The sequence below is a fragment of the Pseudomonas sp. B14(2022) genome (genome assembly GCF_012030485.1).
Lineage (GTDB): Bacteria > Pseudomonadota > Gammaproteobacteria > Pseudomonadales > Pseudomonadaceae > Aquipseudomonas.
Window position 1 is genome coordinate 1 of sequence record NZ_JAAUVM010000031.1, and the last position, 57551, is coordinate 57551.

Below are 57551 nucleotides of genomic sequence, written 5' to 3' on the forward strand. Positions count from 1 at the left end.
TCAACCGAGGCGCGCATTCTACAGCAGCCTCATTTGCTGTCAAGTGATTATTTTCAGAAGCTTTCGAAGATTTCTTCAACAACTTCAACCACTTGCGCTTCCGATCTCTCGTTAGCGGGAGGCGAATTCTACAGCGTTACACGCTGCTGTCAACACCTCTTTTTCTCCGCTTTCGACCGAGAAGATCGAATCGTTAATAGCGCCAAACAACAAGACTCTATCAACTCCTTCTGGGCTTCGATGAACTGAAGCAACTCGCCGTCTAATCCTGCATAACTCTTTGTTTAGCAAGGAGTTTTATGTTTCGACTGCGCCGGAAGTGGGCGAATTATAGACTTCCAGGATCTGCCGTCAACCTTCTTTTTCATCTTTCTGTCATATAAGTCAAAAACGCAAAAGCCGGCCCCAAGGGGCCGGCTTTCTGCTTACAGAGGCTTACAAGCTAGGGAAAGCGAATTGCGACGCTTCATGGCTGGCCCGCTGCGGCCAACGCTGGGTGATCGCCTTACGACGGGTGTAGAAACGCACCCCATCCGGCCCATAGGCGTGCAAGTCGCCAAACAACGAACGCTTCCAGCCACCAAAGCTGTGATAAGCCACCGGCACAGGCAATGGGACATTCACACCGACCATACCCACTTCAATTTCGTCACAGAACAGACGCGCCGCTTCACCGTCACGGGTGAAGATGCACGTACCGTTGCCATACTCGTGATCGTTGATCAGTTGCATCGCCGCTTCCAGGCTGCTCACCCGGACCACGCACAATACCGGCCCGAAGATCTCTTCCTTATAGATGCGCATCTCAGGCGTCACACGGTCAAACAGACTGCCTCCCAGGAAGAAGCCGTCTTCATTCCCGGCAATACTCAGTCCACGACCATCAACCACCAACTCCGCACCAGACGCAACACCGTCTTCTATATAGCCGCTGACCTTATCCCGCGCCTGGCCCGTCACCAGTGGCCCCATATCCAGTCCACATGTCGTGCCCGCACCGATCTTCAGCGCCTTGATCTGTGGCACCAGCTTGGCGATCAACGCATCCGCCACCTGATCACCTACGCACACCGCCACCGAGATCGCCATGCAGCGCTCGCCACAGGAACCATAGGCCGCGCCCATCAAAGCACTGACCGCGTTATCCAGGTCTGCATCCGGCATCAGCACCGCATGATTCTTCGCTCCACCCAGTGCCTGTACGCGCTTACCGCGTTTGGTCGCTTCGGAATAGATGTACTCGGCAATCGGCGTCGACCCCACAAAACTCAGCGCCTTGACTTCCGGCGCCTCGATCAACGCATCCACCGCGCCCTTGTCGCCGTGCACAACACTCAACACACCTTTGGGAAGACCGGCCTCCTGCAGCAGTTGCGCGATCAACAACGTCGAACTCGGATCACGCTCCGAAGGCTTGAGGATGAAGCAGTTACCGCAAACAATCGCCAGCGGATACATCCACAGCGGCACCATCGCCGGGAAGTTGAACGGGGTAATACCGGCCACTACGCCCAACGGCTGGAAGTCCGACCAGGCATCAATGTTCGGCCCGACATTGCGGCTGTACTCGCCCTTGAGAATCTCCGGCGCCGAGCACGCATACTCAACGTTCTCGATCCCGCGCTTCAGTTCGCCAGCGGCATCTTCCAGCGTCTTGCCATGCTCCTCGCTGATCAGCTGCGAAATACGTGCTTCGTTCTGCTCCAGCAATTGCTTGAACCGGAACATGACCTGCGCGCGCTTGGCCGCCGGCGTGTTACGCCAAGCCGGAAAGGCCGCCTTGGCCGAGTCGATAGCACGTTGAATGGTTTCGCGGCTGGCCAGTGGCACTTGGTGAATCACCTGGCCCGTGGACGGGTTATACACATCGGCAGTACGGCCGGACTCACTGACCAACTCACCGTTGATCAAATGCTGGATAAGACTCATGCAGGGCTCCTGAAAAGTTGTTCTATATAGAAGGAGAAATCAGTCGATCTTGTTCAGCACTTCGCCGACCGCATCGAACAGGCGATCCAGGTCCTGCGGCTTGCTGTTGAAGGTTGGCCCGAACTGCAGGGTGTCACCGCCAAAGCGCACATAGAAGCCCGCTTTCCACAGAGCCATGCCGGCCTCGAATGGGCGCACGATGGCATCACCGTCACGTGGGGCAATCTGGATCGCACCGGCCAGGCCGTAGTTACGGATGTCGATCACGTTCTTGCTGCCCTTCAAACCGTGCAGCGCATTCTCAAAGTGCGGCGCGACTTCGGCCACGCTCTGCACCAGGTTTTCCTTCTGCAACAGGTCCAATGCCGCCAGGCCCGCCGCGCAGGCAACCGGGTGCGCCGAATAGGTGTAGCCGTGGGGGAACTCCACCGCGTATTCCGGCGTGGCCTGGTTCATAAAGGTCTGATAAATCTCGCTGCTGGCAATCACCGCACCCATTGGGATCGCACCGTTGGTGACTTGCTTGGCGATGCACATCAGGTCCGGGGTCACGCCGAAGCTGTCAGCGCCGAACATCGAGCCGGTACGACCGAAGCCGGTGATCACTTCGTCGAACACCAGCAGAATGTTGTGCTGGTCGCAGATCTCACGCAGGCGCTTGAGGTAACCCTGCGGCGGCACCAGCACGCCAGCGGAGCCGGCCATCGGTTCGACAAACACAGCGGCGATGTTCGACGCGTCGTGCAGTTCGATCAGCTTGAGCAACTCATCAGCCAAGGCGATACCGCCCTGCTCCGGCATGCCGCGAGAGAAAGCATTGCTCGCCAGCAAGGTGTGAGGCAGATGGTCAACGTCCATCATCGCCTGACCAAACATCTTACGGTTGCCGTTGACGCCGCCCAGGCTGGTACCCGCGATGTTCACACCGTGATAACCACGGGCGCGGCCGATCATCTTGGTCTTGGTGGCCTGGCCCTTCAGGCGCCAGTAGGCACGCACCATCTTCACCGCAGTATCGGCGCACTCGGAACCGGAGTCGGTGAAAAACACGTGATTCAGGTTGCCTGGGGTCAAATCGGTGATCTTTTCCGCCAGTTGGAAAGACAATGGATGGCCGTACTGGAAGCCTGGGGAGTAGTCAAGCGTGCCCAGCTGCTTGGCGACCGCCTCCTGAATTTCCTTGCGCGTATGCCCGGCGCCACAGGTCCACAGGCCCGACAACGAGTCGTACACCTTGCGCCCCTTGTCATCGGTCAACCAGCTGCCTTCGGCGGCTACGATCAGACGCGGGTCACGCTGAAAGTTACGGTTGGCGGTGTAAGGCATCCAGTGAGCGTCCAACTTCAATTGGCTGGCCAGGGACGATGGGGCGTTTTCGGGCATGTTCATCAGCAAAACCTCGCAGGGCAACAGGCAGCGTCGGGATTGAAAAAGCGTTGTTGCAGCTAAATTGCCACGGGCATAAAGTCGGTGAAATCCAACTCTTCTAACCTTCAGTCAGGGCTTCACTAAACTATGAGCAGCCGTCGACCCGATCCCCTGGCCCAAGTCAGCGACTTCGATATCCGCCTGCTGCGCATCTTTCGCAGCGTAGTGGAGTGCGGCGGCTTCTCGGCGGCGGAAACTGTGCTCGGTATCGGCCGCTCCGCCATCAGCCAGCAAATGAGCGATCTTGAGCAGCGGCTCGGATTAAGACTTTGCCAACGCGGCCGTGCCGGTTTCTCGCTGACCGAAGAAGGCCGCGAGGTCTACCAATCGGCCCTACAACTACTAAGCGCCCTGGAAAGTTTCCGCACCGAGGTCAACGGTCTGCACCAGCACTTGCGCGGCGAGTTGATCATCGGCCTCACCGACAACCTGGTCACCTTGCCCCACATGCGAATCACCCACGCCCTGGCACAGCTAAAGGAGCGTGGACCGGACGTACAAATCCAGATCCGCATGATCGCCCCCAATGAAGTCGAACAAGGCGTACTCGACGGCCGCCTGCATGTCGGTGTGGTGCCCCAGGCCAGCGCCCTGTCCGGCCTGGAATACCAGGCGCTGTACAGCGAACGCTCACTGCTTTACTGCGCGGTTGGCCACCCCCTGTTTTATGCCGACGACAAGCAACTGGGCGACGAGCGCATCGACGCCCAGGACGCCATCGCCCCCACCTTCCGCCTGCCCGCCGAGATCCAGGCCCATTACCAGGCACTCAACTGCACCGCCAGCGCCTCGGACCGCGAAGGCATGGCATTCCTGATTCTCACCGGTCGCTACATCGGTTACTTGCCCGACCACTACGCGAGCCTATGGGTGCAACAAGGCCGACTGCGCGCGCTGAAACCGGCTACGCGCTTTTACGATTTAAGCCTCGCATCGGTCACGCGCAAAGGCCGTCGCCCTCATTTGGTGCTGGAAAGCTTCCTGGAAAGCCTGGCGGCAACGCGCTAACTCGGGCCTTACGCAAAAAGCTGAGCACCTGGACAGCTTTTTGCAAGGACACTAGGACCTAGAACCGTCCGCCTCGAGTTTGCTTGCCATGCCACCAGAATCCTCCAGCCCCAGTGACCTGATCTACGGTCTCAATGACCGCCCCAAACCCGCCCCTGCCTTGCTGGCCGCACTGCAACATGTGCTGGCCGCCTTTGTCGGCATCATCACGCCACCGCTGATCATCGGCTCCACCCTGGGCCTGACCGCACACTTGCCCTACCTGATCAGCATGGCGTTAATGGTGTCCGGCGTCGGCACATTCATTCAGGCCCGTAGGCCATTTGGGATCGGCGCCGGGATGATCTGCCTGCAAGGCACCAGCTTTGCGTTTCTGGGCGCAGTGCTGTCGGCCGGCTTTCTGGTCAAGCAACGCGGCGGCAGCCCGGAAGACATCATGGCGATGATCTTCGGCGTGTGCTTTTTCGGCGCTGCAGTGCAAGTCATTCTCAGCCGCTTTATTGGTCAACTGCGCCGAGTGATCACCCCGCTGGTGACCGGGATTGTCATTACCCTGATCGGCATCAGCCTGATCAAGGTCGGTATCACTGACCTGGGAGGCGGTTTCAACGCACCGGACTTCGGCGCACCGACCAACCTTGCCCTGGGCCTGTTCGTGGTGCTGACAATCATCTTGCTCAACCGCTCCAACACACCCTGGGTGCGCCTCTCGGCGATCATCATCGGTCTCGCCCTCGGCAGCCTCGCAGCCTGGTTCAGTGGCAAGCTGGTCCCCCAGGCACTGGGCGACTTGCCTTTAGTCAGCCTGCCGATCCCCTTTCGATTCGGCTTCAACTTCGACTGGAGCGCCTTCCTGCCGATCGCGCTGATTTATCTGATCAGTAGCATCGAAACCGTCGGCGACCTCACCGCCAACTGCATGATCGCGCGCCAACCCATCAGCGGGCCTTCCTATATAAGCCGACTCAAAGGCGGCGTCCTCGGCGATGGTGTCAGTTGCATGATCGCCGCCACGTTCAGCGCGTTCCCCAACACCACCTTTGCCCAGAACAACGGCGTGATCCAACTGACCGGCGTGGCCAGCCGCTACGTCGGCCTGTACATCGGCGTGGTGCTGTTCTGCCTGGGTTTGTTCCCGTTGATCGGTGCCGTGCTGCAACAAATCCCCAAGCCCGTGTTGGGCGGCGCAACCCTGGTGATGTTCGGCAGTGTGGCCGCCGCCGGCGTACGCATCCTCGCCCAGGCACCCCTGGACCGTCGCAGCATGCTTATCATCGCCACCTCGTTCGGCGTCGGCCTGGGCATCGCCGCACAACCGAACCTGCTGCACCTGATGCCAACCCTGGTGCAGAACCTGTTCGACTCAGCCATCACCAGCGGCGGCCTGACCGCCATCGTGTTGTGCCTGTTACTGCCGGAATCCAAGGTGCCCGCTCCTGCCGCAAACCACGCGCAGGAAAGCGACACCCTGGAACCGCTTTGACGGTTTTATTGCATCGGGACTTGTCTGAGGCTTGAGGGTGGGTTATCTGTGCACACGTCGTCTCTATCGATCAGCACGGAAACCTCCATGAGCCTCGAAGTTCCTGCCCACAGCAACCACGCCGGTAAGCCCGCCAGCCGCATCCGGCAAAAGAACGAACAAGCGATTCTCCAGGCTGCTGAAGATGAGTTCGCGCGCCATGGCTACAAGGGCACCAGCATGAACACCATTGCTGCCAGCGCCGGGCTGCCCAAAGCCAACTTGCACTACTACTTCACGAACAAGCTGGGCCTGTATATCGCAGTGCTCAGCAATATCCTCGAACTGTGGGACAGCACCTTCAACACGCTGACCGCCGAGGACGACCCGGCCGTGGCCCTCTCCCGCTACATCCGCACCAAGATGGAGTTTTCGCGGCGCCAGCCCCAGGCCTCGCGGATTTTCGCCATGGAAATCATCAGCGGTGGCGAATGCCTGACCGAATACTTCAGCCAGGATTACCGCGCCTGGTTCAGTGGTCGGGCGGCGGTGTTCCAGGCCTGGATCGACGCCGGCAAGATGGACCCCATTGACCCCGTGCACCTGATCTTCCTGTTGTGGGGCAGCACTCAGCACTACGCCGACTTCGCCACCCAGATCTGCCGCGTCACCGGTCGCACCAAGCTGACCAAGCAAGATATGGAAGACGCCGGCACCAACCTGATCCACATCATTCTCAAGGGCTGCGGCATCAAGCCTGCCCTATAGACGAAGCTATTTATGTCTTTCACGCTCACCGGCCTTTGCGAGTTCCGCGAAGAAATTCGCAAAAGCCGCTTCATTACCCTGGCCGCACCGATCACCAGCCCGCAAGAAGCCCAGGCATTTTTCGAGCAGCACAGCGACCTCAACGCCACGCACAACTGCTGGGCCTGGAAGCTGGCCGATCAATACCGCAGCAGTGACGACGGCGAACCCGGCGGCACCGCAGGGCGGCCGATCCTGGCGGCCATCGAGGCCCAAGGTTTTGATCAGGTCGCAGTGCTGGTGATTCGCTGGTATGGCGGCATACAACTCGGTACCGGCGGCCTGGCCCGCGCTTATGGTGGCGGTGCGAACAAGTGCCTGCAAAATGCCGAGCGCATCGAACTGATCAGCCGCGTGCCGCTGAGTTGCGCCTGCGCTTTCTCCGAGTTGAACCTGGTCAAACTGCGCGTCGCCGAGTTGGGCGGGCTGGTGCTGGAAGAAACCTTCACCGCCAATGGCGTGGAGTTACAACTGGCCCTGGGCGAAGCCCACATCGGCACCCTGCAAACCCAGCTCGCCGACCTGAGCCGTGGGCGCATCCTGCTGCAACGCTGAAACTGCTAATGTTGTCCGCTGAACACCCTGAACCGCGACTTTTAAAGGAAGCCTTCATGCCTACGCCAAAAACCGCACTGATCATCGGCGCCTCACGCGGGCTGGGCCTTGGCCTGGTCAAGCAATTGCTCCAGGACGGCTGGGACGTGACCGCCACCGTGCGTGACCCGAACAAGGCCGATGCCCTGAAAGCCGTGGGCCCGGTGCAGATCGAGAAACTCGACATGGACGATCAGCAGGCCGTGATCGCCCTGAACCAACGCCTCAAAGACCGCACCTTCGACTTGTTATTCGTCAACGCAGGCGTCAAGGGCCCCGCCAATCAAGAACCTGGCCATGCCACCCTGGCGGAAGTCGGCCAGCTGTTCTTCACCAACGCCGTGGCGCCGATCAACCTGGCCCAGCGCTTCGTCGGGCAGATCCGCAAGGACAGCGGCGTGCTGGCGTTCATGAGTTCGGTGCTGGGCAGCGTGACCATCCCCGATGGCTCGGACCTGGCCCTGTACAAGGCCAGCAAGGCCGCACTCAACTCCATGACCAACAGCTTCACTACCCAACTGGGCGATCACAAACTCACCGTGCTGTCGCTGCACCCTGGCTGGGTGAAGACCGACATGGGCGGCGAAAACGCGCACATTGATGTCGACACCAGCGTGCGCGGCCTGGTGGACCAAGTGAACGCCTACACCGGCAAGGGCGGCCATCACTTCGTGGACTACAAGGGCGACACCATCGCCTGGTAAGCCGCACAGGGTCGTTATCGAGCGATTGCCGTCGATAACGATCCACGCGTAGACTGCCCACCTCGCCCTCACCGGCGACCCTGGATCAGCAGACAGGGCATCACTGAGCTGGCAAACCTGAACCCATTATTCAGAGGAGCCGGCCAATGCCTGCGACCCGTATCTGGTTAAAAAAACCCCTCGCGATTTTCACCGCCAACGGCCTCGACGCCCGTGGCGGCCTGGTGCTGCAAGACGGTGTGATCAGCGAAGTGCTGGCACAGGGTCAGGAACCCGCACAGCCCTGCGCCCAAGTGTTCGATGCGCGTGAGCATGTGGTCCTGCCCGGGCTGATCAACACCCACCATCACTTCTATCAAACCCTGACCCGCGCCTGGGCGCCGGTAGTCAATCAGCCATTGTTTCCCTGGTTGAAAACCCTGTACCCGGTCTGGGCGCGACTGACTCCGGAAAAACTCGCCCTGGCGTCGAAGGTGGCACTCGCGGAGTTGCTGCTCTCGGGGTGCACCACGGCGGCAGACCACCACTATCTGTTCCCCGACGGCCTGGAAAACGCCATCGATGTGCAAGTCGACAGCGTGCGCGAACTGGGCATGCGCGCCATGCTCACCCGTGGCTCCATGAGCCTGGGCGAAGCCGACGGCGGCCTGCCACCGCAACAGACGGTACAACAGGGCCAGGTCATCCTCGACGACAGCCAGCGCCTGATCCGCGAATACCACCAGCGCGGCGACGGTGCGCACATCCAGATTGCCCTGGCACCCTGCTCACCGTTTTCCGTCACCCCGCAAATCATGCAGGCCAGCGCCGAACTGGCCAACAGCCTGGATGTGCGCCTGCACACCCACCTGGCCGAAACCCTCGACGAAGAAGATTTCTGCCTGCAGCGCTTCGGCCTGCGCACGGTGGATTACTTGGACAGCGTCGGCTGGCTCGGCCCGCGCACCTGGCTGGCCCATGGCATTCACTTCAACCCGGATGAAATTGCGCGCCTTGGCGCCGCCGGTACGGGTATCTGCCATTGCCCAAGTTCCAACATGCGCCTGGCCTCCGGCATCTGCCCGACCCTGGACCTGATCGCTGCCGGCGCGCCCATCGGCCTGGGTGTGGACGGTTCTGCCTCCAACGATGCGTCAAATATGATCCTTGAAACCCGCCAGGCCCTGTACATCCAGCGCCTGCGTTACGGCGCCGAAAAGATCACTCCCGAAGGCGTGCTGGGCTGGGCAACCAAAGGATCGGCGCAGCTACTGGGGCGTACGGATATTGGTGAATTGGCCGTAGGCAAACAGGCCGACCTGGCGCTGTTCAAACTGGATGAACTGCGCTTCTCCGGCAGCCATGATCCGATCTCCACACTGCTGCTGTGCGGTGCGGATCGGGCGGACCGGGTGATGATCGGCGGCAAATGGCGGGTCATCGACGGGCAGGTGGAAGGCCTGGACCTGAAAGGCTTGATCGCCGATCACAGCCAGGCGGCGCGGCAACTGATCGCCGGAACCTAAGTCAAACACCGGTCAAAATGTGGGAGAGGGCTTGCCTCCTCCCACATTGGAGTGCGCGGTGCTTACAAGCCCAACAGCGACAACATGATAAAGGTCGCAAACAACACAAAATGGGTCATCCCTTCGATGGCATTGGTTTCGCCATCGTTGAGGTTGATCGCGCTGACAATCAGCGTGATCAACACCATCACCGTTTGCACCGGCGTCATCGCCATCTGGAACGGCTGGCCGGTGTAGAGCGCCATGGCTTCCATCACCGGCACCGTCAGGATCACCGTCGACAACGACGCGCCCAGGGCAATGTTCACCACCGACTGCATGCGGTTGGCCAGCGCAGCACGCAAGGCCGTCAGAATCTCCGGTGCCGCCGAAATAGCCGCCACCACGATCGCCGTGATCACCGGCGGTGCGCCCGTGCCTTCCAGGCCCAGGTCGAGGGTCTTGGACATCACCTCGGCCAGCGCACCAATCACAATCACGCCGAACACCAGGGTACCGATGGAAAACGCCAGGTTCACCGGCGGCGACTGCTCCTCCTCCGGCATTTTTTTGCGGCGCTTTTCCGGGTAGCTATAGCTGAAGAAATAACTGTGCGGCCCCACCTGCATGCGCAGGAACAAGGTGTAGAGCACCACCATCGCGCCGATGGTGAAGGCCGAGTAAATTTTCCAGTCGGCTTCGGGGATAAACTCCGGCACCACCATCGACACGCCCATGGCGGTCAGGATCATTACGCTGTAGGTACGTGCCGAATCATCATTGTAGGACTGTTCGCCATGCTTGATGCCGCCCATCAACGCTGCCAGACCGAGGATGCCGTTGATATCGAGCATCACCGCCGAATAAATGGTGTCGCGCACCAAGGTGGGTGACGGCTCGTTGCTCATCATGATCGCCAGGATCACGACCTCCACCAGCACGGCGGCGAGGGTCAGGATCATGGTGCCGTAGGGGTCGCCGACCTTTTCTGCGAGTTGCTCGGCGTGGTGGGCCACACGCATTGATGCCACCACGATAAAACCGATCAACACCACGCCGGCCAACAGCGCCACCATTTGCCCGCTGTGCAGCATCCAGTGCTCCAACGGGTAGGCGGCGATGGCGGCAATCAGCGCCAGCAACATGAATTTTTCTTGCTTGAGGGATGTGAGCATTCCGGGCCTTTTAGTGCGGCAAATCAGTCATTGATGGGGTACAGACTGCGCCAAGCCGCTAACGTTTCGTTACACCTTAGTTCACACGGTCCTTGCGTGAACAAATCGAATACTCTCCTGCTGGTCAGGTTTTGCCGATTATTTCAGCCATGGCCTGTAGAATGCCGCCATTGCACCTGATGAGAATTTAGAAAATGTACGATTGGCTCAACGCCCTGCCCAAGGCTGAATTGCACCTGCACCTGGAGGGCTCGCTGGAGCCTGAGCTGCTGTTCGCCCTGGCTGAGCGCAACAAGATAGCGCTGCCGTGGAACGACGTCGAAACCCTGCGCAAGGCTTATGCCTTCAACAACCTGCAAGAGTTTCTCGACCTGTATTACAAGGGCGCCGATGTGCTGCGCACCTCCCAGGACTTCTACGACCTGACCTGGGCCTACCTGCTGCGCTGCAAAGCCCAGAACGTGATCCACACCGAACCCTTCTTCGACCCGCAAACCCACACCGACCGTGGCGTGCCGTTCGAAGTGGTGCTCAACGGCATCGCCGCCGCGCTTAAAGATGGCGAGCAGCAGTTGGGCATCACCAGCGGTTTGATCCTCAGCTTCCTGCGTCACCTGAGCGAAGCCGAAGCCGAGAAAACCCTCGACCAGGCACTGCCGTTCCGTGACGCGTTCGTGGCCGTGGGCCTGGACAGTTCGGAAATGGGTCATCCGCCGAGCAAGTTCCAGCGTGTGTTCGACCGTGCCCGACACGAAGGCTTCCTCACCGTCGCCCACGCCGGTGAAGAAGGTCCGCCCGAGTACATCTGGGAAGCCATCGACCTGCTGAAAATCCAGCGTATCGACCATGGCGTACGCGCCATCGAAGACGAGCGCCTGATGCAGCGCATCATCGACGAGCAGATCCCGTTGACCGTTTGCCCGCTGTCCAACACCAAGCTCTGCGTGTTCGACGACATGGCCCAGCACAACATCCTCGACATGCTCGAACGTGGCGTGAAGGTAACGGTGAACTCGGATGACCCGGCGTACTTCGGCGGCTATGTCACCGAAAACTTCCACGCGCTGTACACCTCGCTGGGCATGACCCAGGACCAGGCCAAACGCCTGGCGCAGAACAGCCTGGATGCGCGCCTGGTAAAACCCTGACTGCACGCAATGTCATCATCGCCAGGTCCATGGAATCTAAAAAATCCAGGGCGATGATGATAAGGAGTACGCGGCGGTAACCGTCGGCGCTAGGGTTGTTCGGACATGGCCAATCGGGCGATTTCTGCCAGCCCGTTATCGTTGAGCTGCACCGCCCGGGACTCGTTGACCAGGCTGATCCAGTTCGATTGCAGGAACAGCTGCAACAGCCCCGCACCCAGCGCGCCGCCCAGGTGCGGTTGCCGCTGGCTCCAATCGAAGCAGTCGCACACCAGTGGCGACGCCAGCGCCTGGGTGTAAATACCCAGGCCCGCCAAGTGCCGTGCGCCCTTGACCGTGACTTCAATGCGTTGTTCATGACGCTCGATCCACCCCGCCGCCAACATCCGCTCATACAACTGCGCCGCCACTTCGCCGCCGAGGTGGCCCTGGCACAGCCGCGCATGTCGCAACAGTGGCGGCGCCACCAACACCGGCGGTGAAGCATGCGGTGCGCTACGTGCTGCGCTGGCCAGGGTCGTACTGGCCAAGGCATCGATGGCGACGCTGACATCGGCAGCCGCCACGCGGAACAGTCGCTTGCCACGCCCGCCCTCGGTACGCAGCAAGCCACTCCCCGTCAGTCGTGCCAGATGAGCATTGGCCGAGGCGGGTGACAGCCCGGCAAGCGTTGCCAATTCCTCCGAGGACTTGGCCGAGCCGTCCATCAGGGACCAGAGCATGGCGGTGCGTTTGGGCTCGGCGAGCAAGCTGGCGATCTGACTGATGCATGGTGCTTCTTCCATCGATTCACTCCCTATCGAATTATTTTTCTGATGCGGTGGGCGCCAAAGTATAGGTGCGTAAACCAGCGGTTCCGCGGTGTCTGACAGCGTGAGTAGGGACAGGAGCTGAGTGAAATTTCCTTGTCTGATGGAGGCTATTACGTCGTACACAATCGATCCGGCAATTGAGCGGTCAATATCGCACAGCGCGACACGAGCATTTCCCGCAGCAGGTTGATAGGTTTGCTCAACTGGGCCCGGTGGGCGCACAGCAAATTGAGCGGTGTGCGCTCGCCACGCAACTCAGGCAAGACCAGGCGCAAGCGCCCGGCCAGTACATCGGTGCTCACATCCAGCCAGGATTTGTAGGCAATGCCCACGCCCGCCACCGCCCAGCGGCGCACCACATCGGCATCATCGCTGAAGCGGTCGCCACTGACTGTGAGGCTGATTTCACGTTTGCCATCGTGAAAGGTCCAGTGGTCATGGACTCGGCTGCCAAGCATGTAAAGCAAGCAATTGTGCTGGGCCAATTGCTCCAGGTGTCGCGGCTCGCCATAACGCGCGAGGTAGCTGGGGGCTGCGCATAACACACGAACGTTGTGCGGCGCGACGGGCAGGGCGATCAGACTCGAGTCTTCGGGTTCGCCATAGCGCAGGGCAATGTCCACCGGCTGGCGGAACAGGTCGGCAATCCGATCACCCAACAGCAGGCGTACGGTGAGTTGCGGGTACTCGTGCTGAAATTCGTCCAGCCAAGGCAGTAATTGGTTGCGGCCGAAATCCGAAGGAGCCGAGAGTTGCAACACCCCGCTGACATGGTCCTGACCACTGGCCAATAAGCGCCGTCCTTCGTCCAGTGAACTCAGCGCAGCGCGGGCATATTGCAGGAAGCCTTCACCTTCGGCGGTCAGGCGCAGGCTGCGGGTGGAGCGCGCCAGCAGACGCGCGCCCAATTGCTGTTCGATGCGCTTGAGCGCCGCGCTGGCCACGGCGGGCGACAGGTCCATCACCCGCGCCGCCGCCGACAAACTGCCCAGGTCCGCCGCGCGTACAAACAACTGCAAATCGTCAAAACGCAGCATTCACCCACCCATTATCAAAATATTATTGAAACAGCGTGCTGTTTTAGCCGCTTTTATCTTGCAGGGAAATGGCCAATCATCTACCCATCCCGTTATCACGTGTCTGGAGTTGAATATGTCCACAGCCTTTAACGTCATCGCCACGCTGATCGCCAAACCTGGCCAACAGGCCACCTTGGAGCCGCTGCTGCGCGACTTGCTGGAACCCACGCGTCTTGAAGCCGGCTGCGAGCAATACGACCTGCACCAGGACCTGCAGCACCCTGAGACCTTCTACATGCTCGAACGCTGGAGCGATGACGCAGCACTGGCCGACCACGACCAGAGCGCGCATATCCAAAGTTTTCGCGCTAAAGCCGCTGATGTCATCGAACACTTCGAACTCAAGCGCCTGAAGTTTCTCGCCTGATCACCGCCTTTTTCCGGAGCCCCCATGAAAGCCATTGCCTACTACGCATCACTGCCGATCAACGATGAAAAATCCCTGCAAGACATCCAGCTGCCGGAGCCCGTTGCCGGTCCCCGCGACTTGCTGGTGGAAGTCAAAGCCATCTCGGTCAACCCGGTGGACACCAAGGTGCGCCAGAACGTCGCCCCCGAAAACGGCGCGGCCAAAGTGCTGGGCTGGGACGTGGCCGGTGTGGTCAAGGCCGTCGGCAGCGAAGTGAGCCTGTTCAAAGTCGGCGACAAGGTGTTCTACGCGGGTTCCCTGATACGCCCAGGCGCTAACAGCGAACTGCACACCGTCGATGAGCGCATTGTCGGCCACATGCCCAAGAGCCTGGGCTATGCCGAAGCCGCCGCGCTGCCGCTGACCGCCATCACCGCCTGGGAGCTGCTATTCGAACGCCTGCAAGTGCGTGAAGGTAAAGAGGCTGAAGGCCAGAGCCTGCTCATTGTCGGCGCCGCCGGTGGTGTGGGTTCGATCCTGACCCAACTGGCCAGCCAGCTCACCGCACTGACGGTGATCGGCACCGCCTCGCGCCCGGAAACCCAGGAATGGACCAAGGCACTCGGCGCCGACCTGGTGATCGACCACAGCCAACCGCTGAGCGAAGCGTTGAAACAATCCGGCCACCCGCAGGTAACCCACGTCGCCAGCCTGACCCAAACCGAGCATCACCTGGACCAACTGGTCGAAGCGCTGCAACCCCAAGGCAAGCTGGCGCTGATCGACGACCCCAAGGCGCTGGACGTGAGCAAACTCAAGCGCAAGAGCCTGTCACTGCATTGGGAGTTCATGTACACGCGCTCGATGTTCGAGACGCCGGACATGATCGAGCAGCACAACCTGCTCAATCGCGTGGCCGAACTGATCGACGCCGGCACCTTGAAAACCACGCTGGGCGAGCACTTCGGTGTGATCAATGCGGCGAACCTGCGCCGTGCCCATGCGCTGCTGGAAAGCGGCAAGGCCAAGGGCAAGATCGTGCTGGAAGGGTTCTGAAGATAACGTCTGTCAGTGTCGTCCGTTATTCGTGTGAGTGATGGACGACACCACTAGTCAGAGAGTTGATCTTTGTCATATTTGTGAGCGTATTCGGGTTTATATTGGCCGCCTTTGCCACGATTCTTTTACGTGAGGAAGTCAGCAATGAAAATCCTGATAAAAGCGTTAGCAAAATCCCCAGGAAACAAATGGCAGGTTCGTCTCGACGGCGATGCGTTCACCTTCCGCAGCGAGGCCGAGGCCCGCGCCTTTGCCGATACCCTGCAAGCCCGTATCCGGGCCCCCCACCGTTTCCCACTCAGCCAGCAACGCTCCGCCGCTGGCTGACCTGCATTTCAGCCCTGCGCCTGCGTGGCCCTTGCCCGTTGCAGGCGCTGGGTCAACATCGCAATCGTCACCGCCAACACCCCGCACAAGCTGATGACCATCGCCATCGGCATCGCCGTGCCGTCGTGCAGCACGCCCACCAACGAAGCCGCCCCTGCCGCCACACCAAACTGAATGCAACCGAGCAAGGCCGACGCACTGCCGGCCCGGGCGCCCTGCCCGCTCATGGCGCAGGCCGAGGTGTTGGGCAGAATGCAGCCCAGGCTGGCGATACAGATGAACAGCGGTACCAGCAACGGCCATAGCGCATCGGTGCGCAAGGCCGCGATACCCAGCAGTGACAGCGCTGCCAGCAGATAAACCCACACCGTACGCGACAGCAGAAACGCCGGGCCACGTTTGGCCAGCAGCCGCGCGTTAACCTGTGCAACCAGGATGAAGCCGGCGGCGTTGGAGCCGAACAGCCAGCCGTAATGCTCAGCGGGCACGCCATAGAGTTTGATAAATACGAACGGGGAGCCGGCGATGTAGGCAAACATCCCGGCAATCGAAATGCCCCCGGTCAGGGCGTAACCGAGGTAGACCCGGTCTGACAACAGCGCACCATAGCGACGCAGCGACCCGGACAAGGGCTGACGCGGCTGATGGGCCGGAAAGGTCTCCGGCAAACCGACCGCCACGGCGATCGCCGCCATCACGCTGAAGATCGACAGCGCGAGGAAAATCGACTGCCAGCCCCACAACCCGACCATCACACCACCCGCCAATGGCGCCAGGATCGGCGCCAGGCCGGTCACCAGCATCAGTTGCGAGTACACCTTGGCCGAGCCCACCGCATCACATTTGTCACTGACCACTGCACGGGAAATCACCATGCCTGCGCAACCGCCCAGGGCCTGCACGAAGCGTGCGCCAATCAGCCACTCCAGGGAGGGCGCGTACGCGCAGGCAAAGGACGCCAGGGTAAACAGGGTCACGCCGCTGAGCAGCGGGCCGCGCCGACCGAAGCGGTCCGCCAGCGGGCCGTAGATCAACTGGCCGATGGCCAAGCCAGCGAAATACACCGCCAGGGTCAACTGGATATGTTTTTCGTCGGTCCCGAAGGCCGTCGCCATGGCAGGAAAGCCCGGCAGATAGAAGTCGATCGCCAACGGCGCGAAGGCGCTCAAGGCACCCAGAATCAGGATTATGCGAAGGTTCATCAGGCACCCAAGTGTGTCGGCAGCCCGACAGTTTAGCCGCGCTTGGGTGCATTGAATACGATAGCTCGCTAACTATTTGAATGGGTCAGGCCAGCTTGGCGGTGTAGCCCTCTTCGGTGATCAGGCTGATCACTTCATCGGCAGACAGACGGCTTTCGACGCCCACCTCTTTCGCCGCCAGGTCGACCTTCACGCTGGCCGCGGGGTCCTGGCTCTGCACCGCCTGGGTGACCGCCCGAACGCAATGGCCGCAGGTCATTCCTTCAACGCTGAATATTTGCATGACATGACTCCTTTGATGAGGTTGAACCCAGTCTCGACCTTGCCACGATGGCAAGGTCAAGTTCTGAAACTTTCGGCCGGGCTGGTATTACACCGCTCCGTCGGCCAAGCTTCACCCATCTTTGATTCAAACCACGGAGCATTCGCCATGCGCTGGTCGTTTTTTGGCCTTGTCGGCCTGATGAGCTTATCTGCCGCTGCGCCTCAGGCCCTCGCCGCAGAAGACTATGCGGTGCTGATCATTTCCCGCGAACGCCTGGAAGTACCGACTAATTGCGAAATCGGTCTGTACATCCAGGACCAGTTGGCCGGGCGCCTGTTCCAGGAACAGTCCACCTCGTTCAACCTGCCCGCCGGCAATGTGTCGCTGCGCCTGAAACTGCTGCCGGGCCAGTCACCGGGCTGCTTGCCTGGCCTGCTCGCACCGCCGGCGCAGAACATCACGCTCAAGGCCGGTGACGTACGCAAGCTGCGCATTGCCCAGGGGCCGGAAGGCATGTACCTCAAACCCGCCGCACTGGAATACTGAAGGCGCTTGACCTTCCCCACAGGTCAAGGTTGATCCTAGGGGCAACTTCTCTGGAGGACTGCCCCATGAATGGACCCACCACCTTTGACCTGCCCATCGGCGGCATGACCTGCGCCAGCTGTGCCGGGCGTGTCGAGCGCGCACTGGGCAAAGTGCCGGGGGTGCAAAGCGTCAGCGTCAACCTGGCCAACGAGCGCGCGCACGTCGAAGTGCTGGGCCAGATCGATCCGGCCGTGCTGATCGCCGCCGTCGACAAAGCCGGCTACACCGCCAGCCTGCCGCAAAGCGAAACCAAGACCGAAGCCGATCAGGCCCAACGCCTGCACCGCGAGCGCTGGTCGCTGGTGCTGGCGATAGTGCTGGCATTGCCTCTGGTTTTGCCGATGCTGGTACAACCCTTCGGCCTGCACTGGATGCTGCCGGCCTGGGTGCAATTCGCCCTGGCGACCCCTGTGCAATTCATCTTCGGCGCGCGTTTCTATATCGCGGCGTGGAAAGCCGTGCGTGCCGGCGCTGGCAATATGGACCTGCTGGTGGCCATCGGCACCAGCGCCGGTTACGGCTTGAGTCTCTATGAATGGCTGACCGCGCCCGTGGGCACCATGCCCCATCTGTACTTCGAAGCGTCGGCCGTGGTGATCGCCCTGGTGTTGCTCGGTAAATACCTGGAGAGCCGCGCCAAACGCCAGACCGCCAGCGCTATCCGCGCCCTGGAAGCCCTGCGCCCTGAACGCGCCATTCGTGTACAGGATGGCCGCGAGGACGATGTCGCCATCAGCGCGCTCAAGCTCGATGACCGGGTGCTGGTCAAACCCGGCGAGCGGTTCCCGGTGGACGGCGAAGTGGTAGAAGGCCAAAGCCATGCCGATGAAGCGCTGATCAGCGGCGAAAGCCTGCCGGTGCCGAAACAACCTGGCGACGCCGTGACCGGCGGCGCCATCAATGGCGAAGGCCGCCTGCTGGTGCGCACCACCGCACTCGGTGCCGAAAGCGTACTGGCACGCATCATCCGCCTGGTGGAAGACGCCCAGGCCGCCAAGGCACCGATCCAGAAGCTGGTGGATAAAGTCAGCCAGGTATTCGTGCCGACCGTGCTGGTGCTGGCGTTGATTACGCTGGTGGGGTGGTGGTTATACGGTGCGCCGCTGGAGACCGCGATCATCAACGCCGTGGCGGTGCTGGTGATCGCCTGCCCCTGCGCCCTCGGGCTGGCCACACCGACCGCCATCATGGCCGGCACCGGCGTCGCCGCACGCTACGGCATCCTGATCAAGGACGCCGAAGCGCTGGAGCGCGCCCATGAAGTGAGCACCGTGGTGTTCGACAAGACCGGCACCCTCACCTCCGGCACGCCAAAAATCGCCCACTTGGTCGCGGTGGATGGCAATGAAGCCTTGCTGCTGCAACAGGCCGGCGCGCTGCAACGCGGCAGCGAGCACCCGCTGGCCAAGGCCGTGCTGGATGCGTGCAGCGAGCAAGGGCTGACGGTGGCGGATGTAAGTGCCAGCCAATCCCTGACCGGGCGCGGCATTGCCGGTAGCCTCGACGGGCGCCAACTGGCGTTGGGAAATCGGCGCCTGCTGGAAGAAAGCGGCCTGGACGCGGGTGGGCTGGCCGACTCCGCCACGGCCTGGGAAGCCGAGGGCCGCACCTTGTCCTGGCTGATCGAGCAAGGCGCGCAACCGCGTGTGCTCGGGCTGTTTGCCTTTGGTGACACGCTCAAGCCTGGCGCGCTGGAAGCGGTGGCACAACTCAAGGCCCGACACATCAGCAGTCACTTGCTCACCGGCGACAATCGCGGCAGCGCCCGCGTCGTCGCCGAAGCGTTGGGCATCGACGACGTACACGCCGAAGTCCTGCCAGCCGATAAAGCCGCCACCGTCGCCGAACTGAAAAAAACCGGCGTGGTAGCCATGGTGGGCGACGGCATCAACGACGCGCCGGCCCTGGCCGCCGCCGATATCGGTATCGCCATGGGCGGCGGCACCGACGTGGCCATGCATGCCGCCGGTATCACCCTGATGCGCGGCGACCCACGCCTGGTCCCGGCCGCCCTGGAGATAAGCCGCAAGACCTACGCCAAAATCCGCCAGAACCTGTTCTGGGCCTTTGTGTATAACTTGATCGGCATTCCCCTGGCCGCGTTCGGCCTGCTCAACCCGGTGCTCGCGGGCGCGGCCATGGCCTTGTCCAGCGTCAGCGTCGTGAGCAATGCCTTGCTGTTGAAAACCTGGAAACCAAGCACTTGGAAACCGTCAGATTTGGAGGATCAACGCCCATGAACATCGGCCAAGCCGCCCGGCAAAGCGGGCTGAGCGCGAAGATGATTCGCTACTACGAATCCATCGGCCTGCTCAAAGCGGCCCATCGCACCGACAGCGGCTACCGCATCTACGGCGCCGATGACCTGCACACCCTGGCGTTTATCAAACGCTCGCGGGACCTGGGGTTTTCATTGGAAGAGGTCGGCAAACTGCTGACCCTGTGGCAGGACCGGCAGCGAGCCAGCGCCGATGTGAAAGCCTTGGCGCGCCAACATATCGATGAGCTGAACCAGAAGATTCTGGAGTTGGGGCAACTGCGCGATACGTTGCAGGACCTGGTCGAACACTGCCAGGGTGATCACCGGCCGGATTGTCCGATTCTCAAGGAGTTGGCGTCGGGAAGCTGCTGCGCGTGACGGAATCTATCTGAATGCATGCAAAACCAAATGTGGGAGAGGGCTTGCTCCCGATGGCGGTGTGTCAGTTACAGATATAGAGACTGACACACTGCCATCGGGAGCAAGTCGAATCGTCGCACCGCCCCTCCCACATTTTGATCTTCATGTACCCGAAGATCACTGCATCCAGGGCGGCGGTGGTGGTTCTTCCGACGCTTTGCTCGGTGGCGCATCATCTGCCGCCCGAACAGCCTGGCGCCGTTCTTCATCCAGCCGCGCCGCTTCGATCTCGCGGATCACACCGCCCACGTCCGCCAGCTCTTCCGGCTCGTCGAACTCGCCGGTCAATACACTGGCCGGGTGCAAGGTGCCGGCTTCGTAGAGCGCCCACATTTCCTTGGCGTACTTGGTCTTCTTCAACTCCGGGGCAAAACGCCCGAAGTAGGAAGCCATGTTGCCCACATCCCGCTCCAGCATGTTGAACGCGTGGTTGTTGCCCGCCGCATCCACCGCCTGGGGCAGGTCGATAATGACCGGACCGGTCGGCGTGAGCAGTACGTTGAACTCGGACAAGTCACCGTGCACCAGGCCGGTACACAGCATCAGCACGATCTGGGAAATCAGGAAGGCGTGGTATTCACGCGCCTGGTCCGGCTCCAAGGTCACGTCATTCAGGCGTGGCGCCGCATCGCCGTACTCGTCGGCCACCAGTTCCATCAACAACACGCCTTCGAGGAAGTCGTACGGCTTGGGCACGCGAACGCCCGCACCGGCCAGACGGAACAACGCCGCTACTTCGGCGTTCTGCCAGGCATCTTCGGTTTCTTTCTTGCCGAATTTTGAGCCCTTGGCCATGGCCCGGGCCTGCCGGCTGTTACGGACCTTACGGCCTTCCTGGTATTCGGACGCTTGACGAAAACTTCGTTTGTTCGCCTCCTTGTAAACCTTGGCGCAACGCAATTCATTGCCGCAGCGCACCACATAAACAGCTGCTTCTTTACCACTCATGAGTGGGCGCAGCACTTCGTCGACCAGACCGTCTTCGATCAGGGGTTCAATGCGTTTAGGAGTCTTCATCAGCTTTTATTGTGGGTCCTTTATTACCAAATACGCGTATGGCACTCGTTATACGGCAATCGGCTCGCCGGTGGGAGGGGCTACCGACCTCTGACCACTCAAGAATGCATCCAATATGCCAATTTCGGCGAATTCAACGTTCGATGATCGCCGTCACGCCCTGCCCGCCGGCGGCGCAGATCGAAATCAGCCCGCGCCCCTTGCCCGCCGCGTCGAGCAGCTTGGCCAGGTTGGCGACAATGCGCCCACCGGTGGCGGCAAACGGGTGACCGGCCGCCAGCGAACTGCCTTTGACGTTCAGGCGGCTGCGATCGATGGCCCCTAACGGTGCGTCCAGCCCGAGGCGCGTCTTGCAGTAATCCGCATCCTCCCACGCCTTGAGCGTGCACAACACCTGGGCAGCGAAGGCTTCATGAATCTCGTAGTAATCAAAGTCCTGCAGCGTCAGGCCATTCCTCGCCAGCAAACGTGGCACCGCATACACCGGCGCCATCAGCAGGCCTTCGGCGCCGTTGACGAAATCCACCGCCGCCGCCTCGCCATCGCGCAGGTAGGCCAGGATCGGCAAACCACGCGCCTGGGCCCACGCCTCGCTGCCCAACAGCACCAGGGATGCGCCGTCGGTGAGCGGTGTGGAATTGCCGGCCGTGAGCGTGCCTTTTTCGCTGCGTTCGAACGCAGGCTTGAGTGCGGCGAGTTTCTCCAGGCTCAGGTCGGGGCGCAGGTTGTTATCGCGGGTCAGGCCCAGAAACGGCGTGAGCAGATCGTTATGCCAGCCTTCGGCATAGGCAGCGGCCATTTTCTGGTGGCTCTCGAGGGCGAGTTGATCCTGCTCGACACGGGGAATCTGCCAGGTCTGGGCCATCAATTCGCAATGCTGGCCCATGGACAAACCGGTGCGCGGCTCGCCGTTACGCGGCAGCTCGGGCTTGAGGTGATGGGGGCGAAGTTGTAACAAGACTTTTAACTTATCCGCCATGGATTTGCTGCGATTGGCTTGCAGCAGGATCTTGCGCAGCCCTTCATTCACGCCGATAGGGGCGTCGGAGGTGGTATCCACCCCACCGGCAATCCCGCATTCAATCTGGCCCAGGGCGATCTTGTTGGCCACCAGCAACGCCGCCTCGAGTCCCGTGCCGCATGCCTGCTGAATGTCATAGGCGGGGGTTTGCGGCGACAGGCGTGAACCGAGCACGCATTCACGGGTGAGGTTGAAGTCACGGGAATGCTTGAGCACCGCGCCGGCGGCCACCTCGCCCATGCGCAGGCCGTGCAGGTTGTAGCGTTCGATCAGGCCCTCCAAGGCCGCGGTCAGCATCGCCTGATTGCTTGCCGTGGCGTAAGGGCCATTGGAGCGGGCGAAGGGAATGCGGTTACCGCCAATGATCGCTACACGGCGCAATTGAGTCATGGAAAGCTCCCTGTCGGTTGTGGTCTGGATAACTGAGCCTAGTCGAACGACTGCTACCCTGGGATGGTCAACCCTTTGAACCCCAGCCTTCGGAGAGCGTTCCATGTCTGACCGTTATATCGACTTCGCCAACTCAAGCCTCGGCCATCGCCTGGTCGCCGCCCTTGGCCTGCCGTCACCGGTACGCCTGGAACGCTGGCAAGCCGGGCGCCTGCGTCCGGTGGAAGGTGCATTGCTGCTGGGAGGTGGCGCGCTGGCAAGCAACGTACAGGCGTTTGCCAACAAGCTCACCGACGCCATTTACACCTACGGCGCCGAGGCGTCGACGTGGATTCCCGGCCACGGCCCCAAGCTCAAGGCCGTGGTGTTCGATGCCAGCGACCTCCACCACACCGACCAGCTCAAGCAACTGCGTGAGTTTTTCCAACCGTTGCTGAAAAACCTGGATAACAGTGCCCACCTGGTGATTCTTGGCCGTGCACCCGAGAGTCTCAGCGACCCGTTCGCCGCCAGCGCCCAGCGCGCCCTTGAAGGTTTCAGCCGGTCCCTGGCCAAGGAGCTGCGCAACGGCGGCGTGTTGCAATTGCTCTACGTCGGCGACGGTGCCGAAGACCAACTGGAAGGCGCACTGCGCTTTTTTCTGTCACCGAAAAGCGCCTATATCTCCGGCCAGGTGATTCGCCTGAAGGCCTGTGCCACGCCCGTCGAAGACTGGACCCGCCCCCTCGCCGGGCGCAAGGCATTGGTCACCGGCGCAGCCCGTGGCATTGGCGCGTCCATCGCCGAAACCCTGGCCCGCGACGGCGCCGAAGTGATCCTGCTCGACGTGCCCCAGGCCAAGTCCGACCTCGAAGCCCTGGCCGCACGCCTGGGTGCGCGCACAATCGTGCTGGACATCTGCGCCGCAGACGCCGCCGGCCAGTTGATCGAACACCTGCCCGACGGCCTCGACATCCTGGTGCACAACGCCGGGATCACCCGTGACAAAACCCTGGCCAACATGACCCCGGAATACTGGGACGCGGTGCTGGCGGTCAATCTCAATGCCCCGCAAGTGCTGACCAAGGCACTCCTCGACAGCGGCACCCTGCACGACAACGCCCGCGTGGTGGTGCTGGCCTCCATCAGCGGCATCGCCGGCAACCGTGGGCAAACCAACTATGCCGCGAGCAAGGCCGGTTTGATCGGCCTGGTGCAGGCATGGGCGCCGTTATTGGAAGAACGCGGGATCAGTATCAACGCCGTAGCCCCAGGCTTTATCGAAACCCAGATGACCGCGCATATTCCATTTGCACTGCGTGAAGCCGGACGCCGCATGAGCTCGCTGGGCCAGGGCGGTTTGCCGCAGGACGTCGCCGAAGCCGTGGCCTGGCTGGGCCAGCCGGGGTCCGGTGCGGTCAGCGGCCAAGCGCTGCGGGTGTGTGGCCAAAGTCTGTTGGGAGCATGAGCATGGATTGGCAAACCTTAGGCAGTACGCCGTTTCTGCCGCCGTTGTATTGGCGAGCGGCGCTCAAGCGCAAGATCACCGGCAACACGCTGCCCGAGCAAGGGTTGCGCTGCCGGGTGAGCGTCGACCCCAAGCAGGTGGCGGCGTACCGCAAAGTCTGCGGGTTTACCGAGAGCCCCCTGCTGCCGGCAACTTATCCGCACATCCTCGCGTTCGGTCTGCAAATGCAGTTGCTCACCGACAAAAAGTTTCCCTTCCCGCTGCTGGGGTTGATTCACCTGAGCAACCGCATCCGCATCCATCGCCCGCTGGGCGGTGTCAGCGAATTGTCCATCGGCGTGCACACGCAGAACCTCAAGCCCCACCCAAAGGGCGCGACCTTTGAAGTGGTCACCACGGTTGAAGACTCTCTCGGCCTGCTGTGGGAAGCCGAGAGCCGTATGCTGTGCCGGGGTGTAAAGCTCGAAGGCGAAGCGACCGATGATGCCCGTCCCAGCCCCGCCGAGATCAGCGAATTGACTCGCTGGAAGGCCCCAGCCGATATCGGCCGCCGCTACGCGAGAGTATCCGGCGACTACAACCCGATCCACCTCAGCGCCCTGACCGCCAGACTGTTCGGCTTCCCCCAGGCCATCGCCCACGGACTGTGGAACAAGGCGCACACCCTCGCCGCCTTGGGCGAACACTTGCCGGCCGCCAATATCGAAATAGACGTCGAATTCAGGAAACCGGTGCGCCTGCCCAGTGAGGTGACATTGCTGGCCAGCGCCGCCGGTTCCAGCGGAGAGCTGTTATTGAAAGGGGCCGGCGATATTGAGCACATGGTAGGCACATGGCAACCGATAGCAGCGCTTGCCGCCCCTGAAGCGGGCGCGGACTGATTGTCAGCGTGGGGGATAGCTGGAGAGGATGCGGGCCACCGTCGTACGGATCGCGTTATCACGATCCTGCGGGTTGGGCGTGCTGCTCATCATCTGTTCATCACTGCCGCGCCACACCAGCTTGCCGTCCTTGCCGTCAAGCAGGTCGATCTGGAGGGTCGCCACCTTGTAGGTGATGTTGCGTGTTTCGTTGTACATCGGTCCGCCCCAGTAGCCGTTCCACGGCCCGCCCCAAGCGCCGCCATAGTTGGTGGTGACTTGTTGCTGGCGGTCTTCGACGATCAGGTAGGCCTGCACGTTCAGGTCAGCCTTGGTACCTGCTGATGCCGGGCGCAGGCCGCGTTGATCAAGTTGTTCGCCCACCGCCTGGCGGACGCGTTGCTCGGTGAGGTCGCTCTTGATCCGCGGATCATCGGGGCGGTATTGCAGTGCCGGGTCTTTCCAGGCCCAGCTGCGGTAGGCGCCGAAGTCGCGGCTGGCATCAAAATCATGGTTAACCTGGCTGGTCTGGCAACCGCCCAGCAGCACAACAAAAGCTAGCGTAGCGATACGACGAAACATGGTTGATCTCCAACAAGCGACCGGGCTTTAGATGAGAATAGCTGTTAACTCGGAGGATACGCCGTCATCGCCTTTTGCACGGCCTGGCGCAACGCATCGGCGCGCTCGCTGAGGCTGCCCTGGCTGCCGGTTTCCGCGCTGGCACTCCACACCGGCTGGCCGCTGCGGGCGTCGAACAGGTTGACGCGCACCACCACCACTTGCACTTCATAGGTGCGCACGATCGGCACCGAGTTGTACATGCCGTAGCCCGGCCCGTAGCGGTTATAGCCGCCGTATCCGTAGCCGTAATCGTCCTGGACTTGCTTGAGACGTTTCTCCAGGCGCACATCGGCGCTCACCAGCAGGTCCGCCGGGCGGTTGTCGTGCAAGGGGCGCAGGCCGCGTTGGTCAAGGGCACCGCTGACCGCCTCGGCGACTTGCGCCGAATCCGCCCAGGCCGTGCCCGCCGGCAACTGGCCGTTGCGCCAGGCCCAATTGCGGTAGGCGCCATAGTCGCGCACCGGCGCCGGGTAGGCGCTGGCGTCGAAGGTCGTGGCCGCCTGCGCGGGCGCCGGCGGCATGGGCGCAGACGCCGCCACGTAAGGGTTAGGGCTGGAGCAGCCGCCCAGTCCGAGGGATAACAGGATCAAACAGAGACGACGCATTTCGACCTCCGCAGACTGGGCCGCTTATACCGGACGGCAGATCCAGTGCAAATAACGCCCAAGTCCGGCAAAGCTTGGGTGACGACGGTGAGCGAGTTCCATCTCGATAAGGTCCGGTAGCTTCGCGCGGGCCTGGAATTCCACCGGCATATAGTCGTGGAATACCCGCACGCCACTTTGGCTTTCGACCTGCCAAAGCCCTTCGAGTTGCGCCGCCAACTCGCGCGGGTCGAGGGGCTGTTGCGGGGTCAGGCTCTGCTTTTCGCCAGCCATGTCATTCTTGCGCATTTTGCGGAAGTGGCCTTTGAGCAGGTTGCGATAAATCAGCGCATCGCGGTTGTAGAACGCCAGCGACAACCAGCCACCGGGCAGCGTGAGCTGGTGCAGCACCGGCAGGATCGCGTGGGGTTCGGCCAGCCATTCCAGCACGGCATGGCACAGCACCAGGTCGTAGGGCTCGGTGATCTGGCCGAGCAGGTCTTGCCAGGGCGCATGGATGAAGGTGGCGCTCTGTCCGGCCTCGGCGAAGCGCTGGCGCGCGCCTTCGAGCATCGGCTCGGCGGGTTCGGCCAGGGTCACCTGATGGCCGCGCTCGGCCAGCCACAGCGACATATGCCCCAGGCCCGCGCCGATATCCAGCACGCGCAACGGCCGGTCCGGCAGGGCCTCAGCCAGGTCTGCCTGGAGTACCGCCAGGCGAATGGCACCTTTTGCGCCACCGTAGATTTTCTCGGCGAAGCGCGTGGCCAACTGGTCGAAATGCCGGTCACTCATGGGCAAACCGCCGCTCGCTGTCGGCCAGCTTGGCGCGCACCACCTCGTTCATGTCCAGGCCCAGCTCGCTGCACAGCAACAGCAGGTACAGCACGATATCGCCCACTTCCTGGCCGGCGTGGGCGAGTTTGTCGGCGGGCAACTGGCGGGACTGGTCTTCGCTGAGCCACTGGAATATTTCCACCAGTTCGGCCATTTCCACGCTGGCGGCCATTGCCAGGTTTTTCGGGCTGTGGAATTGCTTCCAGTTGTTGGTATCGCGGATGCGGTGCAGGCGTTCGGTGAGGTGTTCGAGGTTCATAGGGGGCTCCTGAAGGGGTATAGCTTCAGGGGGATGGAGAGTGAAGGCAAGTGAATAGCGGTGGTGTGCTCAGCGACGCCATCGGGGGCTCTAATCCACCACGCTGAATTCAAGCCTGGCGGTTTGACCGGCCTCATCCAACACACTGAGCTGATAGCGGCCCAAGCGTTCGAAGCTGGCGTTGATAAAGTCCTGGTTGGCGCTGTCGCCCAGTGGTGCGCCATTGAGGAACCACCAGCGCCGGCCGCTGCCGCCCAGGGCTGAGAGTTTCAGGCGCAGGGTTTGCCGGCTGGCGGCAGGCAGGCGCAGTTGGTCGCCTTCGCGCACGCCGACAATCGACAACGGCGAAGACGCCGCCAGCGCCGGTGGTGGGCAATCGGGGTCGGCAGCGGGAATCCGCGCTTCCCGGCGCTCGACTCTCGGCAGCCACGGTTCCAGCGGTGCGGGCCACAGGGCGATGTTCCTGGGCACGGCGCCCGGGCAATGAGCATCCACCCTCAAGCCCTTGGCGTTGACCCAGACACTTTCCATGAAACCGACGCTCAACGGTTGATCCAGCGCCTGCAAGGTCGGCGGTGTGGTGTTGTCCAGGGTCCAGGCAAAGCGCTGGCGGCGGCAATTCGAATCGCTGCGGTTCATGGGCTGGCCCAGCGGCCAACAGATCGCCGCCACGCCGACATTGGCCGGCACCGGTAAAACCTGCGCGCTGATGCCCCGCTGGCTGTCGCGATTGGTCAGCACGTCGTGCACCTGCAACATCAGCGGTGCCGCCGAGGCCAAACCGAACTGCCCGGGCACCGGCGTGCCGTCCGGGCGACCGATCCACACACCGATCAGATAGCGCGGCCCCACGCCAATCGCCCAGGCATCGCGAAAGCCGTAGCTGGTCCCGGTTTTCCAGGCCAGGACCGGGCGCTGCACCAGTTCGGCACGCGGGTCGCGATCAGGCCGCGCCTGGCCACAGAGGATGCGCCGCACAATCCACGCGGCCCCTGGCGACAGCAATGGCCGTTCCCTCAGCGTGTCGTCTGGTTGCAATCGAATCGTTGCGCTCCTGCCGGCACGGGCGAAGGCACTGTAGCCGCTGACCAGATCTTCCAGCCGGCTGCCCGCACCACCGAGGATCAGCGCCAGATTGGGTTCGGCCAACGCCGGCAGGGCCAATGGCACGCCACCGATGCGCATCTGCGCGGCAAAGCGCTTGGGCCCGTAGGCTTCCAACAGCTGCACCGCCGGCAGGTTCAGTGAACTGGACAGCGCCGTGCTCGCTGGCACTGCGCCGGTAAAGCCCATGGAAAAGTTGCCCGGCCGATAATCGCCATAACGCCGGGGCACGTCCTGCAACAGCGATTCGGAGTGAATCAGGCCCTCGTCCAGGGCCATGCCATACAGGAAGGGCTTCAAGGTGGAACCCGGCGAACGCAGCGCGCTGATCATGTCCACATGGCCAAAACGCTTGGCGTCGTTGATGTCCACAGACCCCAGATAAGCCCGCACGGCCATGCTTTCTTCTTCCACCACCAGGATCGCGGCAGAGGTGTGTTCCGGCAACCGCGCACGCCAGCCCAGCAACAGGTCTTCAAGACGGCGTTGCAGGGTTGCATCCAGCGTGGTGCGAATCAGCGGCGGGCTGTCGGGACGGTTCAGGCGGCGGGCGAGCAGCGGCGCCAGGCTGGGCTCCAGGCGCGGCGCGAGCAGCAATGGTTCTTCGAGGGCTTCATCCACCGCCGACTGCGGCCACACCTGGAACTCGGCGAGGCGGCGCAAGACTTTGTCGCGGGCTTCCTGGGCGCGCTGCGGGTGCCGATCCGGACGCAGGCGACTCGGCGCCTGGGGCAAGACCGCGAGCAAGGCCGCTTCGGCTTGGGTCAGGTGTGCCGGGGACTTGCCCAGATACGCCCAACTGGCGGCCGCCACGCCCTGCAATGTGCCGCCAAACGGTGCGCGGTTCAGGTACAGGTTGAGAATCTGTTCCTTGGACAGGTGCCACTCCAACTGCGCCGTGCGCCACAGTTGGCGCAACTTGCCGTGGAAGGTACGCGAGTGCGGGTCGAGCAGACGCGCCACCTGCATCGACAACGTACTGCCGCCCGACACCACCCGCGCGCCCGTCAAGTTCTGCCACGTCGCCCGCACCAGCGCCAACGGGTTAACACCGGGGTGCTGGTAGAACCAGCGGTCTTCGTAGGTGAGCAGTGCATCAAGGTAATACGGCGACACTTCGCTGGTTTGCACCGGGTAACGCCACACGCCGTTGGCATCGGCAAACCGCCACAACGGCGTGCCATCCTCGGCCAGCACTACCCGCGCCAGATCATCCTTGGGCAACGGCAAGGGCCAGATGCGATCAGCCAGCCACAGCAGGGCGATCACCAGCAACAGGCTCGCGAGGGTCCAACGGGCAACTAAACGCAAATTCAAACGGGCAAACCTCTATGCTTGTAGGGAACTAGCCTGTTGCAATAACAACCAAAGGCACAGATACGCCCATCTTCTTATCAGGACACACATATGCAGGTAGAGAGCTTTTTCGAATGGTTGGGCCAGGCGCTCGGTTCCGTCATCCGCTTTATCGTCGACGGGCTCAGCGGATTGTTCGGAGCCTTGACCCACGCCGGCGGCAACTTTGTCGAAGGCCTGTCACGCACGTTGGGCATGGACACCTCGATCATCAGCATCCTCACCCTGATCGTCGGCCTGCTGTTTCTGTACTCGGCCGTACGCGCCTTCATGCGCGCTTCGATCATCTTCGGGGTGATCTGGCTGATACTTGGCCTGTGGCTGCTCAGTTGGGTCGTCCACTAAACCCAAGAATGCCCCTAATCCTGTGTGGGAGGGGGCTTGCTCCCGATAGCAGTGTTTCAGTCAATGCACCTGGCAACTGACCCACCGCTATCGGGAGCAAGCCCCCTCCCACATTAGTTTCGATTCCAAGTTGAGAGATCAGCGTCCTTTGATCACCAGGTCTGCCGGCGTCTCCCCCACTGCCTGCCAGTTCGGCCGGTACATCGACTCCACCTGCGGCGGTGGCACGCGGTAAGTACCCGGTGTCACGGCACGGGCCAGATACAGCAAGTGCGTGGTGCCGTCACCGTCAAGGTTGATGGCCGCTACGTAACGGTCATCACGAAACTCCTGATGCTTGAGCGCCGCGTTCTGCATCGACTCGCGCCACTCCTTCACCTGACTGCTGGCGTTTTCCAGGCTGGCCGCGCTTTGTGCCAGGTTCTGGTTTTCCAGCTCCAGGCCCGCAGGCAACAGGTCGACCACCAAGGCATCCGGCACGCGCTGCTTGGCGCTCACGGCAAGGTGCACCAGCACCAGGTCGCCGCTATTGAGGTTGCGCAGGTTCAGCGGTTGGCCATTCATGCCCAGGTATTCACGGCGGATGCTCAGGTTGTCGCCGCCCGGCGCCGGCGGCAGCTGTGGATAACCCGAGATTGTCAGTTGCTGGTACACCGGCGTATCCCCCTGATTGCTCAAGGCCAGGTCGCTGGACAGCAGCTTGCCTTCGAGCTCCAGGGTCGATTGCTGATTATTCAACTCATGCACACCGCCACTGCCGGTCAGGGACACCTGCCAGTCCGACTCCGGCTTGGCAAACCCGAGGCGCCCGGCCAGGAACAGCGAATTGCGCTCCTGGGTCGACAGGTACGGGCTGGCTGCCAATTGGTCCGACAGGGTAAACAAACGCTCCTCACGCTTGCCCTTGGCCAAGTCGTTTTCTTCCAGCAACGCCAGGATCATCGCCTGATCGCGCAGCGGGCTGCCGTAGTCCGCCAGCCATTCTTTGGCGCTGCGTTGCGCCGCCAGGCCGGCCAGCAAGGCTTGATCCGCGCGCGGCTGGTCACCCATCTTCTGCAAGGCGATGGCCAGTTGCACCAACGGCAACCCGGAGCGCGCGTCGCTGCGTCGCTCGAAAATACTGCGCAATGCGCCCAACGGCGCCTGCTGACTGCGCGCCAGCACCATGCCGGCGTAGGCCTGCACGGCAAAGCGCGTGTGGTCGGCGTTGTCGCTGTAGTCGACTTCGATCAGATTGCGTTCCTGCACATAACGCAGCAGGCGCTCGCTGGCTTTCTTCAACGCTTCGGGCGGTACCGCGAAGCCCTGGTCACGGGCACGCAACAGGAAGTCGGTGACATAGGCCGTCAGCCAATATTCCTCTTCGCCGTCCGCGCCCCACAAACCGAAGCTGCCGTTGTAGCGTTGCATGCCCAGCAGGCGCTCGATGCCCAGCTCAATCTTGCGTTTGCGCTCGGCACCCGGCTCACCCTTGATACTCAGGCGCTTGAGCAACGCATCGTCGGCATACAGCGACGGGTACAAACCACTGGCGGTCTGCTCCAGGCAACCATAGGGGTAGGCCTTGAGTGCCGAGATCTGCGCGCCGAGGTTCAGCGGTGGCCGGCTCGACAGGCTCAGCAGCGCCTGACGCCCCGAGGCATCGAACTGATCAAGTGTGCCCACTGGCAGGCTCCACGGCTCACCCTTGAGCACCGCGCGGTAATGCTTGAGCAACGCCGGGTAGGCCGGACGCACGCCCAGGGACCATTCGCGGCTGAACGGCGGGAGGTTCTCACCGGGCAGGTCCAGGCCATTGACGGTGACCTTCACCTTGCCTTGACCCAAGCCCCCCCAGGCTTTCACCGGGATACGCAGGGTGGTGCGCTGGCCTTGCTTGAGTTCGACGGTTTGAGCACCACCGTTGACCAGCTCCAACTGCCCTTCGGCACTCAATTGCACGTCGAGTTTCTGCGCCTTGCCCGACAGGTTGGACAGGTCCAGGGCCAACGTTGTCTGGTCACCGCCAGCGAGGAAGCGCGGTGCCGACAGCTCAGCGATCAGCGGTGCTGCGATCACGGTCTTGCCTTCGGCCATGCCGTAGCGGTCATCGCTCCAGGCCTGGGCCATCAGGCGCAGTTCGCCGTTGAAGTCGGGGATATTGACGCTGACCTCACCCTCGCCCTGCTCATTCAAGGTCACCGGCGCGCTTTGCAGGGCAACGATGGTCACGCTGGTGTCCGGGCGCTTGCCACCCTTGGCCAGCGCGGCGTCACCGCCAAAAGCCAGGCTGGCCAGGCGGCCCTGCCCGGCTTCGATCAATTGGCCGTAGATGTCGAACTGGTCCACGCCGTAAGCCTTGCGGCCGAACAGGCTGGAGTACGGATCCGGTGTCGGATACTCGGTGATATTGAGGATGCCCACGTCCACCGCCGCCACCAGCACGTGCACCTGTTTCGGTACGCTGCCATCGGCATTCTTGGCGGCAATCTTCACCGTCAGCGGTTGTTTGGGACGCATTTTTTCCGGCGCGGTCAGGGTCACGCCAAGCTTGCGCTGGGTGCGATCCAGCGGCAGATGCAGCAGGCCCACCGCGCGTTTCGGGGTGATATTGGCTTTGCGCTCACCTGGGCGAATCACCAGGGCGCTGACGTACAGGTCATGGCGCGACCATTTCGGGTCGAGCTTCACAGCAAAACTTTTGCCCTCGGCCGGCACGTCGATTTCCTGCCACCACAGCGGCCCTTCGGCGGATTCCACCAGCAGGTAACCTTTACCGGCAGCCGGCGGCGTGACCGTGACGTTGGCGGTGTCGCCGTCGCCATACGCGGGTTTATCCAGCGCCAGCTTGACCTGGTCGGGGCGCACGGCGCCGCCTTCGGTGTTGTCCTGGGCCTGGTAACCGGCCCAGAAACGCAGGCTGCTGACCAGCCCGGTCTGCGGGTCCTCGACCTCGACACGGTACGGGCCCCACTCCACCTGGAAGCTGACCTTGGCGGTATCGCCGGCCTTGATGTTCAGGGTCTGTTCGTCGAGGTTGAGGAATTTCTCGTTGTAGTGATAGCTCCAGCCATCGCTGTCCGAGTAATTCCAGTAGTAGTCACGGCGCTCGCGCACCAGGCGGACCTTGAGGTTTGGCGCGGCGAGTTTTTGCCCGTCCTGGTTGGCCAGCAGCACTTCGAATTCCGCCGGGCCATCGCCATTGGTTTCCTTGCCGTCAAACAGGCCGCGCAGGCCCGGCAATTGCTCGGCCGGCCAGATCGGCTGCACCAGGCGCCGGGTGATCGGCCGCCCACCCGACTCTTGCAGGCTGGCTTGCACGATCAGTTGCAGAGGGGATTTGGCGTCGGCCCATTTGCTTTCCAGGGTCAGTTCTTCCTGGCCCTTGGCGTCGAGTACGCTTTCGTCCAGCTCGAAGTCCTGGCTCAGTTCTTCTTCGGTGACGGAGCCGAATTGATAACCCGGCAGCGACTTGACCGCTTCGCGCAACGGTCGCACATAGACTTGCCCGCTGACGCGGTTGCCCGACGCCGGCGCACCATAGAGGTAGCGACCATTGACCTTAATCACCGGGTTATCCGCCGGGCTCAATGCCGTGTCGCTGCCCTTGAGTTCCAGCGCCAGGCGCTCGGGCAGGAAGTCTTCGACGAGGAATTCATACAGCTGCGGCTTGCCATCACCCAGGTCGAACACCAACTGCCAGCGCCCGGTCGGGGCTTCACCGGCCAGTTGCAGTTGATATTGATAGAGGCCGGAGGCGTCGGCATCCCATACAAACTTGCGGCTCACCTGTTCATCCGGGCGACGCACTTCGACGCTCACCGGTTGCGGCTTGACGGCGTTGCCGTCCTTGTCGCGCAGCAGGGCGTTGAGCAACACGGTTTCGCCGGGGCGATACAGGTCGCGCGGGCCGAACACAAAGAACTGCAGGGGGTGCGAAGGTTGGCCGCCAATGTCGAACTCCGCCAGGTCAAGGGCGGCGCTGTCCAGGCGCAGCAAACTGGTCTGCTCGCCCTGTTTGGCCAATAACACCTGGGCCTTTTTCGGCAATGGCAGTTCAGCGTGACCGCCCTTCTCGGTCTTGCCCTGGCCCAAAACACGGCCGTCGGCATCGAGCACTTCGAGGTCGACGCCATCCAATGCCTTGCCACCTTCCAGCGCCTGGGTAAACACATCCAGGCGATTGGCGTAGCGGTGCACCGACAGGCCAATATCGCTCAAGGTAAACAGTGTGGCCGGTTGCGAATAGTTGTAGGTGCCCGAGGCGCGCATCACCGCCAGGTACACACCCGGCTGTTGCAATTGCTTGAGGCCGGCGATCGGCAGCAACAGCGTTTCGCGGGTATTGCGCGCCGGGTTCAGGTCGAAACGGCCGCCGTAGACCAGGTCAGCCAGCGGCAGCAATTCGCGGGATTCATAACTTTGCAGGCTGGTATTGCGCCCCCATTGCGCCAGGAACGACGGCAGGGATTCGGGCTTGATCCGAAAGAACTCAACGTCGATCTTGTCGACGTTCAGCGCGATCACCGGCAGGCCTTCGGCCAGGCGCGTCGGCAACAGCGTGCCACGGCTGGCGAAGCCGACGGTGGCTTGCAGGTCGCGGGTCTCAAGGCGCGCGCTGTACTCGGCGGCGAGCGTGTTGGCGTTGACCGCCTTCACCCCGGCATCCACCGTCAGCACCAGTTTGCGCTGGGGCTCCAGGTGGCGCAGACGCAGTTCCATGAGGTTATCGGACAGCTCCCAGGCGCCGTCGACCTTGCCGGACTTGCTGTCGACCAGATGGAGTTTGTCGGCAAACTTCTGCTCCGGATCCAACGGAATGGAAAAGCTCACCGACAAGGTGCTGGCCCCGTCCAGCTGCACCTCCGACACATCCACCACACTCAGCTCACGCCCGGCATAACGCTGTTTCAGCGCCGCCACATCCACCGCCGCCTTGGCCGGTTTCGGCGCTGCCGCCACGGTGGGCGCAGGCGGTGCAGCCGGTTTATCGGAGGAATCGCAGGCGCTCAGCAGGGCCAGCGCGCAGGCCAGGAACAATCCTTTGTTAAGCATGGGGCACTCGTCGTCAGAGGGAACCGAGGGATGAACTATATATCAGCGTCGGCAAAGCCGATGTGGCGCTGGTCACATTGACCGACGGAGGGTGGTTTGGTTCTGGGCGTGTTTCGCGTTCCAGCCAAATCCCACGGACATTGGAGATTAATATGTGGGAGGGGCCCCATTCCACATTGACCCTGTTGCGGTGCCAATGGACGGTTACAATGCCGCTCCCCCAAGGAGCCTGCATGTCCACCTTACTGACCGACTGGCGCGATCGCCCTACCCATCGCCGTGTATGGGCTCTGGCTGCACCGATGATTCTTTCGAACATCTCCGTGCCGTTGGTGGCACTGGTCGACAGCATGGTCATCGGCCACCTGCCCCACGCCCACCAACTGGGCGCCGTGGCCGTCGGCGCCAGCCTCTATACCTTCCTCGCCTGGGCCATGGGTTTTCTGCGCATGGGCTCCACCGGTTTCGCCGCCCAGGCCGCCGGGCGCAGTGATGGTGCGGCACTGCGGCAAATCCTGCTGCAAGGCCTGTTGCTGGCGCTGGGGTTGGCGATGCTGCTCGGCACCGTCGGCATTCCACTGAGCCATCTAGCCCTGGAGTGGATGCAGCCCTCCCCCGAACTCAACCAACTGACCCGCGAGTTCTTCCACACCCGCCTGTTCGGCCTGCCTGCCGCGCTGGCCAGTTATGCGCTGGTGGGCTGGTTCCTGGGCACGCAAAACGCCCGCGCGCCGCTGGCGACTCTATTGACCACCAACCTGGTGAATATTGCCCTCAACCTGTGGTTCGTCCTCGGGCTGGACTGGGGTGTGGTCGGCTCCGCCCGCGCGTCGGTGATCGCCGAATGGACCGGCGCCTTGCTCGGTCTGGCCCTCACGCGAAAAGCCCTGCGCGCCTACCCCGGGCATATCGCCTGGGCCGCGTTGAAGCTTTGGGAAAGCTGGCGCCCGTTGCTCGCGGTGAACCGCGACATTTTTATCCGCAGCCTGGCGTTGCAGTCGGTGTTTTTCATGATCACGGTGCAAGGCGCACGCCTGGGCGATGCCACCGTGGCGGCCAATGCTCTATTGCTCAATGGCTTGTTACTGACCGCTCATGCGTTGGACGGTCTGGCCCACGCGGTCGAGGCCCTATGCGGCCATGCCATCGGCGCCCATGATCGCCAATCCTTACGCCGCTCCCTGGTGGTTGCCGGCGGCTGGTCATTGATCGCCAGCGTCGGCTTCGCCCTGCTCTTCACTGTCGCCGGCCACCTGTTTATCGCCATGCAGACCGATATCCCCAGCGTGCGCGAAACCGCCGATATCTACCTGCCATACCTGGCGGTACTGCCGTTGATTGCGGTGTGGAGTTATCTGTTGGATGGGTTGTTTATCGGCGCTACTCGGGCACGAGAGATGCGCGATGGAATGTTGCTGACGGTATTGCTGACGCTGCCAATCGCTTGGGCATTACAGGGGTTGGGTAACCACGGGCTGTGGATAACCTTCCTGCTGTTCATGGCAGTGCGCAGCCTGACGCTGTGGGCGATAGCCTGGCGTCTGAATCGGCAGGGGCTGTGGCTGGGGGTTAACTGAAGAAATGCAATCCTAATGTGGAAGGGGGGCAAGCCCCCTTCCACATTTTTTACGAGGACAAGTAGGAAGAACGAGTCAAGCCAAGACGCAACGCGTCGAGGAACTGCGTACGCTCACTGGCACTGATCTTCGCGCTGGCGCACTTGTCACGGTAGTGAGTCATCAACTCCTCCGGCGACAAGTGCACATAGCGCAGCATGTCTTCGATGGTGTCGTGGGTCTCGATGCCGGCGCTGTACACCGAGCCGTCTTCGCGCTGATAGATGTTCACCGAGTCGGTGTCGCCGAACAGGTTGTGCATGTCGCCAAGGATTTCCTGATAGGCGCCAACCAGGAAGATACCCAGCAGGTAGTCTTCACCGTCGTTCAAGGCGTGGACCGGCAGGCTGGTCTCGATGCTCTGCTCGTCGACGTATTGCTTGATCTTGCCGTCGGAGTCGCAGGTCAGGTCTTGCAGCACCGCGCGGCGCAGCGGTTCTTCGTCGAGGCGGTGCAGCGGCAAAATCGGCAGGACCTGGCCGATGGCCCAGGTGTCCGGCAGGCTCTGGAACACGGAGAAGTTGCAGATGTACTTGTCGGCCAGCTTGTCGTTGAGTTCGTCCAGCACCTGGCGGTGCGAGCGCTGGCGGGCTTTGAGCGAGTTATGCAGGCGACGGCACACGGCGAAGTAGCACTGTTCGGCCAGGGCTTTCTCGGCCAGGGTCAGTTTGCCGTCGGCATACTGGGTGGCCACGTCGCTCATGTAGTGAGTGGCGCGCCAGTAGGTTTCGGTGACCATTTCGATGTCGGTCGGGCCGAGCAGGTCTACCAGCCATTGCACGGTTTCAGGCAGGCTTTCCTTGTTTTCGATGACCGGGATTTCGTCGTTGTGTTTCTCGACGTCGGTCACCTGCACCACCAGCATGGCGTGGTGGGCGGTCAGGGAGCGGCCGCTTTCGGAGAAGATATTCGGGTGCGGCAGGCTCTGCGCGTCGCAGAATTCCTTGAGCATGCCCACGACCACACCGGCGTAGTCGTCCATGTCGTAGTTGATCGAGCTGGCGTTACGCGAGTGAGTACCGTCGTAATCCACGCCCAGGCCGCCGCCCACGTCGATGTGGTCCACCGGCAGGCCGAGGTTACGCAATTCGCCGTAGTAACGAATGGCTTCCTTGAACCCATGCTGGTAGTCGGCCAGGTTGGCGATCTGCGAACCCATGTGGAAGTGCAGCAGGCGGATGCCCTGGTCCAGGCCCGCCGCGCGGAAGCGCTCGACCACCGACAGCAGTTGCGCCGCCGACAAACCGAACTTGGACTTCTCGCCACCGGTGTCCGCCCATTTGCTTGACGCCAGGGACGACAGCCGCACACGCAGGCCAACCTGTGGCTTTACCTTGAGGCTGGCGGCCTCTTCGATCACCAGTTCAACTTCGGATTCTTTCTCGATCACGATAAATACGTTGTGGCCGAGCTTTTGGCCCATCAGCGCCAGGCGGATGAACTCGCGGTCTTTATAACCGTTGCAGACGATGGTGCCGCCCTTCGGCGCCAGGGCCAGTACGGCCAGCAGCTCAGGCTTGGAACCGGCTTCCAGACCGATAGACACGTTCTGGGTGGCGATGATGTTTTCGATCACCGCTTCCTGCTGGTTCACTTTGATCGGGTACAGCGCGGTGTACTTGCTCTGGTATTCCAGGCGCTCGATGTTGGCGTCAAAGGCACCGGTCAACTGGCGGACACGGTCTTGCAGGATATCGGGGAAGCGCACCAGCAATGGCAACGACAGGCCGCTCTTGCGCAACTGGTCGACTTGTTCGTACAGGTCGACAGGCGTGCTGTTCGGGCCGTTCGGACGGACTTCAACGCGACCGGCATCATTGATCGCGAAATACCCGGCCCCCCAATGGCGAATCCCGTAAACACTGCGGCTGTCCGCAACTGTCCATTGGCTGCCATCGTCTTTGCGTGTGCGTCGTACGGACATCGAAGTCCCCTATAAATGAAGGCGAAGGCGCCGCCTCGCGTTCGAGGCTGGCGCAGTCTAAAGAATGAAAATGACGATTTGCCTGTAAGCAAGGTAGACCCCACTCGCAGGACAGAGTTTAGACACAGGTTGGGAAGAGGCTTTCAGCCGCCGGACTTCTTGGCCTTGTAACCGAGCTTGATCAGCTCGGCCAACAGCAGTTCGACGTGATCGCCCTGGATCTCGATAACCCCGTCTTTCAACGCGCCACCGGTGCCACAGCGCTTTTTCAGCGTGGTGGCCAATTCCTTGAGCGCGTCTTCAGCCAGGGGCACGCCGGTGATAGTGGTCACCGTCTTGCCGCCACGGCCTTTGCTTTCGCGGCGCACGCGGGCAATACCGTCGCCTTCGGGGATCAGGGTCTGTTTGCAGGTACACGAATCCACGGGCTGACGACAGTCCGGGCAGTGTCGACCTGCGTCGGTGGAAAATACCAGGCCGCCGAGGGCGGCGAAGGATGCGGCTTTTTTGGCCACCGGCAATCCTCTCGGGAGGACAAAGACTGATCGGCCTCCGCTAAGGGACGACCGACCGCGAAGCCCCACTCAGGCAGGGGCAGCGCTACCGAGCCGCCAAGGCGGTTCGGGTGAAAAGTCGCGCAGTGTAACGGCAAAAAGCCGACTTGCTAAGAGCCAAATGGCGCCAATTTATGCAGCTTTAGCGACGTGAGGCCAGATAGCGCCGCAGCCCCTCTTGGGCGTCCGGGCAGTAAGGCTTTTGCTGCGCTTCCTGCAGGACCGTTTCAACGGGCAAAAAGCGCGCTTCCATGACTTCTTCAGGCTGCAGGCGCAGAGGCCCGTCCCAGGTCGCGGAATAGGATTTGCACCAGAGTCGGCTGTCGCCATCTTCGAAATAGAAATGGTCATGTTCGATCAATTCCACCCCGCCGACACCCAGTTCCTCTTCGAGCTCGCGGGCAGCCGACAACGCGTAGGATTCGCCCGCCGCGACCATCCCGCCCGCCGCCGTATCCCAGAAACCCGGGTACAGGGCCTTGCTCAGGGTGCGCCGATGCACACACAGCTCACCCTTGGAATTGAACAGGAAGATAAAGGTGCAACGGCCGATCAGGCCGCGCTGGCGCAGGTCTGACCTGACGAGGTGGCCGAGCAGGTTGTCCTGCTCGTCGACCCAGCAGATCAGTTCGGCATCGGAGGCTACGCGGTGCGCAGCCTCCTTTTGAGTCGCGTCCATCATTAACCCTGGTTGAGCAGTTGACGCAAATCGATCACCGCCGCGTTGGCCCGGGAAATGTAGTTGGCCATGACCAGCGAATGGTTAGCCAACACGCCAAAGCCGCTGCCGTTGAGGATCATCGGACTCCATACCGGCTCTTGCGAAGCCTCCAGCTCACGAATGATCTGGCGCACGCTGACGGTGGCGTTTTTCTTGGCCAGCACGTCGGCAAAGTCGACTTCGATGGCACGCAACAGGTGGGACAGCGCCCAGGCCTGGCCACGGGCTTCGTAGAACACGTTATCGATCTGCATCCATGGGGTTTCCACCACTTCTTCGTCGACCTGCGGCACTTCACCCGGCGCCAGGGCTTCGGTTTTCAGTGCGGTGTTCAATTTGACCCGGCCCACGCTGGCCGACAGGCGTTGCGACAGCGAACCCAGACGGGTGGCCACATCGCCCAGCCAGTTGTTCAGGTTGTCGGCGCGGGCATAGAACAAGGCGCCACGCTGATTCGGGTCGGACAGGCGCGCTTCATAGCGGTTCAGGGAGTTGATGCCTTCCTGGTACTCCGACTCACTGGAGGGCAGCACCCAGCTCTTGTTGTCGAAGTTGAAACGCGGCTCGGCCTTGGCCAGATCGGCGTCTTCGGCCGACTGCGACTGGGAGCGGGCGAAGTCTTTACGCAGGGCGCGGGTCAGGTCGCGCACCTGCACCAGCACGCCGTACTCCCAGCTCGGCATGTTGTCCATCCACAGGCCCGGCGGAAAACGGTCGTTGGAAATATAGCCACCGGGCTTGTTCAGCAACGTGCCGACCACGGTCTTGAGGGTTTCGACGGTGGTATAGCCCAACACCATCTGCTTGCCTTCCTTCTCGGCGGCAAGCTGCGCATTCTGCTGGACCGGGAACAGCGCCGGCTCTTCGCTCCAGTACCAGCCCAGGGCGCCGGTGACCAACAGATACAGGCCGAGCACGCTGAGCACGGCTCGGCTCATCAGCAAAGTACGAAAATAGCTGCGGTTGGCCGACTTGGGCTCAGGGGCAGGGCCTTTGGCACTGCCCGCACGGTTTTTCCAGTCCAGCATGGCGATATCCTTTCAATCACTTGAGTTCATGCACTTGAATTGAGGGCGTGCGTTCAAACACTCCGACCACAACCCTACCCCATCGTGCCCGCCCATGCGGGGCTTTTCACCAAACGTGCAGACGGGAAGCATTCGACTATAAAGGATGCACGCCTTTTAAGCTGCGCGACCATCAGGTCACCCACTGAATATCAGGGACACGCAGTTAATTGACATATGACACTCATCCCATTGAAAAGAGGTGCTAGCATAGAGCCATCAGTTCGACCTCAGCATGCACCCTAACTAGTAGTCAGGATATGACCGAGCCAGAAGACCCCAGCCGTGAGCGTCTCAAGCAGCATTTTGCCCAGCGGGTAATTCATCAGGCACGTCAAATTCTTGAGATCTGGCAGCGCCTGCAACGCAGCGAATGGTCAAGCGCCGACCTCTCCGAACTCAGCGAAGCCAACCTGCGCCTGCTGCGCTTTGCCGAGCGCTTCGAACAACCCGAGCACGGCCAGTTGGCGCGGCACATCGGTGACTCACTCAAGGCGGTGGACGAAAACCGCGGACGCTTGAGTAGCCACTTGATCACCGAACTCAACCGCTTGATGCAGCGCTTGTCCCGCACCGGCCTGCGCCAGGGCGACCAGTTGGAACAAACCTTCCTGCCGCCGATGCGCAAGCCGATCTACGTGATGCTGGCCGATCACGACCGCGCCGAGCGCCTGGCCAAGCAGCTGGAATTCTTTGGCATGAGCGCCCACTCCCTGGACAGCGTGGCGGCGTTTCGCACCTCGATGAGCGAGCGTCTGCCCTCAGTCATTGTCATGGACGTGGATTTCTGTGGCGCCGGTCTGGGCCTCAGGCTCGCGGCCGAGGCCCAGGAAGGCCTGGAGCATAAGCTGCCGCTGTTGTTTTTCAGCCTGCATGAAACCGACACCCCCACTCGCCTCGCCGCCGTGCGCGCCGGCGGCCAGGAATTCCTCACCGGCACGCTGGAAGCCTCCAGCCTGCTGGAAAAGATCGAAGTGCTGACCTGCGTCGCCCAGTACGAACCATACAAAGTGCTGATCATCGATGACTCGCGGGCCCAGGCGCTGCACACTGAGCGGTTGCTCAACAGTGCCGGCATCGTCACCCGTACCTTGATCGAGCCGATCCAGGCCATGGCCGAGCTGGCGGACTTCCAGCCCGACCTGATTATCCTCGACATGTACATGCCGGCCTGTACCGGCACCGAACTGGCCAAGGTCATTCGCCACAATGACCGTTACGTCAGTGTGCCGATCATCTACCTGTCGGCCGAAGACGACCTGGACAAGCAGCTGGACGCCATGAGCGAAGGCGGCGACGACTTTCTCACCAAACCGATCAAGCCGCGCCACCTGATCACCACGGTGCGCAACCGCGCCGCCCGTGCGCGTAACCTCAAGGCGCGGATGGTGCGCGACAGCCTGACCGGGCTGTACAACCACACCCATATCCTGCAATTGCTCGAAGACTGCAGCTTCCGCGCGCGCCGCGAGAACAAGCCGTTGAGCTTTGCCATGCTCGACATCGACCACTTCAAGCGGGTCAATGACAGCCACGGCCACCCCATGGGTGACCGCGTGATCAAGAGCCTGGCGCTGTTTCTCAAGCAACGCCTGCGCAAGACCGATTACATCGGCCGCTATGGCGGTGAAGAGTTCGCCATCGTGATGCCCGACACCGACCTGGAATCGGCCTGCAAGGTGCTGGATGAAATTCGTGGGCGCTTTGCCGAAATTCACTACCCGGCCCAGCCCCAGGACTTGTGGTGCACCTTCAGCGCCGGGGTGGTGGAGCTGTGCGACGACTCCGACAGCCTGATGATGGCCGCCCAGGCCGACGAGGCGCTGTACCGCGCCAAGCATGCCGGACGTAACCGCGTGCAAGCGGCGCGCACGCAAAGGCAAAGTGCCATCTTTTCACCAGAATCCAGTGATTCCGTCATAACCCTGTAATGAAAACGCAATAACTTCAGGCACTTACCTTTTGCCGTCGGTTGATATCCCGCATGCGCCTGAAGCTGCTGACCAATCTCAATACCCTCCTGCTGGTGGCCGTTTGCCTGGCGCTTGGAGCGACGCTGTGGTGGTCGCAACGGGCGCTGGAACGTCCTTATTTGCTGATGGAACGCTACCTCGGTCTGTCACAGACCTTTCAGAACCAGGCCGCGCGCAATATCGACGACTACCTGGCCAGCGGTGATGCATTGCGCTTGAGCAGCGCCAGCCAGAGCCTGGAAAGCCTGTTGCAGCACCTGGATGAACTGCCAGCCGACCTCGCGCAAAACCTGCGCCCCAGCCTCGCGGACCTGGATACCTTCAGCAAGACCGACCTGCTGGCGGCCGGTAAGTTGGCGGGCGACCCGCAAGCCTTGTTGCTGCAAGCAGAGCGGGAGCTGGGCGCCAATCTGGAGCAACTGACCCAGTACGCAATGGGCGTCAACACCCCCGAAGCCGCGCGCTACCTGCCACCGCTGCTGGCCGCCTCGCAACACCTGGGCAAGCTGTCCCTGGCCCGCGGCAAACTGGTGAGCAGCGGTCGCGCGGAACTGGCGGACGATGTAGAGCGTGAAGTCGGCAATATGCGCAGCCAGGCAGATCTGCTCGAACAACTGCCACTGCTTGGGGTAAAAGCCAGCGCAGAATCCAACACCGATGATTTTTCGGCCTTGATGGGCCTGGAAAATACGCAAAAAGCCGAAGCCCAGGACACCGGCGTCGACCTCAAGCGCGAACTCAACGGCCTGCTGGCCCGCTACCCCGCCGAACTCCAGCGCACCCGCACGCAGATCCAGCAACGCGCCGACCTGGCCGCTGCCACCCATTTGAAAATCGCTGCCGTTCAACAGGCGATCGCCGGCCTGGAGCCGGTGGTGCGCGCGCAACACGGCAAGATCCAGGGCGAAGTGCGCCTGATACAAGGCGTGATGATCGGCCTGATCCTGCTGATCGCCCTGCTGATCGACACCCTGCAACGACGCCTGGCGCGGGTGCTGACCAACCTGGCCCCGGCCTTGTCGACCTGGGGCGAAGGCGATTTCAGCCAGCCGATTATCGTGGGCAAGACCAATCGCGAACTGCGCGACATCGGAGCATCCCTTAACCGCTTGCGCGCCTACCTGGTGGACCTGGTGGGTACCATCCGTGGCAATGCCGAAGAAGTGGCCGGCAGCAGCCGCGCCCTGGCCGAGCTGAGCAGTGGCCTGCACGACGGCGCCGAACGCCAGGCCGGGGATACCGCGCAGATTCGTGATTCCCTGGGCGAACTGGAAGCCACCATCCAGCAAGTCGCCGGGGATGCCAGCCAGGCGGCCGGCGCCAGCCGCAGCGCGGGCCAGGCGGTCGAGCAAGGCCAGCGCGTGATCGGCCTGAGCCTGACCGGCCTGCACGCGCTGGTGGGTGAAGTGCAGCAAAATGCGCAGATGATCGAGAAACTTGCCGAAGAGTCCGCCACCATTGGCGGCGTATTGACCGTGATTCGCTCGATTGCCGACCAGACCAACCTGCTGGCGCTCAACGCCGCCATCGAAGCCGCACGCGCCGGTGAGGCCGGGCGCGGTTTTGCCGTAGTCGCCGACGAAGTGCGCACCCTGGCCCAACGCACCGCTGGCGCCACCGCCGAGATCCAGGGCTTGATCACCGGCCTGCAAACCGCTGCACACCAATCGGTGCAGGGCATGCGCGCCCAGGTCGAACACGCCGAGGCCACCGCCCAGCAAGCCCAGGCGGCAGATGGCGCACTGGATGAAATCGTCGGCGCGATCCAGACCATTTCCGCCACCGCCGTGCGCATTGCCGATGTAACGGCGCAGCAAAGTGGCGCCGTGAGTGAGATTCGCGATAACAGCGAACGGATTCATCAGCTGGGTGAGGACAACCTGCTGCGCATCGGCCAGGGCCGCAGCCAGGGTGAGCATTTGCTGGTGCTGGGTGGGCAGCTTAATACGGCTGTGCAGGCGTTCCGTGTCTGACCTGCCCCCTGAAGATCCAAAATCAAATAATGTGGGAGGGGGCTTGCTCCCTCCCACATTTGATCTCCACGGGATTCAAGGGCGTATTACCAATGACCGGATCCCGACCCCCAGTCACAAATTTTGCGCAATCCTCGCTAATCGTGCCGCCTACTGCATAGAACTGGACAGTCACAAAGGCTTTGCGGCATAGTCGCCGGGTTCTGCCTTGCCCACATCAATAACAAGGAACAGCCGATGGCGACCTTACTGGTTCTTCACGGACCCAACCTGAACCTGCTCGGCACCCGTGAACCGGGCGTCTACGGGGCAGTAACCCTCGATCAGATCAACCTTGACCTGGAACGACGGGCACGTGAAGCCGGCCACCATCTGCTCTACCTGCAAAGCAATGCCGAGTATGAATTGATTGATCGCATCCATGCCGCGCGTGGCGAAGGCGTGGACTTTATCCTGATCAATCCCGCCGCTTTTACGCACACAAGTGTTGCATTACGTGACGCGCTGCTGGCGGTGAGCATCCCATTCATCGAAGTGCATTTATCGAACGTGCACAAACGCGAACCTTTCCGCCATCACTCCTACTTCTCCGACGTTGCGGTAGGAGTGATCTGCGGCCTTGGCGCCAGCGGTTACCGACTGGCCCTGGAGGCCGCCCTGGAACAGCTTGAAGAACAGGCCAAGCGCCCCTGACCGACCCTTGGGAGTTGATGATTCATGGATATCCGTAAAGTTAAGAAACTGATCGAACTGCTGGAAGAATCCGGTATCGACGAGCTGGAAATCAAGGAAGGCGAAGAGTCCGTACGGATCAGCCGCCACAGCAAGACCCCGGCCCAACAGTTCTACGCGCCACAGATGCAGGCACCGGCACCGGCTGCTGCTCCGGCCGCCGCGCCTGCTGCTGCCGCTGCACCTGCCGCACCGGCAGCCCCTGCGCTGAACGGTTTCGTGGTCAAGTCGCCAATGGTCGGTACGTTCTACCGCACCCCGGCACCGACCTCGCCAGCCTTCGTTGAAGTGGGCAAGACCGTGAAAGTGGGCGACACCATCTGCATCGTTGAAGCGATGAAGATGATGAACCACATCACGGCCGAAAAAGCCGGCGTCATCGAATCCATCCTGGTAGAAAACGGTCAGCCGGTTGAGTACGACCAGCCGCTGTTCACCATCGTTTGAACCGCGGAGCGCCTTCGATGTTGAAACCTGCGAAGAAACTGCAAAAAGTCCTGATCGCCAACCGCGGCGAGATCGCGCTGCGTATCCTGCGCGCCTGTAAGGAAGAGGGCATCAAGACCGTCGCTGTTTACTCGACGGCCGATACCGAATTGATGCACGTGAAACTGGCGGACGAAAGCATCTGCATTGGCCCGCCACTGGCCACGAACTCGTACCTGAAAGTCTCGAACATCATCGCGGCCGCTGAAGTGACCGGCGCTGATGGCATCCACCCGGGCTACGGCTTCCTCGCGGAAAACGCCGATTTCGCCGAACAGGTGGAAAAATCCGGGTTTGCCTTCATCGGCCCGAAAGCCGAAACCATTCGCCTGATGGGCGACAAGGTATCGGCCAAGGACGCCATGATCGCCGCCGGCGTGCCAACCGTTCCGGGCTCCGACGGCCCACTGCCTGAAGACGAGGAAACCGCACTGCGCATTGGTCGCGAAGTCGGTTACCCAGTGATCATCAAGGCCGCCGGTGGCGGTGGTGGTCGCGGCATGCGCGTGGTGCACAAGGAAGAAGAGCTGATCGAAGCGGCCAAGCAGACTCGCTCCGAAGCGGCTGCCTGGTTCGGCAACCCGATGGTCTACCTCGAGAAGTACCTGACCAACCCACGTCACGTGGAAGTGCAGGTACTGTCCGACGGCCAGGGTCACGCCATCCACCTGGGCGACCGCGATTGCTCGCTGCAACGTCGTCACCAGAAGGTGTTGGAAGAAGCACCGGCACCGGGCCTGGACGAAACCGCTCGCCAGGAAGTCCTGGCTCGCTGCGTCAAGGCGTGCATCGACATCAACTACCGCGGCGCCGGCACCTTCGAGTTCCTCTACGAGAACGGCCGCTTCTACTTCATCGAGATGAACACTCGAGTGCAGGTAGAGCACCCGGTGTCGGAGATGGTCACCGGTATCGACATCGTCAAGGAGATGCTCAGCATCGCCGCCGGCAACGTGCTGTCCTTCACCCAGGACGACGTGAAGATCCATGGCCACTCCCTGGAGTGCCGGATCAACGCCGAAGACCCGAAGACCTTTATCCCAAGTCCAGGCCTGGTCAAGCACTTCCATGCTCCGGGCGGCAACGGCGTTCGCGTCGATTCGCACCTGTACAGCGGCTACAAGGTTCCGTCCAACTACGACTCGCTGATCGGCAAGCTGATCACCTGGGGCGCCACCCGCGACGAGGCCATGGCCCGTATGCGCAATGCCCTGGACGAAATCGTGGTCGACGGCATCAAGACCAACATCCCGCTGCACCGGGACCTGGTTCGTGATGAAGGCTTCTGCGAAGGTGGTGTGAACATTCACTACCTGGAACACAAGCTGGCCAACCAGTAAGTGCTCCACCCAACAAAGCCGCCTTCGGGCGGCTTTGTTGTTTGTGGGCCCTCTATTTTGAAGATGTACACAGTCCAAATGTGGGAGGGGGCTTGCCCCCCGATAGCGGTGGATCAGTTACAGATACTGAGACTGACACCCTGCAATCGGGGGCAAGCCCCCTCCCACATTTGACCGGCGTGCAGTCAGTAGTGTCGTCTTCTGCCCGCCGCTCGCGTAAACTTGCGCGCTTTCGCAGCCTACCCCGCTGCACACTCATTTTTTCAAAGGTGCCCGCCATGCCTTGGCTGCAAGTCCGTCTCGCCATCAGCCCAGAACAAGCCGAAACCTACGAAGACGCTTTCCTCGAAGTGGGCGCCGTCTCGGTCACCTTCATGGACGCCGAAGACCAGCCGATCTTCGAACCCGAGCTGAACACCACCCCGCTGTGGTCCCACACTCACCTGCTGGCCCTGTTCGAAGACGGCGCCGATGCCGCCGCCGTGCTGGCCCATATGGAGTTGCTCACCGGCAGCCCATTGCCTGAGCATCACAGCGAAATCATCGAAGACCAGGACTGGGAACGCAGCTGGATGGACAACTTCCAGCCGATGCGCTTCGGCCAGCGCCTGTGGATCGTGCCGAGCTGGCATGCCGCCCCGGAGCCGGACGCGGTCAACCTGCTGCTGGATCCGGGCCTGGCATTCGGCACCGGTACCCACCCCACCACCGCGCTGTGCCTGGAGTGGCTGGACGGCCAGAACCTGACTGACAGCCACGTGCTGGACTTCGGCTGCGGCTCGGGGATCCTGGCGATTGCCGCCCTGCTGCTGGGCGCCAAGGAAGCCGTGGGCACCGACATCGACGTGCAGGCCCTGGAAGCCTCCCGCGATAACGCCGGGCGCAACAACATTCCTGAAGGTAAATTCCCGCTCTACCTGCCGCAGGATTTGCCCCAGGTGCAGGCCGACGTGCTGGTCGCCAATATCCTCGCCGGCCCGCTGGTTTCCCTGGCGCCGCAACTGTCGAGCCTGGTCAAGCCGGGTGGGCGCCTGGCGCTGTCGGGCATCCTCGCCGAGCAAGGCGAAGACGTCGCCGCCGCCTACGCCAAGGATTTCGAGCTGGATCCGATCGCTAACCGTGATGGCTGGGTACGCATCAGCGGACGTCGGCGCTAGAATGAGCGCTTGCCTGAATCGGATGGCCGCATGACCGACAGTTTCGTCACCCAATGCCCGCATTGCCAAACCCGCTTTCGCGTCAATCACGCCCAATTGAGCGTGGCTCGCGGCGTGGTTCGCTGCGGCTCGTGCCTGCAAGTCTTCAACGCTGCCCGCCAGTTGCTGGAGCAGCGCGCCCAGGCGCCTGCGCCGGAGCAACCGGCCGCGATCGAGCCCGCGCGCGAAGCAGCGCCTGAGCCACAGCGGGCAATCAGCCAGAAGCAGTGGAGCGCCGAAGAGCTGGACCTGGACAACCTGGACCTGGACAAGGAACTGGCCAAGCTGGAACGCCGCGAGATTCAGCATACCCAGCCCGTGGGCGCGGAACGCCGCCAGCCCGGCGCCGACCGTCGGCAGAAAGAAGACGCCCTCAGCGCCAGCCGCGAAACCGTCAAGGCCGAAGAAGAAAAATGGGCCGCCAGCCTGTTCAGCGAGCCGGCTGAAGAACGCGCCAACGCTTCCGAAGAAGAACCTGAACCGAGCAAAGCCCCTGCGACCAGGCAACGCACCGAGCCATCCATGTCGTTGCACATCGACGACAGCGACGATGAGCCAGCGCTGCGCTCAACCCCGGACGATGAACACACCGACCCGCCGTTCACGCCCCTGACAGCAGCAGCGGATGAAGCGCAGCCCGAAGAGCGCGCGCAATCCCGTCGCAAGCGCCCACGCCCCGAGGCCGGCGTCCATGACGACCTGCTCCAGGACCTGGAAGACGACCCTCTGCACCTGTACGCGCAAAAACGCCCGCAGGGCCTGGGACGCCGCCTGATCTGGATGCTGCTGGTACTCATCGCCGCCGCCGGCCTGGCCGCGCAGTACATTGCCTATCAATTCGACGATCTGGCCCGCCAGGACGCTTACCGCCCGTGGTTCCAGCAACTGTGCCCCACACTGGGCTGCACGGTGCCGTCGCGGGTCGATATCGCCCATATCAAGAGCAGCAACCTGGTGGTACGCAGTCACCCGGAGTTCGCCGGGGCGCTGGTGGTGGATGCGATCATCTATAACCGCGCGACGTTCTCCCAGCCCTTTCCGCTGCTGGAGCTGCGTTTCGCCGACATCAACGGCAACCTGATTGCCAGTCGTCGCTTCAAGCCCGCCGAATACCTGAGTGGCGAGTTGGCTGGGGTGAGCGAAATGCCATCACAGACCCCGATCCATATCTCCCTGGACATCCTCGATCCGGGCAATAAAGCCGTGAATTACAGCTTGAGCTTCCACTCGCCCGAGTGAATCGGCTCACGCACCGAAGCTTGACGGTGGGTTATTGACTGGGCGCCGCCCATCCAAACCGGCGGCGATAAAGAAATAACTGTTCAGATTTTATCCAATTCAGCCTTTATCCAGTCATCGAGAGCGGGTATCATGCCAACCCTTTTTCGAACTCTAATGATCCGGCCCCACAACAGGGAAGTCCTATGTCGGCGGTACGCATCGGCCCATATACATTGCAGAATGGCTTGATTCTCGCCCCGATGGCGGGCGTCACCGACCAGCCCTTTCGTCAGCTGTGCAAGCGTTTGGGCGCGGGTCTAGTAGTCTCGGAAATGGTCACCAGCGACATGAGCTTGTGGAACACCCGCAAATCGCGGATGCGCATGATCCACGAAGGTGATCCCGAGCCCCGCTCGGTACAGATCGCCGGCGGTGATGCGCAAATGCTGGCGGATGCGGCCCGAGCCAACGTGGAGTTGGGCGCACAGATCATCGATATCAACATGGGCTGCCCGGCCAAGAAGGTCTGCAACAAGGCCGCCGGTTCCGCGCTGTTGAAGGATGAGCAGTTGGTTGCCGAGATCCTGCAGGCCGTTGTTGCCGCAGTGGATGTGCCGGTGACCCTGAAGATTCGTACCGGCTGGGACCGGGACAACAAGAACGGCCTGACGGTGGCGAAGATCGCCGAACAGGCAGGCATTACAGCGCTGGCAGTGCATGGCCGCACCCGCGCCGACCTTTACACCGGTGAAGCCGAGTACGACACCATCGCCGCGATCAAGCAGGCGGTGTCGATGCCGGTATTTGCCAATGGAGACATCGACTCAGCCGAAAAAGCCCGGCGCGTGCTGCAAGCCACCGGTGCCGATGGTGTGTTGATTGGCCGGGCCGCACAGGGGCGACCGTGGATTTTTCGTGAGATCGAGCATTTTCTGCGTACGGGTAAAGTCCTGCCGGCGCCGGAACTGGTCGAGGTGGAACGTATTCTGCTAGAGCATCTGGCTGCACTTCACACCTTCTATGGAGAGGTGATGGGCGTGCGTATTGCTCGCAAGCATGTGGGTTGGTATCTCGCAACCCTGCCGGGCGCCAGGGAGTTTCGCGCCGGCTTCAATCGTTTGGATGAAACGCAAGCACAGGTCACCGCCGTTCGTGAGTTTTTTGCCGAACGAGACAAGAGCCTGAGAGCAGGGGACGGAGAATGGGTGGCCGCATGACGATGATGACCGAGACTTTAGTGAGTGGAACAACACCCGTGAGCGACAACGTCAATTTAAAACAGCACCTCAACACGCCGAGCGAAGAAGGCCAGACCCTTCGCGGGAGTGTCGAGAAGGCGCTGCATAATTATTTCGCCCACCTTGAGGGCGCTTCCGTCACGGACGTGTACAACCTGGTGCTCTCCGAAGTCGAGGCGCCCCTGCTCGAAAGCGTGATGAACTACGTCAAGGGCAACCAGACCAAAGCCAGTGAGCTGCTGGGCCTCAACCGTGGCACCTTGCGCAAAAAGCTCAAGCAATACGATTTGCTGTAAGCATTCAATCAAACCAGAAAGGCGCCCGCGTAAAACCGGTCGCCTTTTTTGCTGACTCCTTTGCTTTTGATGGAAATTGAAATGACCGACCAGACTACCCGCCTGCCGATCCGCCGCGCCTTGATCAGTGTCTCCGACAAGACCGGGATCCTCGAATTTGCCCGGGAGCTGGAAGCCCTGGGTGTGGAAATCCTCTCCACGGGCGGGACCTTCAAACTGCTGCAGGACAACGGCGTGGCCGCAGTGGAAGTGGCGGACTACACCGGCTTCGCAGAAATGATGGACGGTCGCGTCAAGACCCTGCACCCGAAAATCCACGGCGGCATCCTCGGTCGTCGCGGCATCGACGACGCCATCATGACCGAGCACGGCATCAAGCCGATCGATCTGGTGGCCGTTAACCTCTACCCGTTCGAAGCCACCATCAACAAGCCAGGCTGCGACCTGCCGACCGCCATCGAAAACATCGATATCGGCGGCCCGACCATGGTTCGCTCGGCGGCCAAGAACCACAAAGACGTGGCCATCGTGGTCAACGCCGGCGACTACGCCCAAGTGCTGGAAAGCCTGAAAGCCGGCGGCCTGACCTACGCCCAGCGTTTCGACCTGATGCTCAAGGCGTTCGAACACACCGCCGCCTATGACGGCATGATCGCCAACTACATGGGCACCGTGAACCAGGCCGCCGAAACCCTGAGCACTGAAGGGCGCAGCCAATTCCCGCGCACCTTCAACAGCCAGTTCATCAAGGCCCAGGAAATGCGCTACGGCGAGAACCCGCACCAGAGCGCGGCGTTCTACGTGGAAGCCAAGCCTGCCGAAGTGGGCATCGCCACCGCGACCCAGTTGCAAGGCAAAGAACTGTCCTACAACAACGTGGCCGACACCGACGCCGCGCTGGAATGCGTGAAGAGCTTCGTCAAGCCGGCCTGCGTGATCGTCAAGCACGCCAACCCGTGCGGCGTGGCCGTGAGCCCGGATGCTGAAGGCGGCATCCGCCAGGCATACGAACTGGCCTACGCCACCGACACCGAATCGGCCTTCGGCGGCATCATCGCGTTCAACCGTGAATTGGATGCCGAGACCGCCAAGGCCATCGTCGAGCGTCAGTTCGTCGAAGTGATCATCGCCCCTTCCGTGAGCGAAGAAGCCCGCGCCATCGTGGCGGCCAAAGCCAACGTGCGCCTGTTGGCCTGCGGCGAGTGGTCGGCTGAACGTGCCGCTGCCTGGGACTACAAGCGCGTCAATGGCGGCTTGCTGGTACAGAGCCGCGACATCGGCATGATCGGCAGCGCAGACCTCAAAGTCGTGACCAAGCGCGCCCCGACCGAGCAAGAGATCAACGACCTGATCTTCGCCTGGAAAGTGGCCAAGTACGTTAAATCCAACGCCATCGTCTACGCCAAGAACCGCCAGACCATCGGTGTCGGCGCTGGCCAGATGAGCCGCGTGAACTCGGCGCGTATCGCCGCGATCAAGGCTGAGCACGCCGGTTTGCAGGTGGCCGGTTCGGTGATGGCGTCCGATGCATTCTTCCCGTTCCGTGATGGCCTGGACAACGCCGCCAAAGCGGGCGTGACTGCCGTGATCCAACCGGGCGGCTCGATGCGTGATGCCGAGGTGATTGCCGCTGCTGATGAAGCCGGCATCGCCATGGTCTTCACCGGTATGCGCCACTTCCGTCACTAAACACCCCAGCTTTCCTACTGTAGGAGCGAGCTTGCTCGCGAAAAGCCCGAAAACGCCACGGGGAGTCAGATACCCCCCGTTATCGTTGACGATCTTCGCGAGCAAGAACTAGGCGTCCCCCTCGCTCCTACAGAAAGCACAGCGTTTCACAGAGGTTTTTGAAATGAATGTTTTGATCATTGGCAGCGGTGGCCGTGAACACGCCCTGGCCTGGAAAGTTGCCCAGGACCCACGGGTCCAGAAAGTCTTCGTCGCCCCCGGCAACGCCGGTACCGCCATCGAAGCCAAGTGCGAAAACGTCGCCATCGACGTACTGGCCCTTGAGCAACTGGCCGACTTCGCCGAGAAAAACGTCTCCCTGACCATCGTCGGTCCGGAAGTGCCATTGGTTGCCGGTGTCGTAGACCTGTTCCGCAGCCGCGGCCTGGATTGCTTCGGCCCTACCGCCGGCGCTGCCCAGCTGGAAGGCTCGAAAGCCTTCACCAAGGATTTTCTGGCGCGCCACAAGATCCCGACGGCCGACTACCAGAACTTCACCGAGATCGAGCCGGCCCTGGCCTACCTGCGTGAAAAAGGTGCGCCGATCGTGATCAAGGCCGATGGCCTGGCCGCCGGTAAAGGCGTGATCGTCGCCATGACCTTGCAGGAAGCCGAAGACGCCGTGCGTGACATGCTCGCCGGCAATGCCTTTGGTGATGCCGGTTCGCGTGTGGTCATCGAAGAATTCCTCGACGGCGAAGAAGCCAGCTTTATCGTGATGGTCGATGGCAAGAACGTGCTGCCGATGGCCACCAGCCAGGACCACAAACGCGTCGGCGACGGCGACAGCGGCCCGAACACGGGCGGCATGGGTGCCTACTCCCCGGCCCCGGTGGTCACTGCCGACGTGCATCAGCGCGTGATGGACCTGGTGATCTGGCCGACCGTGCGCGGCATGGCCGACGAAGGCAATGTGTACACCGGCTTCCTGTACGCCGGCCTGATGATCGACAAAGCCGGCAACCCGAAAGTCATCGAGTTCAACTGCCGCTTCGGCGACCCGGAAACCCAACCGGTGATGCTGCGCCTGCAATCGAGCCTGGTGCTGCTGGTGGAAGCCGCCCTCGCCCAGGCCCTGGACAAGGTTGAAGCGCAGTGGGATCCACGTCCGAGCGTTGGCATCGTGCTGGCAGCCGGCGGTTACCCTGCCGACTACGCCAAGGGCGATGTGATTGAAGGCCTGGACGCGGCGGCCACCCTGGAAGGCAAGGTGTTCCATGCGGGCACCGCGCTCAAGGACGGCAAGGTCGTGACCGCCGGCGGCCGTGTGCTGTGCGCCACCGCAATGGGTGCCAGCGTCGACGCTGCACAGCAACAGGCGTACAAGCTGGCCGCGAAAATCGACTGGAAAGGCTGCTTCTACCGCACGGACATCGGCTACCGCGCCATTGCCCGTGAACGTGGCGAAAGCCAGTAACGCTAGCTATCCGTTCGGTTAGGCAAGGGCTTCTGGCCCTTGCCGTATACAGGCCTCCCCGCGCATAGTTAACCGTGCATCAACCTACGAAGGGATTTCGCCGTGCGCTGGCTCAGGATCGCCATAGGTTTCACTGTCAGTCTGCTGACGCTGCTCTGCCTGTTCCCGGCCCAGGCCGCCGCGCAAGGCAGTGGCTGGGCAGTATTGCTTGATGAACAGGCCGACCTGCAGCTGAGCGACATCCGCTCCTCACGCTACACCAATCAATTCAGCCCCATCGAACTGGACCGCATTACCGCCGCGGAGCCGGACGGCGCGTTGTGGGTACGTTTCAAGCTGCAACCCGGCAAGCACGAGCAAGTGCTGCGGGTATTCGCACCGGACCTGGCGCACCTGAGCCTCTATGTGCTGGACGGCGACACCCTGGTCGAACAACAAAGCAGCGGCACCCGCCAGCCCCAGGCGGAACGCCCGCTGCCCAGCAACGACTTCATGCTGCCGATGCCCCAGAGCCAAAAGACCCTCGACGTCTACCTGCGCCTGGTTTCGGAACACGAACTGCGCCCCTATATCACCTTGGAATCGGCCGTGCTGGCCGCCGCCGATCAGACCCAGACGTTGATCTACGGCCTGCTGTTCGGCTGCCTGCTGATGCTGATCCTGCACAACCTCACGCGCTTCGCTTACCACCGCTCGCGCAGCAGCCTGTGGCTGGCGGCCTGCGAACTGCTGCTGATGCTCAGCCTGGCGCTGCTGCTCAACCTGGTAGGCCCATGGCTGCCGAACTGGCACGCGGTCCAGACCCCAGGCGCCTACCTGGCACTGCTGCTGACCGCCCCGTGCGGGCTGATGTTTGCCTATCGCTTCTTCATGCCCCTGGGTCCGCACCCGTTGAACAAACTGTTGATGGCCGACATCCTGTTTATCGTGCTGTGCGGCCTGCTGTTGTTGTTCGTCAGTACCCTGCCGCTGAACATCATCACCTACGCGCTGGTGGCCTTGGCGGGCCTGAGCATGCTGTTTGTCTCGGCGTATCACTGGCAGAAAGGCTACCGCCCGGCGCGCTTGTTCGTGGCGGGCATGGTGGTGTTCAACATCGGCACGCTGATCATTCTCCCGGCCTTGCTGGGGCTGACGATGGTGTCGCCCCAAGATTTGATCGTCACATTGCTGGCCTTTATCTGTCTGAGCGGCCTGTTGATGAGCCTGGCCCTGGGCGAGCGCCAGCGCGCGATTGTCGAGGCCCGCTTCAGCCTCAGCCGCGACCTGGCCGCCAGCAATGCCGAGATCGCTGCCAAGGCCGAATTCCTGGCCAAGATCAGCCATGAAATCCGCACCCCCATGAACGGCGTGCTGGGCATGACCGAACTGCTGCTGGGTACGCCGCTGTCGGTGAAGCAGCGCGACTACGTACAAACCATCCACAGCGCCGGGAACGAACTGCTGACATTGATCAACGAGATCCTCGACATCTCCAAGCTCGAATCCGGGCAGATCGAATTGGATGACGTGCAATTCGACCTCAATGCACTCATCGAGGATTGCCTGAGCATCTTCCGCGCCAAGGCCGAGCAGCAGAACGTCGAGTTGATCAGCTTCATCCAGCCCCAGGTACCCCGCGTCATCAGCGGCGACCCGACACGCCTGCGCCAGGCGCTGCTGAGCCTGCTGGAAAACGCCCTGCACAAAACCGACGAAGGCGAAGTGCTGATCGTCGTCGCCCTGGACGACCGCACCACCAATCCACGCCTGCGCATAGCCGTGCAGGACAGCGGCCTGCCAATGGAGGCCACCGAACGCGAGGCACTGCTGCACAGCGAACTGCACAGCAAGAACTTCCTCTCGGCCACCCGTTTGAGCGGCCACCTGGGCCTGGTGATCGCGCGCCAGCTGATCCTGTTGATGAACGGCGAGTTCGGCATCAAGAGCGGCAGCCATCAGGGCAGCACGTTATGGCTGACCCTGCCGCTGGACCCGGAACGTCTGGAGCGCCCTACCTCGGACCTTGACGGCCCGCTCAAAGGCGCGCGCGTGCTGGTCGTGGACGACAACGATACGTGCCGCAAAGTGCTGGTGCAGCAGTGCTCGGCCTGGGGCCTGAATGTCAGCGCCGTACCGTCAGGTAAAGAGGCCTTGGCCTTGCTGCGCACCAAGGCGCACCTGCGCGATTACTTCGATGTGGTGCTGCTGGACCAGAACATGCCCGGCATGACCGGCATGCAACTGGCGGCGAAGATCAAGGAAGACCCGAGCCTGAACCACGACATCCTGCTGATCATGCTCACCGGCATCAGCAATGCGCCGAGCAAGATCATCGCGCGGAACTGCGGGATCAAACGCATCCTTGCCAAGCCGGTTGCCGGTTACACCCTCAAGACCACCCTGGCCGACGAGTTGACCCAGCGCAGCAAAGGTGGCGCGCAGCCCCGTCCGCCCCTCAGTGTTCCGGCGGCGGTGACCGTGCCCAGCGATTTCAGGATCCTGGTGGCCGAAGACAACAGCATCTCCACCAAAGTGATTCGCGGCATGCTCGGCAAGCTCAACCTCAACCCGGACACGGCCAGCAATGGTGAAGAAGCGCTGGAGGCGATGAAGGCCCAGCGTTATGACCTGGTGTTGATGGACTGTGAGATGCCGGTTCTCGATGGTTTCTCGGCCACCCAGCAACTGCGGGCGTGGGAAGTCAGCCACCAGCGCATTCGCACACCCGTGGTAGCGCTCACGGCGCATATTCTCTCGGAGCACAAAGAGCGCGCACGCCAGGCCGGCATGGACGGACATATGGCCAAGCCGGTGGAGTTGTCGCAGTTGCGTGAGCTGGTGGAGTTCTGGGTGGCGCAGCGTCAACAGCGGCCTGAGCACGCCCCGTCCTGACTTGAAGTGCTGTCCCCATGTGGGAGGGGGCTTGCCCCCGATGACGGTGGTTCGGCTACAGATAATCTGACTGTTACACCGCAATCGGGAGCAAGCTGAACTGGCCTAATGATTTTGGACACTTCAATCGGGCGCTATGATAGCGCCCAAATCTGAGGTGTTTGGATATGCGTAAATCTTATTCGAGTGAGTTCAAGCTCAAGGCTGCCAGCATGGT

General features: G+C 61.9%; 49 protein-coding genes. 30 read left to right on the plus strand and 19 right to left on the minus strand.

All coding sequences use genetic code 11. The features are described from left to right. Positions 1-249 (plus strand): hypothetical protein (locus tag HCF10_RS31120; RefSeq protein ID WP_205885916.1); only part of this gene is annotated, 249 nt, incomplete at its 5' end. Positions 250-435: 186 nt separating this feature from the next. On the opposite strand, the gene HCF10_RS28605 is transcribed toward HCF10_RS31120, so the two are convergent. Together HCF10_RS28605 and HCF10_RS28610 are read right to left on the minus strand one after the other, a co-directional pair. Continuing rightward, positions 436-1929, minus strand: coding sequence for a CoA-acylating methylmalonate-semialdehyde dehydrogenase (locus HCF10_RS28605; RefSeq protein WP_167656884.1), 1494 nt, complete (start codon positions 1927-1929; stop codon positions 436-438). 39 nt (positions 1930-1968) lie between these two features. After that, positions 1969-3318 (minus strand): aspartate aminotransferase family protein, encoded by a 1350-nt coding sequence (locus HCF10_RS28610; protein WP_027607942.1) that lies wholly within the window; start codon positions 3316-3318, stop codon positions 1969-1971. 126 nt (positions 3319-3444) lie between these two features. Here HCF10_RS28610 and HCF10_RS28615 point away from each other — a divergent pair, with 126 nt between their 5' ends. The 6 genes from HCF10_RS28615 (at position 3445) to HCF10_RS28640 (ending at position 9437) form a co-directional block, all read left to right on the plus strand. Continuing rightward, a complete protein-coding gene (locus HCF10_RS28615) occupies positions 3445-4365 on the plus strand; it encodes a LysR family transcriptional regulator (RefSeq protein WP_027607943.1) in 921 nt (306 codons plus the stop codon). Positions 4366-4453: 88 nt separating this feature from the next. Beyond that, a complete protein-coding gene (locus HCF10_RS28620; RefSeq protein ID WP_167656885.1) occupies positions 4454-5848 on the plus strand; it encodes a uracil-xanthine permease family protein in 1395 nt (464 codons plus the stop codon). 87 nt (positions 5849-5935) lie between these two features. Next, on the plus strand, positions 5936-6595 hold the full coding sequence (locus HCF10_RS28625) for a TetR/AcrR family transcriptional regulator (protein ID WP_027607945.1): 660 nt from the start codon (positions 5936-5938) through the stop codon (positions 6593-6595). Between the two features lie 12 nt (positions 6596-6607). Then, positions 6608-7189, plus strand: a complete 582-nt coding sequence (locus tag HCF10_RS28630; RefSeq protein ID WP_145336109.1) for an IMPACT family protein — start codon at positions 6608-6610, stop codon at positions 7187-7189. Between the two features lie 56 nt (positions 7190-7245). Beyond that, positions 7246-7932: an SDR family oxidoreductase gene (locus HCF10_RS28635; protein ID WP_167656886.1), complete on the plus strand. Its 687-nt coding sequence runs from the start codon at positions 7246-7248 to the stop codon at positions 7930-7932. Between the two features lie 146 nt (positions 7933-8078). Next, positions 8079-9437, plus strand: a complete 1359-nt coding sequence (locus tag HCF10_RS28640) for an 8-oxoguanine deaminase (RefSeq protein ID WP_167656887.1) — start codon at positions 8079-8081, stop codon at positions 9435-9437. 62 nt (positions 9438-9499) lie between these two features. Here the strand turns inward: HCF10_RS28640 and HCF10_RS28645 are convergent, their stop codons facing one another. Beyond that, positions 9500-10591 (minus strand): calcium:proton antiporter, encoded by a 1092-nt coding sequence (locus HCF10_RS28645; RefSeq protein WP_167656888.1) that lies wholly within the window; start codon positions 10589-10591, stop codon positions 9500-9502. Between the two features lie 194 nt (positions 10592-10785). Here HCF10_RS28645 and HCF10_RS28650 point away from each other — a divergent pair, with 194 nt between their 5' ends. After that, positions 10786-11739, plus strand: a complete 954-nt coding sequence (locus HCF10_RS28650; protein WP_043051475.1) for an adenosine deaminase — start codon at positions 10786-10788, stop codon at positions 11737-11739. Between the two features lie 89 nt (positions 11740-11828). Here HCF10_RS28650 and HCF10_RS28655 read toward each other — a convergent pair whose 3' ends face one another. Then, entirely contained in the window at positions 11829-12524 is a 696-nt protein-coding gene (locus HCF10_RS28655) for an ArsR/SmtB family transcription factor (RefSeq protein ID WP_167656889.1), read from the minus strand. A gap of 137 nt (positions 12525-12661) precedes the next feature. Then, complete coding sequence (locus HCF10_RS28660; RefSeq protein WP_131696670.1) at positions 12662-13588, minus strand: LysR family transcriptional regulator; 927 nt, start codon at positions 13586-13588, stop codon at positions 12662-12664. 115 nt (positions 13589-13703) lie between these two features. On the opposite strand from HCF10_RS28660, the gene HCF10_RS28665 reads away from it, so the two are divergent. The 3 genes from HCF10_RS28665 to HCF10_RS28675 all read left to right on the plus strand — a co-directional run bounded on the left by HCF10_RS28665 (position 13704) and on the right by HCF10_RS28675 (position 15365). Further along, a complete protein-coding gene (locus tag HCF10_RS28665; RefSeq protein WP_131696671.1) occupies positions 13704-13997 on the plus strand; it encodes a putative quinol monooxygenase in 294 nt (97 codons plus the stop codon). A gap of 24 nt (positions 13998-14021) precedes the next feature. Beyond that, positions 14022-15035, plus strand: coding sequence for a zinc-binding alcohol dehydrogenase family protein (locus HCF10_RS28670; RefSeq protein WP_167656890.1), 1014 nt, complete (start codon positions 14022-14024; stop codon positions 15033-15035). 147 nt (positions 15036-15182) lie between these two features. Continuing rightward, complete coding sequence (locus HCF10_RS28675; protein WP_131696673.1) at positions 15183-15365, plus strand: hypothetical protein; 183 nt, start codon at positions 15183-15185, stop codon at positions 15363-15365. A gap of 8 nt (positions 15366-15373) precedes the next feature. On the opposite strand, the gene HCF10_RS28680 is transcribed toward HCF10_RS28675, so the two are convergent. Together HCF10_RS28680 and HCF10_RS28685 are read right to left on the minus strand one after the other, a co-directional pair. Then, the gene (locus tag HCF10_RS28680) at positions 15374-16567 is read right to left on the minus strand and encodes a multidrug effflux MFS transporter (protein WP_131696674.1); all 1194 of its coding nucleotides are present in this window, start codon (positions 16565-16567) and stop codon (positions 15374-15376) included. Between the two features lie 85 nt (positions 16568-16652). Next, positions 16653-16850, minus strand: coding sequence for a heavy-metal-associated domain-containing protein (locus HCF10_RS28685; protein WP_053134724.1), 198 nt, complete (start codon positions 16848-16850; stop codon positions 16653-16655). 147 nt (positions 16851-16997) lie between these two features. Between HCF10_RS28685 and HCF10_RS28690 the strand changes: the two genes are divergently transcribed. The 3 genes from HCF10_RS28690 (at position 16998) to cueR (ending at position 20058) form a co-directional block, all read left to right on the plus strand. Next, positions 16998-17378 carry a hypothetical protein gene (locus HCF10_RS28690; protein ID WP_027607958.1) on the plus strand — a complete coding sequence of 127 codons (381 nt, stop codon included), beginning with the start codon at positions 16998-17000 and terminating at the stop codon, positions 17376-17378. Between the two features lie 65 nt (positions 17379-17443). Further along, on the plus strand, positions 17444-19660 hold the full coding sequence (locus HCF10_RS28695; RefSeq protein ID WP_167656891.1) for a heavy metal translocating P-type ATPase: 2217 nt from the start codon (positions 17444-17446) through the stop codon (positions 19658-19660). Further along, on the plus strand, positions 19657-20058 hold the full coding sequence (gene cueR, locus HCF10_RS28700; RefSeq protein WP_131696676.1) for a Cu(I)-responsive transcriptional regulator: 402 nt from the start codon (positions 19657-19659) through the stop codon (positions 20056-20058). Before HCF10_RS28695 ends, cueR begins: the two co-directional genes overlap by 4 nt. A 159-nt stretch (positions 20059-20217) precedes the next feature. Here cueR and HCF10_RS28705 read toward each other — a convergent pair whose 3' ends face one another. Together HCF10_RS28705 and HCF10_RS28710 are read right to left on the minus strand one after the other, a co-directional pair. Next, positions 20218-21117, minus strand: coding sequence for a PA4780 family RIO1-like protein kinase (locus HCF10_RS28705; RefSeq protein WP_131696677.1), 900 nt, complete (start codon positions 21115-21117; stop codon positions 20218-20220). A 133-nt stretch (positions 21118-21250) separates the two neighbouring features. Further along, positions 21251-22528: an acetyl-CoA C-acetyltransferase gene (locus HCF10_RS28710; protein ID WP_167656892.1), complete on the minus strand. Its 1278-nt coding sequence runs from the start codon at positions 22526-22528 to the stop codon at positions 21251-21253. 103 nt (positions 22529-22631) lie between these two features. Here HCF10_RS28710 and HCF10_RS28715 point away from each other — a divergent pair, with 103 nt between their 5' ends. Both HCF10_RS28715 and HCF10_RS28720 read left to right on the plus strand, forming a co-directional pair. After that, entirely contained in the window at positions 22632-23975 is a 1344-nt protein-coding gene (locus tag HCF10_RS28715; protein WP_145336095.1) for a 3-oxoacyl-ACP reductase, read from the plus strand. Between the two features lie 2 nt (positions 23976-23977). After that, on the plus strand, positions 23978-24856 hold the full coding sequence (locus tag HCF10_RS28720; RefSeq protein WP_145336093.1) for a MaoC family dehydratase: 879 nt from the start codon (positions 23978-23980) through the stop codon (positions 24854-24856). Between the two features lie 3 nt (positions 24857-24859). Here HCF10_RS28720 and HCF10_RS28725 read toward each other — a convergent pair whose 3' ends face one another. From HCF10_RS28725 to pbpC, 5 genes are all read right to left on the minus strand, one after another. Further along, the gene (locus HCF10_RS28725) at positions 24860-25417 is read right to left on the minus strand and encodes a DUF4136 domain-containing protein (RefSeq protein ID WP_131696697.1); all 558 of its coding nucleotides are present in this window, start codon (positions 25415-25417) and stop codon (positions 24860-24862) included. 44 nt (positions 25418-25461) lie between these two features. Continuing rightward, entirely contained in the window at positions 25462-26064 is a 603-nt protein-coding gene (locus HCF10_RS28730; protein ID WP_167656893.1) for a DUF4136 domain-containing protein, read from the minus strand. Between the two features lie 24 nt (positions 26065-26088). Next, entirely contained in the window at positions 26089-26838 is a 750-nt protein-coding gene (locus tag HCF10_RS28735; RefSeq protein ID WP_167656894.1) for a methyltransferase domain-containing protein, read from the minus strand. Then, positions 26831-27139: a MazG-like family protein gene (locus HCF10_RS28740; RefSeq protein ID WP_131696700.1), complete on the minus strand. Its 309-nt coding sequence runs from the start codon at positions 27137-27139 to the stop codon at positions 26831-26833. Before HCF10_RS28740 ends, HCF10_RS28735 begins: the two co-directional genes overlap by 8 nt. Positions 27140-27229: 90 nt before the next feature. Beyond that, on the minus strand, positions 27230-29560 hold the full coding sequence (gene pbpC / locus HCF10_RS28745) for a peptidoglycan glycosyltransferase PbpC (RefSeq protein ID WP_167656895.1): 2331 nt from the start codon (positions 29558-29560) through the stop codon (positions 27230-27232). 90 nt (positions 29561-29650) lie between these two features. Between pbpC and HCF10_RS28750 the strand changes: the two genes are divergently transcribed. After that, complete coding sequence (locus HCF10_RS28750) at positions 29651-29944, plus strand: hypothetical protein (protein WP_027607987.1); 294 nt, start codon at positions 29651-29653, stop codon at positions 29942-29944. A 138-nt stretch (positions 29945-30082) separates the two neighbouring features. Here the strand turns inward: HCF10_RS28750 and HCF10_RS28755 are convergent, their stop codons facing one another. Then, a complete protein-coding gene (locus HCF10_RS28755) occupies positions 30083-34978 on the minus strand; it encodes an alpha-2-macroglobulin family protein (RefSeq protein WP_167656896.1) in 4896 nt (1631 codons plus the stop codon). A 233-nt stretch (positions 34979-35211) separates the two neighbouring features. On the opposite strand from HCF10_RS28755, the gene HCF10_RS28760 reads away from it, so the two are divergent. Beyond that, positions 35212-36555, plus strand: coding sequence for an MATE family efflux transporter (locus HCF10_RS28760; RefSeq protein ID WP_167656897.1), 1344 nt, complete (start codon positions 35212-35214; stop codon positions 36553-36555). 49 nt (positions 36556-36604) lie between these two features. Here HCF10_RS28760 and speA read toward each other — a convergent pair whose 3' ends face one another. The 4 genes from speA to HCF10_RS28780 form a co-directional block, all read right to left on the minus strand. Beyond that, on the minus strand, positions 36605-38518 hold the full coding sequence (gene speA / locus HCF10_RS28765; protein WP_131696705.1) for an arginine decarboxylase: 1914 nt from the start codon (positions 38516-38518) through the stop codon (positions 36605-36607). 143 nt (positions 38519-38661) lie between these two features. Further along, positions 38662-39033, minus strand: coding sequence for a translation initiation factor Sui1 (locus HCF10_RS28770; protein WP_005784408.1), 372 nt, complete (start codon positions 39031-39033; stop codon positions 38662-38664). A 181-nt stretch (positions 39034-39214) separates the two neighbouring features. Further along, positions 39215-39751, minus strand: coding sequence for an NUDIX hydrolase (locus tag HCF10_RS28775; RefSeq protein ID WP_131696706.1), 537 nt, complete (start codon positions 39749-39751; stop codon positions 39215-39217). 2 nt (positions 39752-39753) lie between these two features. After that, positions 39754-40731 carry a DUF2333 family protein gene (locus HCF10_RS28780; protein WP_443200920.1) on the minus strand — a complete coding sequence of 326 codons (978 nt, stop codon included), beginning with the start codon at positions 40729-40731 and terminating at the stop codon, positions 39754-39756. Between the two features lie 389 nt (positions 40732-41120). Here HCF10_RS28780 and HCF10_RS28785 point away from each other — a divergent pair, with 389 nt between their 5' ends. The 12 genes from HCF10_RS28785 (at position 41121) to HCF10_RS28840 (ending at position 57334) form a co-directional block, all read left to right on the plus strand. Then, complete coding sequence (locus HCF10_RS28785; protein ID WP_131696708.1) at positions 41121-42791, plus strand: response regulator; 1671 nt, start codon at positions 41121-41123, stop codon at positions 42789-42791. Positions 42792-42844: 53 nt separating this feature from the next. Beyond that, a complete protein-coding gene (locus tag HCF10_RS28790) occupies positions 42845-44806 on the plus strand; it encodes a methyl-accepting chemotaxis protein (RefSeq protein ID WP_167656899.1) in 1962 nt (653 codons plus the stop codon). A 237-nt stretch (positions 44807-45043) separates the two neighbouring features. Then, positions 45044-45499: a type II 3-dehydroquinate dehydratase gene (gene aroQ / locus HCF10_RS28795; protein ID WP_003171482.1), complete on the plus strand. Its 456-nt coding sequence runs from the start codon at positions 45044-45046 to the stop codon at positions 45497-45499. 24 nt (positions 45500-45523) lie between these two features. Further along, positions 45524-45985, plus strand: a complete 462-nt coding sequence (gene accB, locus HCF10_RS28800; protein WP_027607997.1) for an acetyl-CoA carboxylase biotin carboxyl carrier protein — start codon at positions 45524-45526, stop codon at positions 45983-45985. A 17-nt stretch (positions 45986-46002) separates the two neighbouring features. Beyond that, entirely contained in the window at positions 46003-47364 is a 1362-nt protein-coding gene (gene accC, locus HCF10_RS28805; RefSeq protein WP_131696710.1) for an acetyl-CoA carboxylase biotin carboxylase subunit, read from the plus strand. Positions 47365-47642: 278 nt separating this feature from the next. Continuing rightward, entirely contained in the window at positions 47643-48521 is an 879-nt protein-coding gene (gene prmA / locus HCF10_RS28810) for a 50S ribosomal protein L11 methyltransferase (RefSeq protein WP_167656900.1), read from the plus strand. A gap of 30 nt (positions 48522-48551) precedes the next feature. Further along, positions 48552-49799 carry a DUF3426 domain-containing protein gene (locus HCF10_RS28815; protein ID WP_167656901.1) on the plus strand — a complete coding sequence of 416 codons (1248 nt, stop codon included), beginning with the start codon at positions 48552-48554 and terminating at the stop codon, positions 49797-49799. Positions 49800-49984: 185 nt separating this feature from the next. Then, complete coding sequence (gene dusB / locus HCF10_RS28820; protein ID WP_167656902.1) at positions 49985-50998, plus strand: tRNA dihydrouridine synthase DusB; 1014 nt, start codon at positions 49985-49987, stop codon at positions 50996-50998. Beyond that, positions 50995-51315, plus strand: a complete 321-nt coding sequence (gene fis, locus HCF10_RS28825) for a DNA-binding transcriptional regulator Fis (protein WP_002555375.1) — start codon at positions 50995-50997, stop codon at positions 51313-51315. Before dusB ends, fis begins: the two co-directional genes overlap by 4 nt. 81 nt (positions 51316-51396) lie before the next feature. Then, on the plus strand, positions 51397-53004 hold the full coding sequence (gene purH / locus HCF10_RS28830) for a bifunctional phosphoribosylaminoimidazolecarboxamide formyltransferase/IMP cyclohydrolase (protein WP_131696714.1): 1608 nt from the start codon (positions 51397-51399) through the stop codon (positions 53002-53004). Between the two features lie 163 nt (positions 53005-53167). Then, on the plus strand, positions 53168-54460 hold the full coding sequence (purD, locus tag HCF10_RS28835) for a phosphoribosylamine--glycine ligase (RefSeq protein WP_053134606.1): 1293 nt from the start codon (positions 53168-53170) through the stop codon (positions 54458-54460). Positions 54461-54562: 102 nt separating this feature from the next. Continuing rightward, positions 54563-57334, plus strand: a complete 2772-nt coding sequence (locus tag HCF10_RS28840) for a hybrid sensor histidine kinase/response regulator (RefSeq protein WP_131696715.1) — start codon at positions 54563-54565, stop codon at positions 57332-57334. Positions 57335-57551 lie beyond the last annotated feature (217 nt).

What these genes read in the sequence shown, in the direction of transcription:
- HCF10_RS28705 (WP_131696677.1), bottom strand. Translation starts at nt 21,117, where the DNA reads ATGAAGACTCCTAAACGCATTGAACCCCTGATCGAAGACGGTCTGGTC.
- HCF10_RS28695 (WP_167656891.1), top strand. Translation starts at nt 17,444, where the DNA reads ATGAATGGACCCACCACCTTTGACCTGCCCATCGGCGGCATGACCTGC.
- fis (WP_002555375.1), top strand. Translation starts at nt 50,995, where the DNA reads ATGACGATGATGACCGAGACTTTAGTGAGTGGAACAACACCCGTGAGC.
- HCF10_RS28620 (WP_167656885.1), top strand. Translation starts at nt 4,454, where the DNA reads ATGCCACCAGAATCCTCCAGCCCCAGTGACCTGATCTACGGTCTCAAT.
- HCF10_RS28730 (WP_167656893.1), bottom strand. Translation starts at nt 26,064, where the DNA reads ATGCGTCGTCTCTGTTTGATCCTGTTATCCCTCGGACTGGGCGGCTGC.
- HCF10_RS28735 (WP_167656894.1), bottom strand. Translation starts at nt 26,838, where the DNA reads ATGAGTGACCGGCATTTCGACCAGTTGGCCACGCGCTTCGCCGAGAAA.
- HCF10_RS28610 (WP_027607942.1), bottom strand. Translation starts at nt 3,318, where the DNA reads ATGAACATGCCCGAAAACGCCCCATCGTCCCTGGCCAGCCAATTGAAG.
- HCF10_RS28670 (WP_167656890.1), top strand. Translation starts at nt 14,022, where the DNA reads ATGAAAGCCATTGCCTACTACGCATCACTGCCGATCAACGATGAAAAA.
- HCF10_RS28645 (WP_167656888.1), bottom strand. Translation starts at nt 10,591, where the DNA reads ATGCTCACATCCCTCAAGCAAGAAAAATTCATGTTGCTGGCGCTGATT.
- HCF10_RS28710 (WP_167656892.1), bottom strand. Translation starts at nt 22,528, where the DNA reads ATGACTCAATTGCGCCGTGTAGCGATCATTGGCGGTAACCGCATTCCC.
- purD (WP_053134606.1), top strand. Translation starts at nt 53,168, where the DNA reads ATGAATGTTTTGATCATTGGCAGCGGTGGCCGTGAACACGCCCTGGCC.
- prmA (WP_167656900.1), top strand. Translation starts at nt 47,643, where the DNA reads ATGCCTTGGCTGCAAGTCCGTCTCGCCATCAGCCCAGAACAAGCCGAA.
- HCF10_RS28785 (WP_131696708.1), top strand. Translation starts at nt 41,121, where the DNA reads ATGACCGAGCCAGAAGACCCCAGCCGTGAGCGTCTCAAGCAGCATTTT.
- purH (WP_131696714.1), top strand. Translation starts at nt 51,397, where the DNA reads ATGACCGACCAGACTACCCGCCTGCCGATCCGCCGCGCCTTGATCAGT.
- aroQ (WP_003171482.1), top strand. Translation starts at nt 45,044, where the DNA reads ATGGCGACCTTACTGGTTCTTCACGGACCCAACCTGAACCTGCTCGGC.
- HCF10_RS28680 (WP_131696674.1), bottom strand. Translation starts at nt 16,567, where the DNA reads ATGAACCTTCGCATAATCCTGATTCTGGGTGCCTTGAGCGCCTTCGCG.
- HCF10_RS28655 (WP_167656889.1), bottom strand. Translation starts at nt 12,524, where the DNA reads ATGGAAGAAGCACCATGCATCAGTCAGATCGCCAGCTTGCTCGCCGAG.
- HCF10_RS28740 (WP_131696700.1), bottom strand. Translation starts at nt 27,139, where the DNA reads ATGAACCTCGAACACCTCACCGAACGCCTGCACCGCATCCGCGATACC.
- HCF10_RS28615 (WP_027607943.1), top strand. Translation starts at nt 3,445, where the DNA reads ATGAGCAGCCGTCGACCCGATCCCCTGGCCCAAGTCAGCGACTTCGAT.
- HCF10_RS28690 (WP_027607958.1), top strand. Translation starts at nt 16,998, where the DNA reads ATGCGCTGGTCGTTTTTTGGCCTTGTCGGCCTGATGAGCTTATCTGCC.
- HCF10_RS28760 (WP_167656897.1), top strand. Translation starts at nt 35,212, where the DNA reads ATGTCCACCTTACTGACCGACTGGCGCGATCGCCCTACCCATCGCCGT.
- HCF10_RS28675 (WP_131696673.1), top strand. Translation starts at nt 15,183, where the DNA reads ATGAAAATCCTGATAAAAGCGTTAGCAAAATCCCCAGGAAACAAATGG.
- HCF10_RS28720 (WP_145336093.1), top strand. Translation starts at nt 23,978, where the DNA reads ATGGATTGGCAAACCTTAGGCAGTACGCCGTTTCTGCCGCCGTTGTAT.
- HCF10_RS28725 (WP_131696697.1), bottom strand. Translation starts at nt 25,417, where the DNA reads ATGTTTCGTCGTATCGCTACGCTAGCTTTTGTTGTGCTGCTGGGCGGT.
- accB (WP_027607997.1), top strand. Translation starts at nt 45,524, where the DNA reads ATGGATATCCGTAAAGTTAAGAAACTGATCGAACTGCTGGAAGAATCC.
- HCF10_RS28660 (WP_131696670.1), bottom strand. Translation starts at nt 13,588, where the DNA reads ATGCTGCGTTTTGACGATTTGCAGTTGTTTGTACGCGCGGCGGACCTG.
- HCF10_RS28780 (WP_443200920.1), bottom strand. Translation starts at nt 40,731, where the DNA reads ATGAGCCGAGCCGTGCTCAGCGTGCTCGGCCTGTATCTGTTGGTCACC.
- HCF10_RS28755 (WP_167656896.1), bottom strand. Translation starts at nt 34,978, where the DNA reads ATGCTTAACAAAGGATTGTTCCTGGCCTGCGCGCTGGCCCTGCTGAGC.
- HCF10_RS28715 (WP_145336095.1), top strand. Translation starts at nt 22,632, where the DNA reads ATGTCTGACCGTTATATCGACTTCGCCAACTCAAGCCTCGGCCATCGC.
- HCF10_RS28750 (WP_027607987.1), top strand. Translation starts at nt 29,651, where the DNA reads ATGCAGGTAGAGAGCTTTTTCGAATGGTTGGGCCAGGCGCTCGGTTCC.
- accC (WP_131696710.1), top strand. Translation starts at nt 46,003, where the DNA reads ATGTTGAAACCTGCGAAGAAACTGCAAAAAGTCCTGATCGCCAACCGC.
- HCF10_RS28790 (WP_167656899.1), top strand. Translation starts at nt 42,845, where the DNA reads ATGCGCCTGAAGCTGCTGACCAATCTCAATACCCTCCTGCTGGTGGCC.
- HCF10_RS28665 (WP_131696671.1), top strand. Translation starts at nt 13,704, where the DNA reads ATGTCCACAGCCTTTAACGTCATCGCCACGCTGATCGCCAAACCTGGC.
- HCF10_RS28605 (WP_167656884.1), bottom strand. Translation starts at nt 1,929, where the DNA reads ATGAGTCTTATCCAGCATTTGATCAACGGTGAGTTGGTCAGTGAGTCC.
- HCF10_RS28650 (WP_043051475.1), top strand. Translation starts at nt 10,786, where the DNA reads ATGTACGATTGGCTCAACGCCCTGCCCAAGGCTGAATTGCACCTGCAC.
- HCF10_RS28640 (WP_167656887.1), top strand. Translation starts at nt 8,079, where the DNA reads ATGCCTGCGACCCGTATCTGGTTAAAAAAACCCCTCGCGATTTTCACC.
- speA (WP_131696705.1), bottom strand. Translation starts at nt 38,518, where the DNA reads ATGTCCGTACGACGCACACGCAAAGACGATGGCAGCCAATGGACAGTT.
- HCF10_RS28625 (WP_027607945.1), top strand. Translation starts at nt 5,936, where the DNA reads ATGAGCCTCGAAGTTCCTGCCCACAGCAACCACGCCGGTAAGCCCGCC.
- HCF10_RS28775 (WP_131696706.1), bottom strand. Translation starts at nt 39,751, where the DNA reads ATGGACGCGACTCAAAAGGAGGCTGCGCACCGCGTAGCCTCCGATGCC.
- HCF10_RS28685 (WP_053134724.1), bottom strand. Translation starts at nt 16,850, where the DNA reads ATGCAAATATTCAGCGTTGAAGGAATGACCTGCGGCCATTGCGTTCGG.
- HCF10_RS28630 (WP_145336109.1), top strand. Translation starts at nt 6,608, where the DNA reads ATGTCTTTCACGCTCACCGGCCTTTGCGAGTTCCGCGAAGAAATTCGC.
- cueR (WP_131696676.1), top strand. Translation starts at nt 19,657, where the DNA reads ATGAACATCGGCCAAGCCGCCCGGCAAAGCGGGCTGAGCGCGAAGATG.
- dusB (WP_167656902.1), top strand. Translation starts at nt 49,985, where the DNA reads ATGTCGGCGGTACGCATCGGCCCATATACATTGCAGAATGGCTTGATT.
- HCF10_RS28815 (WP_167656901.1), top strand. Translation starts at nt 48,552, where the DNA reads ATGACCGACAGTTTCGTCACCCAATGCCCGCATTGCCAAACCCGCTTT.
- HCF10_RS28635 (WP_167656886.1), top strand. Translation starts at nt 7,246, where the DNA reads ATGCCTACGCCAAAAACCGCACTGATCATCGGCGCCTCACGCGGGCTG.